Below are 57671 nucleotides of genomic sequence, written 5' to 3' on the forward strand. Positions count from 1 at the left end.
AGACCACTCTAAGCAGTCACAAAACCAAATCCCCAAAGCCTAAACCCCGGGAAACCAACAAGCATTCAGCTCATCAACTTGATTTCTTCAGAACGAAAGCCGCCGTCGCCAGCAGCGCCGCCGCCCTCGTTCAGTGAGCGGACTTATAAATCCACACCCTCAAACAAGTCAACACAGCAATATCAAAAAAAACAAGAAATGTGATATCTAACTGATTGTAAAAGGTAATTTGAAAATTATCGTATAAATTAACGACTTTTAACGGTTTTTCCTGTCGGTGACTGAAAAGCTTGATGGGCCTTCCCCTATATAGGGTCTCCATACCGCAATAACAGGGGCCGAGGCCTTGTAGATATCAGTCGGAAGACGGGCTGAAGCGGGCAACCAGCGCATGCGCATTGCCGGGATAGGTGAAGCGCACATAGGTAACAGCGCCCGAATTGCTCCAGGTACGTCGCTCCACGACAAGACACGCCTGCCTGTCGGAAATGCCGAGCAGGCGCGCGATCTCCTTCGACGGTGTTTCGGCACTGATCCGGTGTTCGGCAGTGCTCCACGGAACATGGCCGAGCAGCCAGGGGCCTGGCGCAATTTCGGTAAAGTCGGTTTCAGCCGCTTCCGGCACGGCCGTCAGATTGATGAGGCGCTGTTCGACACAGAATTCGCGCGCACCGGCGAAATGGATGCAGAGAATGTCGAGCAAAATTGTCCCGACCGAAACGTCGAGCCGCTCACGATCCGCGCCTTTCGCGCTGCACCTTTTGCGCTCCAAGATTTTGAAGCCATAGTCGAGGCCAAGGGATTCGACCTCGGCCCCGATATCGTGAATTTGAAGAACGGCGGACTGGATCTGCGGCTGGCGGACGAAACTGCCGGATTTCTTGCGGCGTTCGATCAAACCGGCCTTGGCGAGCTGGCCCATGACCTTGTTCACCGTCATGCGCGAACAGTGATATTGATCGGCGAGGTCGACCTCGAAAGGCAATCGATGGCCCGGCGGCCATTCTCCCGAAACGATCCGCCCCTCGATCTCACTGAGGATACGCTGGTGCAGGGTCTGCCCGGCTGATGCTTTCGTCACGTCCGCAATGCCTTTCCCCGCTGGCTTTTTCCCGTTTCTGCCGAGCCCATATCAGCTATCGAGAAGTTCAGCCATGACCTTGTTGAAACGATTGGATATTTCACGGCGATGGATATGCCGGCCGGCCTGCACGCGCTTTTTGCCGCGAACCCAAACGGAATCGACAGAAACGCCGCCCGCGAATATCCACTGATCGAGAATCTGGGATATCGGAAGATAAGAAACGACGGAAACATCAAGAGCGACGAAATCGGCGCTTTTCCCTTTTTCCAGACCGTTTCGCGACGCCAGAGCCCTTCCGCCGCCTTCGAGCGCCTGTCGGAAGAGTTTTTCTCCCGTGGAACGGCCGGCATCGGCGATGACATTGCGTGCTCGGCGCGAGAGACGTTGCGAATATTCGAGCGTTCGCAACTCTTCCGGTACGGAAATCAGAATGTTGGAATCCGATCCGACGCCATAATGGCCGTTTTCAGCGATAAAAGCCGGAGCCGGGAAGATGCCGTCGCCGAGATTGGCTTCCGTGATAGGGCAAAGACCGGCAACAGCACCGCTTTTTGCCATGCCTCGCGTTTCGGTTTCCGTCATGTGTGTTGCATGGATAAGGCACCAGCGGCCATCGACCGGCGCGTTTGCAAGCAGCCATTCCACCGGTCTCGCACCGGAAAAGGCGAGCGAATCTTCCACTTCTTTCGTCTGTTCCGCCACATGAATATGGATCGGCCCGCCTTTTGCCAGCGGCTCGATGGCTGCCAGCTCGTCGCCGGTCACCGCACGCAGGCTGTGCGGCGCTATGCCAAGGGTGGCGCCCGGCAGCCTGTCCACCACGGCCTGCGCTCCCTGCATCAGCTTTCCGTAACTGTCGAGCGAATGGATGAAACGTTTCTGCCCGTCGATTGGCGCCTGGCCGCCGAAACCGGAATGGGCATAAAAGACCGGCAGCAATGTGAGGCCGATGCCCGTCTGCGAGGCGGCCGCGCCGATACGTTCGGCCATTTCGGCGATATTGCCGTAATGCGAGCCATCCCTGTCATTATGCAGATAGTGAAATTCTCCAACCCGCCCGAAACCGGCCTCGAGCATTTCCATATAAAGCTGGGCGGCAACCGCCTCGACATGGTCAGGCGTCATGGAGAGCGCGAATTTATACATGACGGTGCGCCAGCTCCAGAAACTGTCATCACCCGGACCACGGATTTCGGCAAGCCCGGCCATGGCGCGCTGAAAGGCGTGGCTGTGAAGATTGGGCATGGCCGGGACAATGACGGCATGTCGCTCATCCTGCGGCTGCGGGGAAACGCCGGTTTCCACGGATAAGATGACGCCGCCATCGCAGACGATGCGAACATCCTTCGCCCATCCATCCGCCAGAAGCGCTGCGCCCGCGTGAATTGCCGTCATGCCACCCTCTCCTTTGGTTCTGTCCGGCAAGGCCATTTCAGACACGAAATTGCAGCTTGCCAAGCCGATTATTATGTATATACATTTAGCGCACAAAGGAAAGGCGAAAAGCAAATGCCAGGGAACAAATCTGCAAACGGAACGGCGACGGGGAACGCCACGGCTTTGTGGCGCAACGCCCGGCTGGCAACCTTCAATCCCGCCATGGAAGGCATCGGCGCTGTCGAAAATGCCGCCATTGCCGTGCGTAACGGCCGCATCGCCTTTGCCGGCCCTGAAAGCGATCTGCCCGCCGATCTGGCGACAACCGATGAGACCAATGATTGCGGCGGCCGCTGGATCACCCCTGCCCTGATCGACTGCCACACCCATCTCGTCTTCGGCGGCAACCGCGCCATGGAATTCGAGATGCGGCTGAATGGGGCGACCTATGAAGAGATCGCCAAAGCGGGCGGCGGCATTGTTTCTTCGGTGCGCGACACGCGCGCGCTCTCGGAAGATGCTCTGGTGGCGCAGGCTTTGCCGCGCCTCGACACGCTTCTTTCCGAAGGCGTTTCCACGGTCGAAATCAAATCCGGTTACGGTCTCGACATTGAAACCGAGCTGAAAATGCTGCGCGTCGCCCGCAGGCTCGAGACATTGCGGCCGGTGCGCATCGTCACCAGCTATCTCGCCGCGCATGCGACACCTGCAGACTATAAGGGGCGCAACGCCGATTATATTGGCGATGTCGTTCTGCCTGGGCTGGAAAAAGCCCATGCGGAAGGACTGGCGGATGCGGTTGACGGTTTTTGCGAAGGCATCGCCTTTTCCGTCGAGGAGATCGACCGGGTTTTCAAGGCTGCAAAACAGTATGGCCTTCCGGTCAAACTGCATGCCGAGCAGCTTTCCAACCTTGGCGGTTCCGAGCTTGCGGCATCCTATAACGCCCTTTCGGCCGATCATCTGGAATATCTTGATGAGGCCGGTGCGAAGGCGCTGGCGAAAGCGGGAACCGTGGCCGTGCTTCTTCCCGGCGCTTTCTATGCGCTCAGGGAAAAACAATTGCCGCCGGTGCAGGCCCTGCGCGATGCCGGGGCCGACATTGCGCTGGCAACGGACTGCAACCCCGGCACATCGCCGCTCACCTCCCTGCTGCTGACCATGAATATGGGCGCAACGCTTTTCCGCATGACCGTGGAAGAGTGCTTGACCGCGACGACACGCAACGCGGCAAAGGCGCTCGGCCTGCTTACGGAAACCGGCACGCTGGAGGCTGGAAAATCCGCTGATTTCGCCATCTGGGACATCGAGCGTCCGGCAGAACTTGTCTACCGCATCGGTTTCAATCCGCTCCACGCCCGCATTTTCAAGGGACAGAAGGTTCTCCCATGACCATGAAGACCATCACGCTTCACCCCGGCAATGTCACCTTAGCCGATCTCGCCGAGATATACTGGGAGAACGGCAGCGCCAAACTCGACCGCAGCTTTGATGCAGGCATTGAAAAGGCGGCGGCCCGCATTGCGGAGATCGCTGCCGGCAATGCGCCGGTCTATGGCATCAATACCGGTTTCGGCAAACTCGCTTCAATCAAGATCGACGCGGCCGATGTGGCGACGTTGCAGCGCAATCTCATCCTGTCGCACTGCTGCGGGGTCGGCGCGCCGCTTCCTGAAAATGTCGTGCGGCTGATCATGGCGCTGAAGCTGGTTTCGCTCGGTCGCGGCGCATCCGGCGTGCGGCTGCAACTTGTGCGGCTGATCGAAGCCATGCTGGAGAAGGGCGTCATCCCCGTCATTCCCGAAAAGGGTTCGGTTGGGGCTTCCGGCGATCTCGCGCCGCTTGCCCATATGGCGGCGGTGATGATGGGCGAAGGCGAGGCCTTTTATGCGGGCGCGCTTCTGCCAGCGGGCGAAGCGCTTGCGAAAGCCGGACTGTCCCCGGTGGTGCTTGCCGCCAAGGAAGGACTGGCGCTGATCAACGGCACGCAGACTTCGACGGCGCTGGCGCTCGCCGGTCTTTTCCGAGCCCACCGCGCAGCACAGGCGGCACTTATTACCGGTGCGCTTTCCACCGATGCCGCCATGGGCTCATCTGCACCTTTCCATCCCGATATTCACAGCCTGCGGGGTCATAAGGGCCAGATCGACGCGGGAGCGGCGCTTCGTAATCTGCTGGAGGGTTCGGAAATCCGCGTCAGCCATATCGAAGGTGACGAGCGGGTGCAGGATCCCTATTGCATTCGCTGCCAGCCGCAGGTGGATGGCGCCTGCCTCGATCTTCTGCGGCAGGTGGCCCGCACGCTGGAAATCGAAGCCAATGCCGTGACCGACAATCCGCTGGTGCTTTCAGACAATTCCGTCGTCTCCGGCGGCAATTTCCACGCCGAACCGGTGGCCTTTGCCGCCGACCAGACGGCGCTCGCCATTTGTGAGATCGGCGCAATCGCCCAGCGCCGCGTGGCGCTGCTGGTCGATCCGGCCCTCTCCTATGGCTTGCCCGCCTTTCTTTCGAAGAAGCCCGGGCTGAATTCCGGCCTGATGATCGCCGAAGTCACCTCCGCCGCGCTGATGAGCGAGAACAAGCAGATGGCGCATCCGGCCTCGGTGGATTCCACACCCACCTCCGCCAATCAGGAAGACCATGTCTCCATGGCCTGCCATGGCGCGCGCCGCCTGCTGCCGATGACGGACAATCTCTTCGCCATTCTCGGCATCGAGGCGCTTTCAGCCGTGCAGGGTGTGGAGTTGCGCGGGCCGCTGAAAACAAGCCCCGAACTGCAAAAGGCGATTGCGGCGTTGCGCGCGGCGGTCCCTTCGCTGGAGGAAGACCGCTATATGGCGCCGGACCTGAAGGCTGCGGCGGAATTGATTGCCTCCGGCGCGCTGGTCGCGACGATTTCGGACGGCATTCTGCCGAAGCTGGAGGTTTGAGATGATGAGTACTTTATCCTTCACTGCCGTAGGGTTACCCCCCTCTGCCCTGCCGGGCATCTCCTCCTCAAGGGGGGAGATCAGATGCCGCACCCGCTCGTTCCCAGATATTGTGACGCAAGGCATTCGCCGCTTGCCGATCTCCCCCCTTGAGGGGGAGATGCCCGGCAGGGCAGAGGGGGGTAACCCCACGGCAGAAGAGGCCAATCGATGAACAGACCCTTCACGCTTCACCAGGGCACCTCGCCCATCATCCTCGGACTACCTCACACCGGCACGGATGTTCCGGCTGAGATTTGGGATCGTCTCAACGATAACGGCAAGATTCTCGCCGATACGGACTGGCATATCCATGAGCTCTATGCCGGCCTTCTCGAGGATGCGACAACGGTAAGGGCGACCTTCCATCGTTATGTGATCGACGCCAACCGCGATCCGGCCGGGGTAAGCCTTTATCCGGGCCAGAACACAACCGGGCTTGTTCCGGAGACCGATTTCGACGGCGAGCCGATCTGGAATGAAGGACAGGAACCCGCAGCGGACGATATCGCCTATCGTCTGGAAAACTTCCACGCGCCCTATCACGCGGCCGTTGCGGCGGAAATCGAGCGGGTCAAATCCATCCACGGCATCGCCATTCTCTATGATTGCCATTCGATCCGTTCGCATATTCCCTTCCTGTTCGAAGGCAAGCTGCCGGATTTCAACATCGGCACGGATATGGGCAAGACCTGCGATCCGACCATCGAGAAGATCGCCGTTGAGGTGACCGCCGCAGCGGACGGCTACGACAGCATTCTGAACGGTCGTTTCAAAGGCGGCTGGACGACGCGCCATTACGGAAAACCGCAGAGCGGCGTGCACGCCATTCAGATGGAGCTGGCGCAATCCACGCATCTTCAAAGCGAAACGCCGCCTTTTGCCTATGACACGGGCAAGGCCGAACGGCTTCGCTCTTATCTCAAAACCATTCTCACGCGCATGGAAAAATTTGCGCTCGACACGAAACGATAAGGGGAAAGCACATGAACAATCCACGCCACAATATTCGCGATGTCCGCTCGCCGCAGGGCACTGACCTCAATGCCAAAAGCTGGATGACGGAAGCGCCGCTGCGCATGTTGATGAACAATCTCGACCCTGACGTGGCCGAGCGCCCGCATGAGCTGGTGGTTTATGGCGGCATCGGCCGCGCCGCCCGCACCTGGGACGATTTCGACCGCATCGTCGCGACGCTGAAGGATTTGAACGAGGACGAAACCCTCGTCGTGCAGTCCGGCAAGCCGGTCGGCGTGTTCCGCACCCACAAGGATGCGCCGCGCGTGCTGATCGCCAATTCCAACCTGGTGCCGCATTGGGCGAACTGGGATCATTTCAACGAGCTGGATAAGAAGGGCCTTGCCATGTACGGCCAGATGACGGCCGGTTCGTGGATCTATATCGGCACGCAGGGCATCGTGCAGGGCACCTATGAAACCTTCGTGGAAGCCGGCCGCCAGCATTATGACGGCAACCTGAAGGGCAAATGGATCCTGACCGGCGGTCTCGGCGGCATGGGCGGCGCACAGCCGCTGGCTGCCGTCATGGCCGGCGCCTGCTGCCTTGCCGTCGAATGCGATGAAACCCGCGTCGATTTCCGCCTGCGCACCCGTTATGTCGATGCGAAGGCGCATACGCTCGATGAGGCACTGGCCCTGATCGACCAGTGGACCAAGGCGGGCGAGGCGAAATCCGTCGGCCTGATCGGCAATGCGGCGGAAATCTTCCCGGAACTCGTCCGTCGTGGCGTTCGCCCCGATATCGTTACCGACCAGACCTCGGCGCACGATCCCGTCCATGGTTACCTTCCGGCCGGATGGACCGTTGCCGAATGGCGCGCCAAGCAGGAAAGCGACCCGAAGGCCGTTGCGGCTGCCGCTCGCGCCTCGATGAAGGTGCATGTGCAGGCCATGGTCGATTTCTGGAACGCCGGCGTTCCGACGCTCGATTACGGCAACAATATCCGCCAGGTCGCCAAGGATGAGGGCCTCGAAAACGCCTTCGCCTTTCCGGGCTTCGTGCCGGCCTATATCCGCCCGCTGTTTTGCCGCGGCATCGGCCCGTTCCGCTGGGCGGCCCTTTCCGGCGATCCGGAAGACATCTACAAGACCGACGCCAAGGTGAAGGAACTGTTGCCAGACAACAAGCACCTGCACAACTGGCTGGACATGGCGCGCGAGCGCATCGCTTTTCAGGGCCTGCCGGCGCGTATTTGCTGGGTCGGCCTTGGCGACCGCCACCGTCTCGGCCTCGCCTTCAACGAAATGGTCAAGAACGGTGAGCTGAAGGCGCCGATCGTCATCGGACGCGACCATCTGGATTCCGGCTCCGTCGCCTCGCCCAACCGCGAGACCGAGGCCATGAAGGATGGCTCGGACGCCGTTTCCGACTGGCCGCTCCTGAACGCGCTGCTCAACACCGCATCCGGCGCGACCTGGGTGTCGTTGCACCACGGCGGCGGCGTCGGCATGGGCTTCTCGCAGCATTCCGGCATGGTCATCTGCGCCGATGGCACCGACGATGCCGCTCGCCGGCTGGAGCGCGTGCTGTGGAATGACCCGGCAACCGGCGTCATGCGCCATGCCGATGCCGGTTACGACATCGCCGTGGAATGCGCCAAGGAACAGGGCCTGCGCCTGCCCGGCATTCTCGGCAATTGATCCTCTTTCGGCCGGAAAGAGAAACACCTTTTCCGGCCGATCCCTCTCAAAAGTGGAAAACCATGACCCTGCTGCGCGCAAGCGATTACAAGCGAATGCCCTGGAAAAACGGCGGCGGCGAGACGGTGGAAATCGCCATCTTTCCACCGACGTCTTCCGTCGAGAATTTCGACTGGCGCATCAGCATGGCGACAGTGGCGAGCGACGGGCCGTTTTCGATCTTCCCCGGCATAGACCGCACCCTCTCCATTCTTGAGGGAAACGGCATGGCGTTGGCAATTGCGGCGGGCGATCCGCTGTTGCTGACAATGGAAAGCCCACCCCTGCCCTTTCCGGCCGATGTTCCCGTGAATGCGACCCTGCCTGATGGCGCGATCACCGATCTGAACGTCATGACCCGCCGCTCGCGCTTTCGTCATGTCGTTAAAAGGCATTCCGGCCCGTTTTCGGGAAAAGCCGCCGGAAACACGACGCTTGTTCTGGCGCTCGACCCGCTGGCGGTTTTAACCGGTGAAGGCGAGAACCGATTGGGGAAGCTGGATGGTCTGCTGATCGAAGGCGGTTTACCGTTCACCGTCGAAGGAGATCGAAGCGAAAGCGCGTTTTTCCTGATCACCCTCGAGCGTCTCTGAAGCCTTCAGGGAAAGGCTTCACAGTTTCATCCAGATAATGCCCAAACCGCTGCCGCCTCAGTCCAGGCCCAGCGGATCGGCCACGCGGGGCCAAAGCTCCAGGCTCGCCTTGCGATAGGGCGTTTTTGCCGGATCGGTCGGATAGGATGTCGGAGCCGCTATGTAAACGATCTCGGAGGCGACCGGCGCAAACCCCGCATGAAAATGGTTGGTGGACTTGACCAACAGCACGTCTTTCTTCGCAAAATCGACGCCGAGGTTGGAAAAGATATCCGGCTCATAAGTTTGCGTGCGGCTGGTGATGAGGATGATATCGATCTGCGTACCGAGCGGCCGAACGACGGCGGCACGGCCGAGCGTGACGCGGCTGTTGCGGAAACTCTGCCAGCCGGCCTCAGTCGTGCGCATCACCTTTATGCGGAAATCGAGCGGCTCGCCGCCTTCCGGGCTGGATTTGCCGCCGATGCGCAGATCGATCTCGGCCCCCTCGCCCGCCGCGTGACAGAAAGACACCGCAATCGGGTCCCAGATCGTCGCGACGGCGATATTGTCCATGCCGCGCTCCACCATGCGCCGCAGAATATGGGTCGCGTCACCGGCGACGCCGCCGCCCGGATTGTCCCAGATATCCGATACGACGACCGGCCTGTCCGGATTGTTGCTGCGAATGGCAAGAACCTGGTCGAGACCCGATTCCGTATCCAGCATCGGCATGGCGGTCAGTTTTCGCATGGCATAAAGCTCATGGCCGAGCTTTTCGGCCAGCGCATCGCCCTTTGCCCTGTCATTATCGGTCACGACAACGATGCGCGTTCCCATATCCGGCACATCGCCCGCCATAAAACCGTGAATGACGGAGATCGACAGGATGCCATCCCTGCCTTCCATCGCCTTCAGTCGGTCGACGTAAGAGCGCATCGGCTCGCGGCTGGTGGGATAAATGGTGATCATGCGGCAATCGAAAGTGGAGATGACCGGCTTGATCTCCCCCCGAAGCGTGCGCAGCGCCATTTCCACTACATGCTCGCCGCGCTCTTCGAAATCCGTATGTGGAAACTCCAGAAACGTCGCCATTATATCGAGATTTTTGACCCGAAGCGGCGTCAGATGGCTGTGCGGATCGAATTCCGCCGCAACCAGCACATCCGGTCCGACCAATGCGCGGACGCGCGACAGGAAATCCCCTTCCGGATCATCATAACCCTGTGCCACCATGGCGCCGTGCAGACCGAGCACCACCGCATCGATCGGCATTGCGGCGCTGAGTTCTGCGAGAATCGTATCCCGCAGCGTTTCATAGGTCTGGCGCTGGATGAGGCCCGCCGGTTCCGCCCAGCAGGAAGTTCCCTCTATTACCGTGAACCCTTCCGCCTTACCACGACGGCGCAAGATCGGCACTGGCGACGAGCAGAGCGTCGGCGTTTCGGGATGTTCCCCCGGCCCGGCATAAAAAGCCGCGCGAAAGGCGTCCATATCCGTCGGGACAGGTGAAAACGTGTTGGTTTCGGTGGCGAGTGACGCCGTGAAGATGCGCATGTCTCTAGATTCTCGTTACCGCAATCTGCCCTTCGGCAGCTTTATTTCAGGATTTAATTAGCCGGGTAATTTTACCAGACTGTACCGCGCGCCGCGACCTGCTCAACCCGCGTCACGACACCGTTTCGATGGAAAACCATCCTGTCGAAAAGATTGCTGACAACGCAGGTGTGGTTCGGAACGACCTTGACCACATCGCCGATTTCAGGCCGGCCCGAGGCGCAGCCGGATAGATCGACGACCGCATGTTCTTCCGAAAGCGAGATGATTTTCGCACCGTCATAGCCTTCGAGCAGCCCGTAATCGCTGAAACCCAGAAGATCCGAGGTCAGGGCCTTGGAGCCGCAATCCAGCACCGCCCGATCGGCTGTCGGTCGCGATATGACGGTGGCAAGAACATGCATGGCGAGATCGCCCGCTGTGCAATGTCCGGCGCGCAGCATGGCGCGATCATTATAAACATAGGTGCCGGCCCGATGTTCGGTGGCGGAAGGAACGAGATGCGCGGCGTAAAAATCCGGAGAACCGCCGCTGGATCGCACCGGGCAATCCATGCCCTTTGCCGCCAGCAATGCCATGGTCTCGCGAAGGAAATTTTCCACCGTCGCGGCGCCTCCCGGTGCCGGATAGGTCAAAATGCCCTTGAATGTGAGGCCCGGTGCCGCCGCGATCTTTTCCGCAAGCGCCAGTGCCGCTTCCGGCGTCTGCACACCGCAGCGCTTACCGCCCGTGTCGCATTCGATCAGTACGGCAAGCGGCCTTGCCGCATCGAATGTATCGGCAAGGCCGGCAATCGTGACCACGCTATCGGCAACCACGCTCAACCGGCCGATGCGCGCATTCAGCGCCTTCAGCCGCGACAGCTTTGCTGCACCGAGAATATTATAGGTAATCAGAATGTCATCAAAACCGGCATCCGCAAAAACCTCCGCCTCACTGACTTTCTGGCAATTAATGCCGATGGCACCGGCCTGAAGCTGCTGCTTTGCGACGGCGGGTATCTTGTGCGTCTTGATATGCGGCCGAAAGGCCTTGCCGTGATCATCCAGATAAGATTGCGCCCTGAGGATATTGGCGGCGAGCCTGTCCTCGTCGATGACAGGCATCGGCGTCGAAATCGCATTGAGGGGTGTGCCCGCATCAGGCCAGGGATAGGTCATCATCTACTCTCAAACATCGGCAAATTGGGCTTCAGGTCAGCGGCTTATAGGCGATAACGTCCATTTCCACCTTGGCATCGACCATCAACGGAGATTGCACGGTGGAGCGTGCGGGCGGATGATCGATGAAATATTTCTGGAAGACAGCGTTAAAGCTCGAAAAATCCCGGGCATCGTCCAGCCAGACATTGACCTTGACCACATCCGCAAGCGTACAATCGGCAAGCGCCAGAACATCCTTGATATTCGCAACCACCTGCTCGGTCTGCGCCACGATTCCGCCGGTCACCACCTCGCCATCGACGGTCGGCACCTGCCCGGAAACATAAACGAAATCGCCGGCCCGGACGGCCTTGGCAAATGGTCGCCGCTGTCCACCAGCCTGATTGTCCGCCGCCTCATATCGTATCAGTTTCGGCTTTTGCATAAGTCCTCGCAAATTATTTTCATAATTTCAGAAATTTTCGCGATTTGTAGCCGATTTCATGGCGCATTTCCATAAGCAATGTAAATTATTTAGCAATCGGGCACATTACGTGCGAAATCCGCCGCCACGCTTTCTGCTGTTGATTACAGGGAAATATACGGCTTATGGTCGATATATGCCATGATTCAAGTAAGAACAGCGCGCTTATCTTGCGGTTCCCATCGGCATTCGCGCTGCGTTCCACTCGCCAATTGGGCATCCATGGAATTTCCAGCACATTATTCAGAGAACAAGTTTGCCGCGGCTAACCTCTTAGGACAGGTACTAGGCACGTCTGACTGCGGCCGGCCCTTCACCAGCTCATCCCCGTGCGGAAAGCCGATCGCTCGCTGTCACTCTGTCCGTGATCTCTTGCGCGATCTTCTGCGCCTGCACACGAATATCCGGAACGGCGGTAATTTCCCAGAAGCGGCCCGCCGTCAACGCACCGGCGGCGAAAAGACCGGGCCAGCTTCGTCCGTCAGTCCGCAGCAAACGAGACTGGCGATCGACTTCTACACCGAGCCCGAAGGGATCGAGCAAAATAACACCGTCCCCACGCATCGTTTCAAGAAGCCGCGAATGGCCGATGCCGGCCCGCTCCATTCCCGTGCAATTGACGACCCAATCGACCTGCAGCTCCTTCAATATCTGCGTATGCCTGCGGCGGTAACGCACGGCGATCCCCTCCTCCCCTTCTTCCATGGAGCGAAGGTAACCTGCATGAATTTCAAGAACACCATCTGAAAGCAACTTCCCGAAGGCGCGAGACACTTCCGGCGCGATACGGTGCCGATGGATGTTCCACCACGGCAAGGCATGCCGAAGGAACCGGCCGCGTTGCGCAGGTGTAAGACGTTGCCAAAGCGATTGGGTTTGCGGCCGCAAGCCATCCATGACGGCGCGCCACGGCGCCCCATCGCGCACCTGCTTGCGCAGAGAGTGCAGCAACCAGCTAATCTCCGTCGAGCCTTCGGGTAAATTCGGCTCCACGGGCGGTGACGGTGGGCTGACATGCGGATGCGGCACCAGACCACGACGGGACAGGACGTGGATTGGCCCTTGATGTCCCTTTCCTCGCAAAGTCAAAACCTGATCGATCATCGTCAGGCCCGAGCCCAGAATGCAGATACGATCCCCTGCTTTGATTTTGGACAACCATCCCGGCTGCCAGCAGTGGCCAATGATACGTTGCGGCCCCTCTTCTTCCCTTGCGACAGTTTGCACCGGCAAACTCGCAGCGCCGACACCGAGACACAGAACGACATTCTGCGCGCGCAGCTGCTCACCATTTTCCAGTGTAAAAGAAAATCCGCCTGCACCATCCGGCCGACAGGCCGAAGCCTTGGCCCGAACGAAGTCCACCCGGGCTCGTTGCTCCCTGCTTCTGAGCAGGCCGGCCAACCTGTCGCGAAGATAAAGACCGTAATCACCGCGCGAGGCGAACAGAAGGGGATTGTCCGCGATCCCGTTTTCCGCCAACCAGTCGACAAAGTCATCAGGCCTGTCAGGGAAGACACTCATCCGCCCGGCCGGCACATTCAGACGATGATAGGGCAGTTCCGTGCGATAGGCGGTGCCGCGCCCGAAATCCGACTCATCACCGACGATAGCGATAGAGGCTTCCGCCGGCAGAGACGATAAAAGATGGGCGGCGGTACAGATGGCCGAAAAACCCGACCCGACGAGAGCGACATCATAGGACATTCATTCCTCCAACCTGCGGCAGCTTGAAAAGCCAGACGACGGGTGTCGAACCCAACGATACTCTAGTCAACGAGTAGAGATTAAACAGATGCGAATGTCCACCCTTCACTTTCTGCCGCCGGGATTATCGGAGCCAAAGAAGATCAACCCCAAAGTTAGCCGCGGCAAACTTCCGCACGGGACGGATATCTGGGGCGCCAAAAGGCGCAACGACGCCCTTCATTATGATCGACAACGAGAAGTTAGCCGCGGCTAACCGTCAAACCGTCACAAAAAGCAAATGTGATTCTTCCACAATGCTTTAGCGGCACTTTCCAACCTGGGAAAAAAGCCTATTGCGCCAAAAAGAGAATCGGCGCTTATATCTCAGTTGCGGAAAAAACCGCCTTTTTCGAAAAAAACCGCTACTGCAATTTCGAGCGAAAGAAGACCGATGACACAGAGTGCCGATTTAAGACGTGCCGCAGGAGCACCCGACCTGACGAGTCTTATACAACAGCATTCGGCTGCGTTGTCAGCCCAATTGCAGGCTCATAATGCAAATACATTTTCACCGCACACCGAAAAGAGCATGCGCCATTTTTCACCGGCGGAAACCGCACGGTTGATCGGCATCGGCGAAGCCTATCTTCGCCAGATCGCCGCCGAGCGTCCGGAGCTCGATGCGGCGCAGGCTTCCGGCCGTCGTTCCTATTCCGTCGAGGATATGGACGAGATCAGAAAATTCCTCGATCAGGGCGCGCGTGGCACACGCCGTTATCTGCCGCATCGCCGTGACGGTGAAGAGTTGCAGGTCATTGCGGTCATGAACTTCAAGGGCGGTTCGGGCAAAACCACGACATCTGCGCATCTGGCGCAATATCTGGCGCTGCGCGGTTACCGGGTACTTGCCATCGATCTCGATCCGCAAGCCAGTCTGTCCGCTCTCTTCGGTCATCAGCCGGAGATTGATGTCGGTCCGAATGAAACGCTTTATGGCGCGATCCGTTACGACGACGAACGCCGGCCGATCGCCGAGATCGTTCGTGGCACCTATATTCCAAATCTCCATATCGTTCCGGGCAACCTGGAGCTTATGGAATTCGAACACGACACGCCCCGCGCCCTGATGCGTCGCGCACCGGGAGATACCTTGTTTTTTGCCCGCATTGGCCAGGCAATAGCCCAGGCGCAGAACTTCTATGACGTTGTAGTCATCGATTGCCCGCCGCAGCTCGGTTATCTGACACTTTCGGCGCTGACGGCCGCCACATCGGTTCTCGTCACCGTTCATCCGCAAATGCTCGATGTGATGTCGATGAACCAGTTCCTTGCCATGACCGGCGATCTTCTCGCTGAAATCGGCAGGGCGGGCGCGCGTTCCGACTACAACTGGATGCGTTACCTGATCACCCGTTTTGAACCGAGCGATGGGCCGCAAAACCAGATGGTCGCGTTCCTGCGCTCGATTTTCGGTGAAAACGTCCTCATCCACCCGATGCTGAAGAGCACGGCCGTCTCGGATGCCGGACTGACCAACCAGACACTTTTCGAAGTGGAAAGAACCCAGTTCACCCGGTCCACCTATGACCGCGCGCTGGAAGCCATGAACAACGTAAACGCTGAAATCGAAGGACTGATTAAAAAAGCGTGGGGTAGGGCAGCATGAGCAGAAAACAGATTTTCGCCAATCTCGGTACACCGGGCGCAGACAGCAACGAGGCTGCCACCGAGCGGTCGCGTCCGCGTATCCGGCCCATCCTCGGTTCTCCTGAACTCGTGACGGATGTTCTGAATTCCCCGGTCGGCATGATCGGCCAGTCGCTCAACGAAGTATCGGAACGCGCCAAGCGGGCAGAAGAGATCGAAAAGCAGCTCGCCGAAGGTCTTACGATCGTTTCGCTCAACCCTGCCGACATCGATCCCTCTTTCATACCGGATCGCATGCCAGCCTCGGAAGAGGCGGATGCTGGCCTGATAGAGGCCATTCGTGAACAGGGCCAGCAGGTTCCCATTCTGGTGCGCCCGCATCCCGAATTCCCCGGCCGTTATCAGGTCGCCTTCGGCCATCGTCGCCTGCGCGCCGTTTCCAGCCTCGGTATTCCGGTCAAGGCGGTCGTTCGTGATCTCAGCGACGAGCAGCTTGTCGTTGCCCAGGGACAGGAAAACAACGAGCGCCGCGACCTCACCTATATCGAAAAGGCGCGTTTTGCCCAGAAACTGCAAATGCGGTTTCCTCGCGATACGATCATGGCCGCCATGTCGCTGCACAAGGGCGATCTCTCCAACATGCTTTCGGTTGTCGGCCGTATTCCCGAAGATTTGGTCGATCTGATTGGCCCGGCCCCGACTGTCGGCCGTCGTAACTGGATGGATCTTGCCGATCAGCTTTCCTCCTCTCAGGTCAAGGAAGCAGCCCGCGCCTATGTCAAGGACGCATCGGTTGCCGCCCTGCCATCGGAAGAACGTTTCAAGTCGCTTCTGGATTTTCTGAAGCCCAAGGCGCAGGCGAAAAAAACCGGCGTCTGGTCATCGCAAACCGGCGGCCGACTGGCAAAGGTGGTCGAGAGCGACCGCAAGCTGGATATCTCCATCGACAAGAACGAAGCCCCGGAATTTGCCGAGTTCGTTCTCGAACATCTTCAGACGCTGTATGCCGAATACCGGTCCAAGCAGTGATTTTTAACTCGAACGACTAACAGGAGACGCATCACAAAAGAAAAAAGCCCCCGAACGTTGCCGCGCGGAAGCCTTTCTTTGATTTAAGCACCCGAAGAATCTCATTTCCGCGAATCATAGTCAAGAGTCTTGGCATCGAATTTTTCGGTGAGCGATTTTCTTTTGCCTTGTGAAAGGTGAAAGACATGGACAGCACATGTGTAACGACGCCCTTTGGGCGGCGAGCGATGTCGTTTGGCGTCCTCGCAACCCAGTTTGCCGCGCAGAAAAACAAGAAAATCGAAGCGGTCGATAAATGGAAACTCTATCGTTCGGTCTGCGAAGCCAGGCCATTGCTCGGCGTGACTGATCGCTCGCTCGCGGTTCTGAACGCGCTTTTGAGTTTTTATCCGAAGAACGAGCTTTCCAGCGAAGCCGGATTGGTCGTCTTCCCGTCGAATACGCAATTGTCACTCAGGGCCCATGGCATGGCCGAGCAGACATTGCGCCGGCATCTTTCGGCTCTTGTCGAGGCCGGTCTTATCATTCGCAAGGACAGCCCGAACGGAAAACGATACGCGCGCAAGCATAGGGGAGGGGAAATCAGCGAGGCTTACGGTTTTTCGCTGGCGCCGCTTCTTGCCCGCAAAGCGGAAATCGAGGAACTGGCCGAACGCATCGTCAGCGAGCGGCTCGATCTTCAGCGGCTTCGTGAAAATATCAGTCTTTGCCGCCGCGATATCCAGAAACTCTGCGAGATGATTGCCGCGAGGGGAGAAGTCGAAACCTTCGAAGGGTTTCAGACCCGCTACAATGCCATTGCCCGCTCTCTCGGCCGCAATTCCAAGCCTGCGGAGCTTCGGGAAATCGCCGGATTTTTGGCCTCTTTGCGCGCGGAAGTGACCAACTATCTGGAAAATATTGAAAAATCGGAAAAAACGGGCGGCAATGACTGCCAAAATGAGCGCCTCATAAAGAATTCAGAATCCGAATCCATATCTGAACGGCAAGATTTGTGCGAACCGGCAACCGTTGCACCTGCCAGCACAGCAAGCACCCAGCCGGCATATGTGGCGCCCGTCAGTGCAAAAGCTTCGCCGCAGTCAGCAAAGCCTGTTCTTCATAAGCAATTTTTTGTTCCTGATATTGTTTTGGTTTTGAAGGCTTGCCCGGATATCTCGCTCTATGCCCCAGGCGGAGCGGTTACCGGATGGCGCGATCTTGAAGTGGCGACATCCGTCATCAAAACCATGTTCAACATCAGCCAGTCGGCGTATCAGGATGCCCTCCTCACTTTCGGCCGACAGGGAACGGCAGCCATTCTCGCATGCCTTTTGCAGAAAGCGGACCAGATAAGCTCGCTCGGCGGATATCTGCGTAATCTGACCCGTAAGGCGCAGGAAGGCGGCTTCGATGTGCAGACAATGCTTCTGGCGCAGTTGCGAGGGCGTAAGGACACCATGGAGGCGAACATGCTTTCGTGAGTTCGCACGGCCGCGCGAAATGGTCATCGCTTGCGGAAAAAGCAGACGGAAGTTACATTAACGCCGTTTCCGCAAGTAGAAAGAGATTCGCATGAGGGTGGTGTAGCAACAGTGCAGCCGGTGGATTTCTATGGTTAATGCAAAGTAATGAAAACTAAGTTCCATTTAGCTTTCGTTTGCGTTTTTCCGTGATTGGTTTCAATCGCTTGAGTCGAGGGTATTTTTCGTCGAAATGGCGACGAGAAGAGCGGAAAAGTGCAATCTGTATGCACGAAGCACGTGGCAAAACACGTGTTGGGTACTGAATGGAAGTCTATGCCCGAGCGCCACAAAACCGGGATATGGCCCCATCAGAAGTGACTGGACGGGGATTGATAAAGCCCCGCGCCGAGGGCGGCGAAGTTGAACTTTTTGCAAGGTCCTGCGTTTGGGCTTGATTGCTTGAACGGATGGCTGAGCTGATGAATTTTCCGGATGACATGGAACTGGCCGTCGCCCTCTACATGGCGGATAACGCCTTGCCCCGGGAAAGGGCTATCGAAAAGCTTCTGCGGGCGGAGCTCGAAAACACTGGCCATCTGCCCGGTGGTGAAGGTCGACCGCCGGAGATCGTCGGTGGGCAACCGAGCGCGGACTATGTTCAATATAGCTCCTACCTTGATGGGGATCGCTGACGAGCGGCGGAACCAAAGCGGGCGAGGGCTGTTTATGGCGCAACCAATTGTGCCAGGATATGCGTCCCATGTTTCCAAGATCATTTATTCTCTCAGCCGCACTCACCGCGATGGCGAGCCTGCCTGCAATTGCCCAGCCTCTCGAGGTCAGCACGCTTGCGGTTTCCAGCGCCGACAGCATTCCACTTTCGCCCAAGGCTGCGACCCCGAACTACATTACCGACGTCTCTGGGAAGAAAGTCCGTCTGGTTGGGCCGCGCTTTTATCCCGACAATGCGCGGGCGCTGGAGTTTCCCGGCCGAAGGTCGAACCCGGTTGCTTCGGGGAGCGAAGAGGCTTTGTCGCAACGGTGAGGGGGCGTGGTGAGAAGACCGGTCGAAATCTTGCGGCGGAGGTGGAATGAGAACCGGGGGTGAGCTTCAAGAACGCAAAGCGGATGCGGAAAGCTGGATAAGGCAGGAGGGCCAGGACGCCGGCAAGGCCAGCTTCCCCGAATTGTTCTTCGACCTGGTCTTTGTTTTCGCGCTGATCCAACTCTCCCACGCTCTGGCTAAGGATTTTGGGCCGACGGCTGCGCTTGAGGCTGGCATCCTGATATTGTCGCTCTGGTGGCTATGGATACACACCACCTGGATCACAAACCTGCTGAACACGGAAAAGGAGCCAGTCAGGATCCTGCTGTTCGTGCTGATGTTCGGCGGCGTTCTGCTGGCGATCGCGCTGCCGGAGGCTTTTTCGGAACAAGGCCTTGTCTTCGCCCTGATCTACAGCGTGATGCAGGTCGGTCGAAGCCTGTTCGCCCTCTATGCGTTCAGGGGTGAAGACCGGCAGTCTTATCTGGTCTTCGTGCGCGTGACGATCTGGCTCGTGGTATCGAGCCTGTTCTGGCTGGCCGGTGGGTTCGTTGATCTCGCGGATCGCATTCTCCTGTGGGGCATCGCACTTGCAATTGAATATGCCGGCCCCGCCTGCCGTTATGTCGTGCCGGGCGTAGCCTCGAGCGACGAGGACAGGCTGCATCTTTCCGGCGAGCATCTGGCGGAGCGATGTGCGCTCTTCGTGATCATCTGCCTTGGCGAAACGATCCTGACCACGGGACGCACGGCAACCGAATATATGAATTCGGGCCTGACGTTTATCGTCTTCTGCTCCGCTTTCGTCAGTACCGTGGCGATGTGGTGGATTTATTTCCATCACGGGCAGGAAGAGGCGTCGAGAAAAGCCGAGAATGCCGAAGAAAAGGCGAAGATCGCCCATAATCTTTTTAACTACGGGCATTTGCCCATCGTGGCGGGTATCATCCTGACGGCGGTGGGTGAAGATTTCAGCCTCTCCCATGCGCGGGATGGCGCAACGATGCGTGAGGCGCTCGCCATTCTCGGCGGTCCGGTCCTGTTTCTGGCCGGCAATATCGGCGTCAAGATCGCCGCCGCCTATCAGCGACCGGTTTCGCATTTTGCCGGCGTGGCGGCGCTCTGCCTGCTTTTGCCGGTGCCGGGTATTCCGCTTTTCGTGCTGCAACTGGTGAGCACGGCAATTCTTCTGCTTGTCGCCCTTTGGGAATATCTGGCGCTGAAAAGGGCCGTCGCCAATGCCTGATCGCTGATCAGGCGTTGACGAGATTGCGCGCCCTGTCGTTCCAGAGCCGAAGGCTGCGGGCATAGGCTTCCTCAAAGGGCAGAGCCATATCGTTGACCAGCATCAGCGCGATGGCTGCCGTCGAGATGATAATGGTTTCTGCCCTTTCGTCCCTTGCGGCACCCGTCCATACCGCCCGCCAATATTCGAAGGTTGTGAACATGGTCGGCATTTCGGCGGGCGGCGTTTCGCGTGCGGGAACGATAAATTCCACATCCCTGCCCTTTGAAAGACCGAAAATCCGGGTGCTGCGAAACGGCGTGAATTGCGCAAAATCCCGCGTATTGCCGAGAATGGCGAGGTTTTCCACCGAAAGCAGTCGCGCCGTGTCCCGATGAAGTTCCTGATAGGACGGGCGGGCGACGCCGATGATCGTGCTTCTGGCGCGAAGCGGATTGAGAAGATGCACGACCGTGTTGAGCGGCAGGCGCATCTCCAGAATGCCGTACAGGCCGAGCAGGCTTTGAAACTGCAGGGACAGACCACCGATCGGCAGGTAGGCGATGCGCTCCGAGGCTGTGGCTTTCGCCGCCTGCGAAAGCGAGTGGCAAAGGGGAATGCCGCAGGCCTGTGCTGCAAGTTCAAGCTTGCCGCCGTTTTCTCCCTGCCCCACATGCCCGTGCAGCAGGACGCTGTATCCCGCCATGGCGACAAGACGCGCGGAATGGAGGAACCACGGCGCATCTCGATGCTTCGGCGACATATAAGCGGGCCAGTCGAGATCCGCCGATGCAGGAGCTTGCTGGTCCCTCTCTATATGTCGCCACATGGCTTCGATGAAACCGGCAAGCTCCGCCGCGGTCACGCCGCGATAATTCATGGTGGCGAGCAGCGCGCCTATCTGTATAGGGTCGGCATCGCCGTCGAGAATGATCGAGAGCGCATCCATCGCTTCCACCTGGCTGAGCGGGCGGCTGTTGCCGATGCCCATCGCGCAGGTTGCGATATATTTGGCAAGCCTCTGCTGCGGATCGGCATTGTGGCCGATGCGCGCAAGACGGTCGGCGATGTTTTCCGGTGTCGGCTGACCTTCCAGAAGAACGCTGGGGCGAAGCGAAAGCGGCGGCGCCTTCATCAGCACGGGCTGCTCCCAGCCGCTTGCACTGGCGTTGGCCGGGGCGGCGGGTTTTTCCTGCGAATAGTCGATCAGGTTCTCGGCCTCCGCCGCCAGCGAACGAATGCGCAGCCGCATGTTTTCAGCAAAGGGGGTGGGACGCAGGCCCTGACCGGTGCGCAGAAAAAGCTGGTCGCCGTATCTTTCGCGCAGCTGCTGCAAGATGCGGCTCATGGAAGATGTCGGCAGTCCCATGCCCGCCGCCGCGCGGCTGACGCTGCCTTCCCGCAACAACGCATCGAAAGCGACAAGTAGTTTCAGCTGCCCAAGCCTGTCGGGCCTTGTCGTGGAAGCGGGTTCATCTTTTCTCTTGCCGGTTGTCATCTTGCGATTTTTTTACTCCGCCGCTCGTCCGGGGAGCCCTTTTTGCAATTTCTGGAATTTAGAACTGTTCGAAAACAAACGCGTTGCGCCCGCACTCCCTCCTAAATAAGTGGGGTTAAATTCTCAAGTTAAATGCGGGGGCATAACATGGAATTGAAGTACCGCGGCCGCGAAAAGTCCGCGACGGTAATAAAGGCCGGTCTTTCGGCAGCAATGGCGGGAACGGCCCTTAGCATTGCTCTGCCCGTTTTTGCGCAGCAGGCGTCTGAGGGGAACACGGTTCTTCAGCAGATCGTCGTCACCGCATCCGGTTTCGAGCAGAATGTGAAGGACGCTCCGGCCAGCATCACGGTTGTGACGCGGGAAGATCTGGAAAAGGGGTCCTATCGCGATCTGACCGATGCCCTGCGGGAAGTTCAGGGTGTATCCGTCACCGGCATTGCCAATGAAAAGGATATTTTCATTCGCGGTTTGCCTGGTGCTTACACGCTGGTTCTGGTTGACGGCAAGCGACAGAGCACGCGCGATGCCCGCACCAACGGCAATTCCGGCTTTGAACAGAGTTTCGTGCCGCCGGTTTCGGCGATCGAGCGCATCGAAGTGGTGCGTGGGCCGATGTCCTCGCTTTATGGTTCGGATGCCATGGGCGGTGTCATCAACATCATCACCCGCAAGGTCGGCGATGTCTGGTCAGGTTCCGTTACCACCGAAGGCACGGTTCAGCAGCATTCCAAATTCGGCAATAGCGGCCAGGTCTCCTGGTACGCCAACGGACCGATCCTGAAGGACCAGCTCGGTCTGCAGCTCTGGGGCAGGGGTTTCACACGCGGCGAAGACCGTATTCTGAGCGGCACCACGGGCGCCAAGGAATATGATTTCAACGGTCGTCTGACGTTTACGCCGAACGAGGATCACGACATCTATCTCGAAGGCGGCAAGACGCGGCTGCGCCGCAGCGCCGAGCCCGGCGACACGCTGGCGGCAACCGACGCCAACGGCACCTACAATACCAACACGCGCGACCATTGGTCATTGTCGCATACCGGCCGCTGGGGGCCGACCACATCCGAATTCTCGTTCCAGCAGGAATGGGCGGAGCGTACCAACTTCACCAGAAATATCCGCACCGGCCGCGTGACAGAAAACCCGCGCTCGCCGGAAGTGCGCAACACCGTTCTCGATGGCAAGTTCACGACGCCGTTCGAATTGTTCGGCAACCACACGCTGGTCACAGGCGGACAATATTTCGAGGCGCGGCTGACCGACCAGAACCCGGGACGCCGCACCGGCCGCGACGAGACATTTTCGGCGACGCAATGGGCGCTCTTCCTTGAGGATGAATGGCGCATTGTCGATAATTTTGCGCTGACGGGCGGTCTTCGTCTCGATAATCACGAGAAATACGGCAATCATTTCAGCCCGCGCCTTTATGGCGTCTGGAGCGCGACCGAGGAACTGACCATCAAGGGCGGCATCTCTACCGGTTTCCGCGCCCCGGAAATCCGCCAGATCGCACCGGGTTACGCCTATACGACGGGTGGTGGCGGTTGCACCTATGGCCCGAGCGGCACCTGCGGCGTGATCATCGGCGATCCCAACCTCGAGGCGGAAAAGAGCACGAGCTATGAAGTGGCCGCGCTTTGGGACAATGGCGACGTCGCTCTCGGCGCTACCTATTTCTATACCGATTTCAAGGACAAGATTTCCAACGCGCTGGTGCTCAATCCGGATGGAACACCGGCCCGCTGGAGCGAAGACCGCAACTATCGTCTCTGGTATAATTACAACATCGACGATGCGGTCATTCAGGGCGTGGAACTGACGGCGACATGGTATGCGACGCCGGACCTGACGCTGCGCGGCAACTATACCTATACCCATTCCGAACAGAAAACCGGCGACTATGAGGGCTTCCCGCTGGCGCGCACGCCGGAACATATGGCCAATCTGCGCGGCGACTGGGTGACCCCAATCGACGGTCTGGAAGCCTGGGCCTCGCTGAATTACCACGGATCGGAAATCAATGCCGGCCCGCGCATCGGCACCAACGGCACGCCGGTGACGATCAACGGCAAGGCCGGGCGCAAATATGACGCCTACACTACACTCGATATCGGCGCGAAATATGCGGTCGCCGAAAATGTCGATCTCAATGCCGCCATTTATAATGTCTTCGACAAGGATGTCGGCACCGACGATTTCAACACCGTCATGGAAGGCCGCCGTTTCTGGATCAGCATGACAGCGAAGTTCTGATCCGTGGCCACATTCACGAAATTTGGAGGCGCCTTTGGGCGCCTCTTTTTTTTGGGCTATCGCCTATTGACCTCAACTATGGTTGAGGAATTATACCGGCTGCTCTTCACTATGTTTCCGCGTTTTCCGAGCGGAAATCGTTACGGAAGCAGGAGCCAGAATGGAAAATACCGTATTCAAGCACAGCCTGACGGTTGGGGAGGTTGCCCGCCGCAGCGGCATCGCCGTGTCCACCATCCATTTTTACGAGGCGAAGGGGCTGATTGAAGGTTGGCGAACCGCCGGTAACCAGCGTCGTTATCATCGCGCCGTCCTGCGGCGTATCGCCATCATCCGCATCGCGCAGCGGGCGGGTATACAGCTCAGCATCATCAGGGATGCGATGGCCGATCTGCCGCAGGATCGGGTGGCAACGACGGCCGATTGGCGCAGGTTTTCCCAATCCTGGCGGGAAATGCTGCAGCTTCGCATCAACAGCCTTATCATGCTGCGCGATCAGCTGACCGGCTGTATCGGTTGCGGGTGTCTTTCGCTGGATGATTGTCCGTTGCGCAATCCGAACGATGTTCTGGCCGATGACGGCGCAGGTCCGCGCCGCCTCGTTTCTGCGGAATGAACGGGATTTCCGAACCGGAAAGCTTGTTTCTCACTCGGAATCGGTGGCAACCCAGACGCTGACGCTGCCGCCATTGGTGGGAAAGACGCCCTTGCCACTCTCATCGAGGGTAATCCGTTCTTCACGGTGCCCGAGAAAGTCATGCCAGACCGCCCCGGCGTGATCGGGACCGAGATCGATCTGCTTTTCCGCCGGCTCGCCATTCGAAATCACCACCACGCAGCCCGGCGCATCGGCGGCGCCGTGGCGAATAAAGGCGATGCAGCTTGCATCGTCGAGAATATCCGTCTGGGCTCCGTTGGCGAAACGGCTGCGGGCCTCGATGAGTTTCGGCAGGCATTCAATGGCGGGCATATCGATTTTATACTCGTTGCCGTCATTGCCGGTGTCGGTATAGCTCGTGCCGAACAGATCGGGATAAAAGACGCAGGGCACACCCTCTTCGCGCAGCAGGATGATCGCATAGGCAAGAGGCTTGAACCAGGGCTCCACCGGCGCTTCCAGCGATTGCAGCGGCTGCGTGTCGTGATTGTCGACCAGCGTGACGGCATGGTCGGGAACGGCGGAAACAAGCGAACCATCGAAGATGCTGCGCATATCGAAATCGCCGCCCTGTTTCGAGGCATCGTGGAAGCTGTGGTGAAGGGCGACATCGAAAAGCATCAGCTGCTTGTCGACGAGTTCCAGATAGCTTTTCAACGCCTCGAGATCGGGGTGCCAATATTCCGCCACGACGAAAAGATCGGGATCGACCGTTTCGCGCATATGGCCGACCCAGTCGCGGAAGAACCAGGCCGGAATATGTTTGGCGGCATCGAGGCGGAAGCCATCGACCTGCACCTGCTCGGAGAGCCAGCGGCCCCAATATTTGAGCTCTTCGTAAACCGCCCGGTTCCTGAACTCGACATCGGCACCCATCAGATAATCGAAATTGCCGTTTTCCTGATCGACTTCCTCATTCCATTCCCCATCGCCATACTCATTGACGAGGCGGAAAATGCCGTCTTCGGTCGGCTCTTCGATATGATCGACACCGCTGAAGCACTTCAAATCCCAGATGAATTTGGAGTGTTTGCCGTTGCGGCCGGGAAAGGTGAAGCGGGTAAAGGCCAGCGCCTGAAAGTCTTCATCGTCGATTTCGGTACGGTCTTCGGGATTGACGCGGCGAACCCGCACCTTTTCCTTTTCATCCGCACCCATCTTGTGATTGAGAACCACGTCATGAATGACGCGGATGCCGTTTTCCTTCAGCGTCCGGCCCGCATGTTCGAGGGCGGCGCGATCGCCATATTTGGTGGCGACGGTGCCCTTCTGGTCGAATTCACCGAGGTCGAAGAGATCGTAGGTATCGTAACCGACCGAATAACCGCCCGCAGCACCCTTATAGGCGGGTGGCAGCCAGATATCGGTGATGCCCATTTTGGCAAGGCTTTCGGCCTTTTCGGCCACCTCGCTCCATAATTTCCCTCCGTCCGGATAATACCAATGGAAGAACTGAAGCAAGGTGCGTCCGGCCATATTTCCCTCACAGTCGTTAGCAGGTCGCGCCATAAACGGCCCGGCGGCGAAAGGGTTCCGCGGCCGGCCATGCGCGATCTGCAATTGTGAGGCCGGTGGCCTGTCCGTATATTAGCCGGCTATCTCGAGAAGGGCCGCGCCCGCCTGCAGATAGTCGCCTTCCTTGACAATGAGGCGAACTTTGCCCGCCTTGGTGGCGACAATCTGCGTCTCCATCTTCATGGCCTCCATAACGGCCAGAAGATCGCCTTGCGACACCGCATCACCGTCTTTTACCTTGAAGGATTGCAGGGTGCCGGAAACCGGGGCGGTGATTTCGCCTTCCTTTTCCTTGGGGGCGGCGGTGCCGGGAGCAGCCGCGCTGCCGCCGCTAACCGCACCGAGGCTGGAGAGCAGCAGGCTGGGCAGACCTACCGATACACGCTTGCCGTCGATTTCCAGAAAAGTGCGGGTGACGGAAGGGTCGTCGGCCGGTGCCGGGCGCTCCATGGCATCCGGTATGGCGGCGAAATCGGTCTCGATCCAGCGGGTGTGAACCTTGAAGCCGTCAGTTCCGACGAAGTCTTCGGTTTCGATTGCGGCCCGATGGAACGGCAGGACGGTGGCGATGCCTTCGATGCGGAATTCTTTGAGCGCGCGGCGGGCGCGGCGCAGAACCTGATCGCGGTCGGCACCGGTGACGATCAGCTTCGCCATAAGCGAGTCGAACATACCCGGCACGCTGGAGCCGCTGACGACGCCGCTATCCACGCGAATGCCGGGACCGGAGGGGGCGTTGAAAACCGAGATCGACCCGGGGGTCGGCAGGAAGCCCCGGCCGGGATCTTCGGCATTGATGCGGAATTCCATCGAATGGCCACGCGGTTCCGGCGTTTCGAGAACCCGCAGCTTTTGGCCTTCAGCAATACGGAACTGCTCGATGACGAGATCGATACCGGTGGTTTCTTCGGTAACGGGATGTTCCACCTGCAGGCGCGTATTGACCTCGAGGAAAGAAATCGTGCCATCGACGCCGAGCAGGAATTCGACCGTGCCGGCGCCGGAATAACCGGCAGCGGCGCAGATAGCTTTTGCAGCCGCATGGATTTTCTGCCGCTGTTCGGCGGAGAGGAACGGGGCGGGAGCCTCTTCGATCAGCTTCTGGTTCCGGCGCTGCAGCGAACAATCGCGGGTGCCAAGGACGAGCACATTGCCATGCTTGTCGGCCAGAACCTGCGCCTCGATATGGCGCGGCCGGTCGAGGAAGCGCTCAAGGAAACACTCGCCGCGGCCAAAGGCGGCCGTTGCCTCGCGCACGGCGGATTCGTAGAGATCGGCGATCTCTTCCATCTTCCACGCAACCTTCAGACCGCGACCGCCGCCGCCATGGGCCGCCTTGATGGCGACGGGCAGGCCGTGTTCTTCGGCGAAGGCCGTGACTTCGGCAGCGGAAGAAACCGGGCCGTCACTGCCGGCGACCAGCGGTGCGCCGACGCCGGTGGCAATGCGCCGTGCCTCTACCTTGTCGCCCAGTGCCTCGATGACATGCGGGTCGGGGCCGATCCAGATGAGGCCGGCATCGAGAACGGCACGCGCAAATTCGGCGCGTTCGGACAGGAAACCGTAACCGGGATGAATGGCATCCGCGCCGGCGCGTTTGGCAATCGCAATCAGCTTGGCGATATCGAGATAGGTCTCGGCGGGACGCACGCCCTCCAGCGCATAGGCCTCATCCGCGAGCCGGACGAAGAGCGCATCCTGATCGGGATCGGCATAAACGGCGACCGATTGCAGGCCGTAATCGCGACATGCGCGGATGATGCGCACCGCGATCTCGCCGCGATTGGCAATCAGCACTTTTTTCATCGCTCTTCTCCTCGGAATTCTGTGTTCTTGGCCGCGATTTCGGCGAAGGGGCCGATCGGGCGGAATTTGATTTTGGCGTTGACGGGGATTTGTCCCGCAAGATCGAGATGATATTCGGCTACCGCGCCGATGACGGGATAACCGCCGGTTAGCGGATGGTCGGCAAGGAAGAGAACCGGCTGGCCGCTATGGGGAATCTGGATCGCCCCTGTCGCCGTGCCTTCGCTCGGCAATTCGGCGCTGTCCTTGCGCTCCACCGGCACGTCGCCGGCAAGGCGGATGCCGACGCGGTTCGATTGCGGCGTGACCTGCCAGAGCTGGCCGGTCAGCGTCTCGACGCCCTTCTGCGTGAACCAGTCGGTGCGGGGGCCGAGAACGACGTCCAGCGTGACGACCTCACCCATTGCCGGCGCTTCGAAGGCCGGAACCTCGTCGATCGATACGCTGGAAAGGCCGGTCTTTTCGCCTTTGAGGGAAAGGATGGCGCCTGTACCAACCGGCTCTGGGCCGACGACTGCCAGTGTATCCGTTGCGAAACTGCCGAGCACCGGCTCGACATCGAAGCCGCCGCGCACCGCAAGATAACAACGCATACCCTTTGGCGGCTGGCCGAAAGTGACCACATCACCGGGTTCGAGCGGCACCGGGCCATGGGTCTTTGCCGCGAAGCTGCGATCTGCCGTGGTGATGGTGATGGGGCAGGGGGCGCCTGCAATGCCGATGACGGCGCGGCTTGTGCTTTTAAAGGAAAATCCACCGAGCGTCAGTTCGAGACATGGCGTGTTGACGGGGTTGCCGACGATGCGGTTTGCGGCATTGAACGCACCGCGATCCAGCGCGCCGGAGGCCGAAACGCCCTGTCCGGTCTGGCCGAAGCGGCCGAGATCCTGGAAGATGGCGGGCATGGGGGCCGCGAGCACCTCGAAATGCGGGCCTGCTTTTGCCCGGTCTTTCCCGGCGCTGCGTGGTGCCGGGACGGGGATGTCGACCGTTTTGCCGGCCTTGTCCATGTCGAAGAAACGCACGCGGTAACCCGGCTGGAAAAGCGCGCCGGGATCGCGGTCTATATCCCACATCTTCACCGGCGTGGTGCCGATGATCTGCCAGCCGCCGGGGCTGTTTTGCGGGTAGACGCCGCTGAAGGCGCCGGCCAGCGCCACCGAACCTGCCGGAATGCGGGTGCGCGGGCTTTGCCGGCGTGGCACATGCAGCGCCGGATCGCCGCCGACCAGATAACCAAAGCCGGGAGCGAACCCGCAAAAGGCCACGGTGAATTCACTTTCGGTGTGGCGGCGGATGACCTCTTCGATGCTCATGCCGGTCAGTTCGGCAACATCGGCAAGGTCCTCACCATTATAGTGGACGGGGATTTCCACGAGATTGTCCGAAGGCGCGATTTTTGCCGAGAGATCGCGGCTTGCCAGTCGCGCGACCAGCGCTTCGGCACCGATCTTCTCAGGGCGAAAGCGGATCATCAGGGTGCGGGCAGCCGGCACCGTCTCTTCGATACCTTCGACCGGATCGTTCTGAAGCGAGGCGAAAAGCGCCAGCGTTTCATCGAGATCGGCGAGTTCGACAAGAATGGTGGTGAGGCTGACGGGGAGAAAACGCATCATGTCCTCACGCGTGATAGGCTGAATCGGGAATGTCGGTGATGAACATGTGCCCCGGCGCATGGGTGATCGCAAAGGGTACGCCCGACGCCATCACGGCGGCCTGGGGTGTGACGCCGCAGGCCCAGAACACCGGAACTTCGCCCGGCTCGATCCGCACCGCATCGCCGAAATCAGGCTTTGCAAGATCGGTGATGCCGATCTCTTCCGGTGCGCCGACATGCACGGGCGACCCGTGTACGGCCGGAAAACGTCCCGAAATGGTCGCAGCATCGGCGACCCGCGAGGCCGGGATCGGCCGCATGGAAACGACCATATTGCCCTTCAGCCGACCGGCCGGGCGGCAGGGTCGGTTGGTGAGATACATCGGCACATTGCTCTTGTCGGTCATATGGCGGATTTCGATGCCCGCTTCCACCATCGGCGTTTCGAAGGTGAAGCTGCAGCCGATCAGGAAGGCGACGAGATCATCGCGCTCCGCCCAGGCGGCGGTTGCATCCGCTGTTTCCTCGACGAGCTTGCCGTCCCGCCAGATGCGGTAGAGCGGCAGGTCGGTTCTCAGATCTGCGCCGGGCGCGAGCAGCGTGGTGGGCGAACCGGGATCGGACACGTCCAGCACCGGGCAGGGTTTGGGATTGCGCTGCGCGTAAAGCAGGAAATCGAAGGCCCAGTCGCGCGGCAGCACGATCATGTTCGCCTGCGTGAAGCCGGGCGCAATGCCGGAAGTTGGGGCGACGAGGCCGCCGCGATAGGTCGCACGGGCCTTTCGTGCGGCGTCGGCGTCCGTGTGGTTGAGATAGGATGTCGGTATCGTCATCGGCTATCCTTTCAACGATTGGATGCGAAAGAGCGGATGTCGATACCATCAGCCTCGAAACGGCGACGGATTTCCTGGGCGATGGCGACGGCACCGGGGCTGTCGCCGTGCACGCAGATGGATTGCGCTTCGATCTTTATGATGCTGCCATCGATGGCCTCCAGCGTGCCTTCGCGGGCAAGCTGCACCATGCGGTCGGCGATTTTGGCCGCGTCATGCAGCACGGCACCGGCTTCGCGGCGGGAGACGAGCTGGCCCTGAGGCGTATAGGCGCGATCCGCGAAAGCTTCTGCGACGACGGCAAGACCTGCCTTGCGGGCAAGATCGAGGATGGGCGCGTTCGCAAGACCCATCAGCACCAGCGAAGGATCGACGGCCTTGATGCCGTCAATGACGGCCTGCCCCTGTTTCGCATCGTTGGCGATGCGGTTGTAAAGCGCGCCATGCGGTTTCACGTAACGCACCGTTGTGCCGGCAGCGGCGGCGACGCCTTTCAGTGCGCCGATCTGGTAGATGACATCGGCGATCAGTTCTTCCGAGGTCGCGTCCAGATCGCGGCGGCCGAAGCCGACGCGGTCCGGATAGGAGACATGGGCCCCAACGACCACGCCTTTTTCGGCGGCGGCCTTGACGGTGCGGTAGATACCGGCTGGATCGCCGGCATGAAATCCGCAGGCGATGTTGGCGCTTGAAACGATAGCGAGCATCGCTTCGTCGTCTCCCATGCGCCATGCGCCGTAACTTTCGCCAAGATCGCTGTTGAGATCGATAGCGGCCATGTTTGCCTCCCTTCAGAGCATTTCCAGCAAAAGTGCGTAGCGGTTTTGCGTCCGGAAAATGCGTAAAAACACTAGTTTATTACAGGCCGAGCAGGCCGAAGATGGTGCCGGCGGACTTGTAGCCCATGTACCATGTCAATGCGCAGGTCAGGACGCCAAGCACAAGCAGGATGCGCGGGTAACGATAGCCGCCCATCAGGTCTTCGCGTTTCCATGCGGCGAACAGGAAGATGCTGAGGCCGATGGGCAGGATGAGACCGTTCAGGCCGCCGACGAAGACCAGCATGGCGGCGGGCGGCGTGGTGATCAGCAGGTAGCAGACGAGTGAGACGGCGATGAAAACGACTGTCGCCATGTTGCGGGCACGTTCGGTCATGTCCTGCTTGAAGACGGGCAGGAATGAAACTGAGGTATAGGCCGCACCGATGACGCTGGTGATGGCCGCTGCCCAGAAGATGATGCCGAAGAGCCGGAAGCCGAGATCGCCTGCAGCCGAACGGAAGGCCTGTGCGGCCGGATTGGCGGCCTGGCCCGACGTATCGATGATGACACCGCTGGCGACGACGCCGAGAATGGCGAGGAACAGCACATAGCGCATGACGCCGGTGACGGCGATGCCGGTCAGCGCCGCGCGGTTGACGGCAGGCAGGTTTTCGATGCCGACCATGCCCCGGTCCAGCAGCCGGTGTGCGCCGGAATAGGTGATGTAGCCGCCGACGGTGCCGCCGACGATGGTGGTGATGGTTGCGAAATTGATCGTATCCGGCAGGAAGGTCTGGCGGAAGGCGTCACCCACCGGCGGTGCGGAAACGAAGGCCACATAAAGTGTCAGCACGATCATCAGGATGCCGGCGAAAATGATGAACCGGTCGACGGCAAGGCCTGCGCGTTTGGAAACGAAGATGGCGATGGAAAAGACCGCGCTGATGGCGCCGCCGATTTTCGGGTCCAGCCCGAAAATGGCATTCAGGCCAAGGCCGGTGCCGCCAATATTACCGATGTTGAAGAACAGGCCGCCGATAATGACGAGAATGGCCAGAAGATAACCCGAACCGGGAATGGCGGCATTGGCAATATCGGATGCGCGCATGCGCGTCAGCGTCACGATACGCCAGATGTTGAGCTGGACGACGAAGTCGATGAGGATGGAGGCAAGGATGCCGAAGGCGAAGGCGGCACCGAGCTGGGTCGTGAATGTCGCCGTCTGCGTGATGAAGCCGGGACCGATGGCGGATGTCGCCATCAGGAAGATCGCCCCCATCAGGGATGCGCGTTTTGACATTTTCATATCGGCAGTCGGGGTGAGCTTTTTCTGCTCCATGGATTTTCTCCGCTCCTGTCGCAATCCGCCCCTCGCGGATGCTTTATGCGGACGATCTTGTCCTGTTCTGCAAAATTGTCAACTTTGTTCAACAATATAAAGTTATCGTTCTTTCATTTTGTCCATTTGTTGGACGTAATGAGCAGGATTTAATCACGTTTTTTTCGTGCTTTGCTAATGCTTTGTGCTATGGGCAATCATGCCGTGTCCGAACATGCCTGTCACGGAATTCCCGATGCTGCATTGCTCTTAAGGAAAGGAGCGCCATGACCGAAACGATAGAGGGTCTGCCGCTTGCGGATCGATTGGCCAAGGGTATTCGCACCCTGCTGATCTCCGGCGAGTTGATGCCGGGACAGCGCCTATCAGAGGCAGCCTTCAGTGAACGTTTCGACGTCTCGCGCAATTCGCTGCGCGAAGCTTTCCGGTTGCTGACCAAGGACGGGCTTTTGCGCCACGAGGCAAATCGCGGCGTGTTCGTCGCCGTTCCCACCATGTCCTCGGTCATCGATATTTATCGGGTGCGACGCATGGTGGAATGCGGCGCACTTCGCCAGGCCTGGCACAAGCATCCCGCAATCAAGACGATGCGGGCAGCGGTCGAGGACGCCAAGGTCAAGCGTGAAGATGCAGACTGGCTGGGTGTGGGCAGCGCCAACATGAAATTTCACGCCGCCGTCGTCGATCTTCTCGACAGCGCCCGTCTCAGCGATTTTTACGAGCGTATCGCCGCTGAACTCAGGCTTTGTTTCGGTTTGCTGAAAGATCCCGAACAGCTTCATTCCCCCTTTGTGGACATGAACAGCAAGATCCTGTCGCTGATGGAAGAGGGCAAGGCGCAAGAGGCCGGCGACGAGATGGAAATCTATCTCAATCTGTCCGAGCGGACGGTTCTGAAGGCGCTTGAACGCGCCGTCGAACACGCTTCCTGATATGACGGGCGGCAGGGGAGGAAACGACCCCTGCCGCTCCAGCCATTTTTTGCATCCGCAGCCGATTGCCAAGTTTGCTGCGCTGCGTCATCAATGCTGACATGACGCTTCGCGACCTGACCATCCTCGTTATCGACGAAAACGCGATCCGCGCCTCCATCATCGAGGAGGGGCTGCGCGAGGCCGGCTATCATCGCGTCACTGTCATCCACGAGGTGAACGGGGTGGCGCGCACCATCGAGACGCTGCAGCCCGATGTCATCTTCATCGATCTCGAAAATCCCAATCGTGACATGATGGAGCATCTGTTCCAGCTTACCCGCACGGTCGGGCGGCCGATCGCCATGTTTGTCGATCGTTCCGATACCGCTTCCATCGAGGCGGCCGTCGAGGCGGGCGTTTCCGCCTATGTGGTGGACGGGCTGAAGAAGGAGCGGGTCAAGCCCATTCTCGATATGGCGGTCAGCCGCTTCAATGCCTTCAGCCGTCTTCAGCGGGAACTTGCCGAAGCGAAATCGGCGCTTGAGGAACGCAAGGTCATCGAGCGCGCCAAGGGCATTCTGATGAAGATGCGCGGCCTTTCCGAAGAGGAGGCTTTTGCGCTTTTGCGGCAAACGGCGATGAACGAGAAGAAGAAGATTTCCGAGATCGCGCAAAGCGTGGTCACCGCGGCCGGTCTGTTGATGTGACGAACCGCCGGTCGGACAGTGTGGAGTGAATGATATGGCGGCACCGGAAAAAACGGCCGGATCAGACAGCGGCGTAACGCAAGCCCCGGCAATCGTCGGCAGCGACCGGCAGAAAATTCTGCGTGCCGGCTTTATTCCGCTTGTCGACGCATCCGTCCTGATTGCTGCGGCCGAATTCGGTTTCGCAGAACGCGAAGGCCTTTCGCTCGATCTCGTCAAGGATGTTTCCTGGGCGAATGTGCGCGACCGGCTGGCGTTTCGGCAATTCGATATCGCCCACATGCTGTCGCCGATGCCCGTCGCCTCCATGCTCGGGCTTGGCTCAAATCCGTCGCCGACGATCACGCCCTTTTCACTCGGACGCGGCGGAAATGCGATCACGCTTTCGACCCGGCTGTTTGCACGGATGAAGGCTTTGACCGGGCTTTCCGAAACGGCCGGAGCGCTCGAAAATGCCGAGGCGTTGAAGCGGGTGCTCGATGATATGCGCGCCCGCGGCGAACCGACGCCGACGCTTGGCATGACCTATCCATTTTCATCGCATAATTACGAGTTTCGCTACTGGCTTGCCGCCGGCGGCATTCACCCCGATCACGATGTCAAGCTTGTGGTCGTGCCGCCGCCATTGACCTCGGATGCGCTTGCCGCAGGGGCCATTGACGGTTTCTGCGTCGGAGCGCCGTGGAACATCGTCGCCGCCGAGCGCGGTGTCGGCCGGATCGTTGCGGCCAAGCAGGATTTGTGGCCTTCCGCACCGGAAAAAGTCATCGGCATGCGACCCGAATGGGCGGAAAACCAGCAGGAAACGGTCGGACGGTTGCTGAAGGCGCTCGATGCCGCCGCGCGCTGGTGCGACCTAGCCGAAAATCACGATGATCTCAGCGCTGCCCTTGCCGATCCCCGTTATATCGGCGCACCGGAAGGTATCATTCGCCGTGTGCTTGCCGGTGAATTCAGTATCGACAGCCAGGGCAACCGCCGGGTGATCGACAATTATTTCATCTTCCACGATGGTCACGCCAATTATCCGCGCCAGAGCCAGGCATTGTGGATCTACAGCCAGATGATCCGCTGGGGGCAGGCCGAGTTTTCCCAGGCCGGTGTGGAGGCCGCCCTGTCTGCCTACCGGCCGGATATTTATCGGGCGGCGCTTGGCGACGCCAATGCACCTGACGATGCCGATATCCGCATCGAAGGGCAGGAAGAGCAGGACCGTTTCGTGGATGGCCTCATATTCGATCCCGCCGACATTGCAGGCTACGTGAACGCCTTTTCCGTGCGCACCGCCGCACCGTTTTCTCCGACTTCAGGCGAGACGTAAGCGGCGTCTTGCCTTGCGGGCTGCGCAAATTTCAAGCGCAGGATTCTGCTCTTTGCACAAATGGAAGACAGAAAACACGCTGATTAAAATTTAATCAGTAGATTGATTTTAAAAAATACTCTTTTATTTTCAATAATATAATCTGGTTTTTATAAACTGGCACGCCTCTTGCTTCTTGTTTTTTGCACCGGTCAACGGCGATCGGGGCAAAGCAAGGCGCGGCATAGGCGCTTTCAGAAGACACAGACGTCGCAAGGTTTTGCTGCCCGGAACACCTCCCGTTCCGCAGGCGCAAACACCGAGCGGCGTTTTTTTATTTTCAGGTTTTTTCGCAAGCGAAAGCGTCACCCGCAGAGGTGGCCCAATAAGGGGAACATGCGAATGAAAAAGATATTCTCCGGCGATGTCAGCCGCCGCACGATACTGAAGACGACAGCCGCCGCCGCCCTTGTCAGCGCCGTGCGCGTGGCCTTTCCGTCCGGTGCTTTCGCAGCCACCGCTGAGCCCGAGGTGAAAGGCGCGAAAATCGGCTTCATCGCGCTCACCGATGCCGCCCCGCTCATCATTGCGGCGGAAAAGGGTCTGTTCGCCAAACACGGCATGCCGGATGTCGAGGTTCTGAAACAGGCCTCCTGGGGTGCGACGCGCGACAATCTCGTGCTCGGCGGCGTATCGAACGGCATCGACGGTGCGCATATTCTGACGCCCATGCCCTATCTCATGCATACCGGCAAGGTGACCCAGAACAATGTGCCGGTGCCGATGACCATCCTCGCCCGCCTCAACCTCGACAGTCAGGGCATTTCCGTCGCCAAGGAATATGCCGAAACCGGCGTTCAGCTCGATGCTTCCAAGCTGAAGGCGGCTTTCGAGAAAAAGAAGGCCGAAGGCAAGGAAATCAAGGCCGCCATGACCTTCCCCGGCGGCACGCATGATCTCTGGATTCGCTACTGGCTTGCCGCCGGCGGCATCGATCCGGACAAGGACGTCTCCACCATCGTCGTTCCGCCGCCGCAGATGGTCGCCAATATGAAGGTCGGCAATATGGACGTCTTCTGTGTGGGCGAACCCTGGAACGAGCAGCTCGTCAATCAGGGCATAGGCTTCACCGCCTGTACCACCGGCGAACTCTGGAAAGGCCATCCGGAAAAGGCGCTCGGCATGCGTGCCGACTGGGTGGAAAAGAACCCCAACGCCACCAAGGCGCTGCTGATGGCGGTGATGGAAGCGCAGCAATGGTGCGACGAGATGGCGAATAAGGAGGAAATGTCCACCATCCTCGGCAAACGCCAATGGTTCAACGTGCCGCCGAAGGATGTGCTTGGCCGCCTGAAGGGCAATATCAATTACGGCAACGGCCGCGTGCTGGAAAATACCGGCCTGCAGATGAAGTTCTGGCAGGACCATGCCTCCTATCCCTTCCGCAGCCACGACAGCTGGTTCATCGCGGAAAACATCCGCTGGGGCAAATTCGCACCCGATACGGATGTGAAAGCGCTGGTGGAGAAGGTGAACCGTGAGGATATCTGGCGCGCGGCGGCCAAGGATCTCGGCGTTGCCGATCTTCCCGCCTCCACCTCGCGCGGCAAGGAAACCTTCTTCGACGGCAAGGTCTTCGACCCGGAAAATCCGTCGGCCTATCTCGAAAGCCTGTCCATCAAGGCGGCCTCCTGAGGAGGAGACCCGGGGTATCGCCCCTCATCCGCCAGATGCGCTGCCCAACCGGCGCGACTGAAGACCGGATGAGGGGCGAGCCCCAGACCGCAACCGAAATCAAGAGGAAACGCCCATGTCCGCATTGGCCCGAAAATTCAACGAAGAGCCGCAGCAGCGGGTAGCGCAGAAGGCAAACGTCGTGTCGCTTGCGCCGAAACAGTCGCCGCGGATCGATCTGCGCAAATGGGGTGCGGCCGCTGCCCGCAACATCGTACCGCCGTTCATCGTCCTCGCCATTCTGCTGGGCGTCTGGCAATTGCTCTGTTCCGCCCCCGGCTCATCGCTGCCGCCCCCGAGCCAGGTTTTCGAGGAGAGCTACGATCTCATCGTATCGCCGTTCTTCCATAATGGTTCGCAGGATATCGGCCTTGGCTGGCGCGTGCTGGTCTCGCTGGAGCGTGTGGCTTACGGTTTCGGCCTCGCCGCCATTGCCGGCATCATTCTCGGCGCTGTCGTCGGTCAGTCGGTCTGGGCCATGCGCGGTCTCGATCCGATCTTCCAGGTGCTGCGCACCGTGCCGCCGCTTGCCTGGCTGCCGCTTTCGCTGGCCGCCTTTCAGGACAGCAATCCTTCGGCCATTTTCGTGATCTTCATCACCTCCATCTGGCCGGTCATCATCAATACCGCAGTCGGCGTGCGCAATATTCCGCAGGACTACCGCAACGTGGCGCAGGTGCTGCGACTCAACCAGCTGGAATTCTTCTTCAAGATCATGCTGCCTTCGGCGGCACCCTACATCTTCACCGGCCTGCGTATCGGTGTCGGCCTTTCGTGGCTCGCAATCGTCGCGGCGGAAATGCTGACCGGCGGCGTCGGCATCGGTTTCTTCATCTGGGATGCGTGGAACTCCTCGCGCCTGCCCGACATCATCGTGGCGCTCGTCTACATCGGCGTCGTCGGCTTCGTGCTCGACAAGCTGGTGGCGGCGCTCGGCAAGGTCATCACCCGCGGCGCTGCGGCAAATTAAGAGGGCGACGATCATGAACGCTTATCTGAAGCTCGATCACATCGACAAATATTTCGACAAGGGCGGCTTGCGCGCCGAGGTGCTGAAAGGCATCAATCTCACCATCGAAAAAGGCGAATTCGTCTCCGTCATCGGCCATTCCGGTTGCGGCAAATCCACCATGCTCAATCTCATCGCCGGACTGACGAAAGTGTCTGCCGGCGCCGTTCTGCTCGAAAACCGCGAGGTCAACGAGCCCGGCCCGGAACGCGCCGTCGTGTTCCAGAACCACAGCCTGCTGCCATGGCTTTCGGTTTATGAAAACGTCAATCTTGCCGTGGAAAAGGTCTTCCGCAACACCAAGACCCGGGCCGAGCGGCATGACTGGGTCATGCGCAATCTCGATCTCGTGCAGATGGCCCATGCCAGAGATAAGAAACCCTCTGAAATTTCCGGCGGCATGAAACAGCGCGTCGGAATTGCCCGCGCGCTCGCCATGGAGCCGAAGATCCTGCTGCTCGACGAGCCTTTCGGTGCGCTGGACGCGCTGACCCGCGCCCATCTCCAGGACGCGGTGATGGAAATCCACGCCCGGCTCGGCAACACCATGGTCATGATCACTCATGATGTCGACGAGGCGGTGCTGCTTTCCGACCGTATCGTAATGATGACCAACGGTCCGGCAGCCCACATCGGCGAAGTGCTGGAGGTGCCGCTGGCACGCCCGCGCAACCGCATCGAGCTCGCATCCGACAAGACCTACCTCAAATGCCGCGAGGCCGTGCTGAAGTTCCTTTACGAACGTCACCGCTTCGTCGAAGCTGCGGAGTAACGCCCATGACGCAAAAACTCGTCATCATCGGCAATGGCATGGCGCCGGGACGCATGCTGGAAAACCTGTTCGAAACCGCTCCCGGCCTCTACGACGTCACCATTTTCAACGCCGAGCCGCGCGTCAATTACGACCGCATCATGCTCTCGCCGGTGCTTTCTGGCGAAAAGAGCTATGAAGACATCGTCATTCATAATGACGAATGGTATGCGGCTAACAATGTGACGCTGCACAAGGGTGCGAAGGTCACCGGCATCGACCGCGACAGAAAGACCGTGACCAGCGAAAACGGCATCACGGTTTCCTACGACAGGCTGGTGATCGCCACCGGTTCGTTGCCTTTCATCATTCCGGTTCCCGGCCATCAATTGCCGGGCGTGCTCGCCTACCGCGATCTCGACGATGTGACGAAGATGCTGGAAATCGCCGAGGGCAAGGGCCGCGCCATCGTCATCGGCGCCGGTCTTCTCGGGCTGGAAGCCGCCTATGGCCTCAAGCGCCAGGGCATGGACGTTACCGTCATCCACCTGATGCCGACGATCATGGAGCGTCAGCTCGATCCGGCAGCGGCCTATCTTCTCGAAAAGGCGCTCAATGAGCGCGGCATCGACATCATCACCAAGGCCAATACCAAATGCATTCTTGGTGAGGAGAAGGTCGAAGGCATCGAGCTGGAAGACGGCCGGGTCATCAAGGGCGACATGGTGGTGATGGCGGTCGGCATCCGTCCTGCCTCGGGTCTCGCCAAGGAGGCGGGTATAGCCGTCAATCGCGGCATTGTGGTGGATGACGGCATGATGACGTCCGACGCTTCGATCTATGCGCTTGGCGAATGCGCCGAGCATCGTGGCATGTGTTATGGCCTCGTTGCGCCGCTTTATGAATCGGCACGGGTGCTGGCGGACCGGCTGTGTGGCGGCTCGGCCGAATATCACGGCTCTGTCACCAATACCAAGCTGAAGGTCACCGGCATCAACCTGTTTTCCGCCGGTGATTTTGCAGAAGGCGACGACCGCGAGGAAATCGTGCTGCGCGATGCCACCGCCGGTGTCTATAAGCGCCTGATCCTCAAGGAAAACCGCATCATCGGCGCGGTGCTATACGGCGAGACGGCTGATGGTTCGTGGTTCTTCGATCTGATGAAGAAATCGACCGATATTTCCGCCATGCGCGAAACCCTGATTTTCGGTCAGGCCTATCAGGGAGGGTCGCCGCTGGACCCTATGGCGGCCGTTGCAGCCTTGCCGGATGATGCGGAAATCTGCGGCTGCAACGGCGTTTGCAAGGGCAAGATCACATCGGCCATCACCTCCAAGGGGCTGACATCGCTGGACGATGTGCGCGCCCACACCAAGGCGTCCGCCTCCTGCGGCAATTGCACCGGCCTCGTCGAGCAGCTCATGACGATAACGCTCGGCGACAGCTACAATCCCGCTGCCGTGCAGCCCATGTGCAAATGCACCGATCTCGGCCATGACGATGTGCGCCGTCTCATCAAGGCCAAGGGGCTGAAGACCATCCCGGCCGTGATGCAGGAGCTGGAATGGAAGACCTCCTGCGGCTGCGCCAAATGCCGACCGGCGCTTAATTATTACCTCGTCTGCGACTGGCCGGATGAATATGCCGACGATTACCAGTCGCGTTTCATCAATGAGCGCGTCCACGCCAATATCCAGAAGGACGGCACCTATTCCGTCGTTCCGCGCATGTGGGGCGGCGTTACCTCTTCCTCCGAACTGAGGGCGATTGCGGATGTGGTCGACAAATTCGAAATCCCGATGGTGAAGGTGACCGGCGGCCAGCGCATCGATCTTCTCGGCATCGAGAAAGAGGATTTGCCGGCGGTCTGGGCCGATCTCGGCAAGGCCGGCTTCATTTCCGGCCAGGCCTACGCCAAAGGTTTGCGCACGGTCAAAACCTGCGTCGGCCAGCAATGGTGCCGCTTCGGCACGCAGGATTCCACCGGACTTGGCATCCGCATCGAAAAATTCATGTGGGGTTCGTGGACGCCCGCCAAGCTGAAGCTTGCCGTTTCCGGCTGTCCGCGCAACTGCGCGGAGGCCACCTGCAAGGATATCGGCGTCATCTGCGTCGATTCCGGTTTCGAGATCCATTTCGCCGGTGCCGCCGGTCTCGATATCAAGGGCACGGAAGTTCTGGGTCTCGTCAAAACCGAGGATGAGGCGCTGGAGCATATCGTGGCGCTGACGCAGATGTATCGCGAACAGGCGCGCTATCTCGAGCGCATCTACAAATGGGCCAAGCGCATCGGTTACGACGAAATCCGCCGCCAGATCATGGACGATGCGGAAAAGCGCAAGGCCTATTTCGATCGCTTCGTCTTCAGCCAAAAATTCGCGCAGGTCGATCCCTGGTCGGAACGCGTATCCGGCCACGACAAGCACGAATTCAGGCCCATGGCGGCGATCGGTTTCAATCAGGCGGCGGAGTGAGAACGATGGACAGCAACTGGATCGATATTGGCGATATCTCCGACATTCCCCTGCGCGGCGCGCGTTGCGTCAAAACGCCGATGGGCAAGATCGCCGTGTTCCGCACGGCGGAAAATCAGGTCTTCGCCATCGAGGACCATTGCCCGCACAAGGGCGGGCCGCTGAGCCAGGGCATCGTGCATGGCGCTTCGGTGACGTGTCCTTTGCATAATTGGGTCATTTCGCTGGAAACCGGCAAGGCCTTGGGGGCGGATGAGGGCGAGGTGCGGACCATTCCAGTGCGTAATCTGGATGGGAGGCTTTCGATAGCGCTCGAAACCCTGATGATTGCGGCGGAGTGAATTGCGATGGCGGCGGCGTTACCCCCCTCTGTCCTGCCGGACATCTCCCCCTCAAGGAGGGAGATCACTCGCGGCACAAACTTCCATTCACAACTGGCGTCGTTGCCGGTGGAGAGGGAACGGGGAGCCATCCGCTTTTCGATCTCCCCCCTTGAGGGGGAGATGCCCGGCAGGGCAGAGGGGGGTAACCGCCACGCACTGAGGCGGGGTAAGCGCCACCCACTGAGGGGGCAAACCCATGCCCGTTGAAACAAAAACCACCTGTCCCTATTGCGGCGTTGGCTGCGGCGTCATCGCCACCGTCAACGACGATGGCGCGGTATCCGTCAGAGGCGATCAGGACCACCCCGCCAATTTCGGACGGCTGTGCTCCAAAGGTTCGGCTTTGGCCGAAACCATCGACCTCGACGGTCGCCTGCTCCACCCGGAAATCGCCGGCAGGTGGGCGTCATGGGACGAAGCGCTTGACCTCGTCGCTTCCCGGTTTTCTCAAGCCATCGCCGAACACGGCCCGGACTCCGTCGCCTTTTACGTCTCCGGCCAATTGCTGACAGAAGATTATTACCTCGCCAACAAGCTGATGAAGGGTTTCATCGGCTCGGCCAATATCGATACCAATTCAAGGCTGTGCATGTCGTCGTCCGTCGCCGGCCATCGCCGCGCCTTCGGTGCCGATACGGTGCCGGGCACCTATGAGGATATGGAGCTTGCCGATCTGGTGATCCTCACCGGTTCCAATCTCGCCTGGTGCCATCCAGTGCTTTACCAAAGGCTTGCGGCGGCAAAGGCGGCGCGGCCGGACATGAAAGTCGTTGTCATCGATCCGCGCCGGACGATGAGCGCCGATATTGCCGATATGCACCTCGCCATCCGCCCGGATGGAGATGTGGCGCTGTTTACCGGTTTGCTGGCGCATCTTTCAGATAGTCCTGCAGTCGATCACGGTTATGTGGAAAATCACACGGTCGGTTTTGATGCAGCGATGCAGGCAGCAAACGAGCATAGCCTGCCGGAGATCGCCGAAGCCACCGGCCTGACGATTGCCGAACTGATTTCCTTTTACGAATTGTTCGAACGCACCGAAAAAACCGTCACCTGCTACAGTCAGGGTGTCAACCAGTCTGAAAGCGGCACCGACAAGGTCAACGCGATCATCAATTGCCACCTTGCCACCGGCCGCATCGGCAGGCCGGGCATGGGTCCCTTTTCGCTCACCGGCCAGCCGAACGCCATGGGTGGGCGTGAGGTCGGCGGGCTCGCCAACATGCTGGCCGCCCATATGGCCATCGAAAATGCCGAGGATCGCGACCGTGTGCGGCGCTTCTGGGCCTCGCCCGCCATTGCGGAAAAACCCGGACTGAAGGCGGTGGACATGTTCAGGGCCGTGGCCGATGGCCGCATCAAGGCGCTGTGGATCATGGCGACCAACCCGGTGGTTTCCATGCCGGATGCCGGTGCCGTCGAGGCGGCCATCAAGGCGTGTCCTTTCGTCGTGGTGTCCGATGTCATGGCGAGTACCGATACGGCCCGCCATGCGCATGTGCTTCTGCCATCGCGTGGCTGGGGTGAAAAGGACGGCACCGTCACCAATTCCGAGCGGCGCATTTCCCGCCAGCGCGGTTTTCTCGATGCGCCCGGTGAAGCGAAATCGGACTGGTGGCAAATGGCGGAAGTGGGCCGGCGCATGGGTTTCGGCACGGCCTTCGCCTACGGCCAGCCATCGGATATTTTTGCCGAACATGCCGCTCTTTCAGGTTTCGAGAATGCCGGCAGTCGCGATTTCGATATCAGCGGCGTCGAGCGGAATTCCTATGATGCGATGACGCCGTTTCAATGGCCGAAGGCCGGGCAGGGCGATGCCGTCGTTACCCGCTTTTTTTCGGATGGGCGGTTTTACCATGCCGATGGCAAGGCGCGGTTCATCGCCACCGCTTTGCCGGAGACAGGCAGGACATCGGCGGATTACCCGCTGACACTGAATACCGGCCGTATCCGCGATCAATGGCACACCATGACCCGCACCGGCAAAAGTGCGCGCCTGACCGCCCATATCGCCGAACCCTTCGCCGAGCTTCATCCGCGCGATGCGCAGGCGCTGGGAATCGAAAGCGCCGATCTGGTGGAACTGGAAAGCCCCCATGGCAAGGTTCTGCTGCGGGCGCTGGTGAGCGAAAGGCAGGCGCGCGGCTCGGTGTTTGCGCCGATGCACTGGAACGACCAGTTCGCCTCGCAGGCGCGCATCGATGTTGTGGTTGCGCCGGTGACGGACCCCTATTCCGGCCAGCCCGCCTCGAAAAACGTGGCAGTAAGGGCAAGGCGCTTCGAAGCTAAAGCCTATGGTTTCGCCATCTCCCGCATCCGGCCGGATGCGCCGGATTGTGCGTACTGGGCCACGGCCAAAGCGGATGGCGGCTATCGCATGGAGCTTGCCTTTGCCGAGGAGCCGCAGGACTGGACACTCTGGGCGCGACAGGTCTTCGGCATCGAGGCCAGGGTCGAGCCGCTGGGTTATAGTGACCGGCAGACGGGTGACCTGCGCCTCGCCTTCTTCGACCGCGATATCCTGCTGGCGGCGCTGTTCGTCGCCAGGCAGCCGGTGGCCGTTGCCCGCAACTGGGCCATCTCGCAACTTGCCGAGCGTCATGAGGATCTGCGCATGCGTTTTGCGCTGGTCGCTGGTCGCCCCGGTGCCGGCCGCGCCGATCCGGGCGCCACCGTCTGCTCCTGCTTTAACGTCGGAGTGAACCAGATTACCGCGGCCATCCGCGAAGGCTGCCGCAGCGTCGAAGCCATCGGCAAGGCGTTGAATGCCGGAACCAATTGCGGCTCCTGCCGCGCCGAAATCAGGGGGATCATCGATGGATGCCTTAAAACCGCAGCGGAATGAACCGGCCCGCATGGAAAGATTAGCCAAGTTGCCGGTCTTCTGGGGGCTTGAGGGCAAGCGCGTGGTGCTGGCGGGCGGATCGGACGGGGCCGCCTGGAAGGCGGAACTGCTGCTGGCCTGCGGGGCGGAATTGCATCTTTATTGCGAGGCAAGCGAGCTTTCGGAAAGCTTTGCAGTGCTTGTCGCAAAAAGCCAGATGCTGAGATGGCATGACCGTCCGTGGGGTTCGGATATCTTCGGCGGCGCGGAACTGGCGCTGGCGGATTGCGAAACCGATGCGGAAGCCGCGAGCTTCTACGCTGCCGCGCGCGCGGCCGGCGTTCCCGTCAATGTCATCGACAAGCCGGAATTCTGCCAGTTCCAGTTTGGCTCCATCGTCAATCGCTCGCCCGTGGTGGTGTCGATCTCTACCGATGGCGCAGCACCCATTCTGGCGCAGGCTATCCGCCGGCGCATTGAGACATTGCTGCCGCTTTCGCTGAGGGATTGGGGCGCGCTTGCCCAGACAATCCGCGAGCGCGTCAATCTGCGGCTCGCTCCCGGTGCGTCGCGGCGCTCTTTCTGGGAAAAATTCGTCGATCGGGCTTTTACCGAAAGGCTGGATGAGGGCAGCGAGGAACGGCTGCTTGCGGATATCGGAATGCAGGCTGCGCGGGCAGGATCGGGGCGAGGCCTTGTGACGCTTGTGGGCGCCGGACCGGGCGATGCCGAACTGCTGACACTGAAAGCGGTGCGCGCTTTGCAGGCGGCCGATGTCATCCTGTTCGACGATCTCGTCTCGGCGGAAGTGCTGGAACTGGCGCGGCGGGAGGCGAAACGCATGCTGGTCGGAAAGCGTGGCGGCCGGGAAAGCTGCAGGCAGGAAGATATCAATGACATGATGATCCGTCTCGCCAAGGCCGGCAAACGGGTGGTGCGGTTGAAATCCGGCGATCCAATGATTTTCGGGCGCGCCGGCGAGGAAATCGCTGCGCTTGAGGCTGAAAATATCCCGGTTGAGATCGTTCCCGGCATCACTGCCGCAAGCGCCATGGCCTCGCGTCTGGGTGTGTCCCTGACCCATCGCGACCATGCCCAGTCGGTACGCTTCATCACCGGCCATTCCCGGCAGGGAAGGCTGCCGGAGAATATCGACTGGAAATCGCTGTCTGACCCTTCAGTAACCACGGTCTTTTACATGGGTGGGCGCACCGCAGCCGAGATCGAAGCTGCCCTGCTTGCCCATGGCATGCCTGCCTTGACGCCCGTTGCCATCATGATTTCCGTCAGTCGCTCAAACGAACAGCGTTGGTGCGGTTCGCTTACGCAACTGGCTGCGGCCGTTGAGAGGCTGGGTGTAAACGAACCGGTGCTAATCGGCATCGGCGATGCATTTGGTGCCGCGTCCTCGGCGATGTCCCGTTCCAGCCCGCTCATTCAGAAAGTCGGCTAAATAATATCGTCAAATGGCGTCGTGGGGTTCACGACCTGTTTTCATCCCGCCACTATCGCTGCTGCAAAACCGTCCCTTGACATTGGTTTTTCGTTCGCTCTTCAATAAAACGAAAAAATTGAAAGAGGAGGGAGGGTGAAATGCTGCTCACACCGCGTCAGGATGAAATCGTTGCGCTGGCGAAAGCGAACGGGCGGGTGCTGGTCGACGAGCTGGCGGCGCGGTTCTCCGTCACTCCCCAGACGATCCGCAAGGATCTGAACGATCTCTGCGATACGCGGGTTTTGACCCGCATCCACGGCGGCGCGCTTTTTCCAAGCGGCAATGAAAACGTCAAATACGAGGCGCGTCGGGCGATAGCCTCTTCCGAAAAGCAGGCGATAGGCGCCGCCGCCGCCGCCCTTATCCCGAACAACTCGTCACTCTTCATCAATATCGGCACGACGACCGAAGCCGTGGGCGAAGCGCTGGCGGATCATCACGAGTTGATGGTCATTACCAACAACATCAATGTTGCCAACAGGTTGCGTGTCTTCCCCGGTATCGAGGTGGTGATTGCCGGCGGTGTCGTGCGCGGTTCCGATGGCGGTATCGTCGGCGAGGCGGCGGTGGATTTCATTCGCCAGTTCAAGGTGGATTTTGCGGTCATCGGCGTTTCGGCCATCGATGAGGATGGCGCTTTGCTGGATTTCGACTTTCGTGAGGTCAAGGTCGCGCAGGCAATCATCTCCAATGCACGCCATGTCATTCTGGTGTCGGATTCGCTCAAATTCGAGCGCACGGCTCCGGTTCGTATCGGCCATCTTTCCCAGGTGCATACTTTCATCACCGATCATTGTCCGGTGGATTCGATCCGGGCCATCTGTGCCGATCATGACGTCCGGTTGATCGAAACCGAGATGGTCGAGTCCTGATCGGGATAGCCCATGAATTTCGTTTGACATTCGTTTTGTCTTCGAATTAGATGTCCGTGCTTTCAGTATATCGATGAGGAGAGCGTCGATGAAAGCGCGGGAGGGTCCATGTCTGACGAGGCAATCCACGATATTTTCGTGATCGGCGGCGGTATCAATGGCTGCGGCATCGCGCGTGACGCCGTGGGCAGGGGCTATTCCGTCGCGCTTGCGGAAATGAACGATTTCGCCTCCGGCACCTCTTCCGCCGCTACCAAGCTTATCCATGGCGGTTTGCGTTATCTCGAACATTACGAGTTTCGTCTGGTGCGCGAAGCGCTGATGGAACGTGAGGTGCTGTGGGCCATGGCGCCGCACATCATCTGGCCCATGCGCTTCGTACTGCCGTTCCAGAAAGGTGGCGTGCGCCCGGCCTGGCTCGTGCGTCTCGGGCTGTTTCTGTACGACCATCTCGGCGGCCGCAAGCTTCTGCCCGCGACCCGCTCGCTCGATCTGCGCCGCGATCCCGCCGGGAAACCTTTGAAACCGATTTTTGCCCGCGCCTTCGAATATTCGGATGGCTGGGTGGATGATGCCCGCCTGGTGGTGCTGAATGCCCGCGACGCTGCCAATCGCGGCGCGCTCATCCTCAACCGCACGCAGGTGGTTTCGGCCCGACGCGAAGGCACCTTCTGGCATGTCGAAACGAAAAATGCGGCCGGAGAGGCCAAAACCTACCGGGCGCGCATGCTGGTGAATGCCGCGGGTCCCTGGGTGGACAAGGTGCTGTCCTCGGCGTTCGGCAAAAACAATGTCCATAATGTCCGCCTGGTGCAGGGCAGCCACATCATCGTGCGCAAGAAATTTTCCGATCCGCGTGCCTATTTTTTCCAGAATCCGGACGGGCGGATCATCTTCGCCATTCCCTATGAACAGGACTTTACGCTGATCGGCACGACGGATCGCGACTATACCGCCGACCCCCGGGCTGTTAAGATCAGCGACGAGGAGATCAGCTATCTTTGCAATGCGGCGAGCGAATATTTCGCTGAACCGGTGGAGCCGGCGGATATCGTCTGGACCTATTCCGGCGTGCGCCCGCTGTTCGATGACGGAGCATCGAAAGCGCAGGAAGCGACCCGCGATTATGTGCTGAAAACCGAAGGGGCGGAAGGTGAAGCGCCGCTTCTCAATATTTTCGGCGGCAAGCTCACCACCTATCGGCGGCTTGCCGAACATGCTCTTGAAAAAATCGGCGATGCGCTGGGTGAAAAGGGTGCGCCATGGACGGCGGGCTCGCATTTGCCGGGTGGAAATTTCGGCGCCGAGGCCTACACCGCGGAAGTTTCGGCGCTGCGGTCGCGTTACCCCTTTCTTGAAGAGCGTCATGCGGAGCGGCTTGTGCGCTGCTACGGAACGGATGCGGCGGTGCTGATCGGCAATGCCACGGAGGCGGCGGCGCTCGGGCGGTATTTCGGCGGTACGCTGTACGAGGCTGAGGTTCGCTGGCTGATGGCGCGGGAATGGGCGCTGACGGCGGAGGATATTCTGTGGCGTCGCACCAAGCAGGGGCTCTTTTTTACCCCGGAAGAGGTGCGTGAGCTGGAGGATTATGTCGAAGACATTGCAGGTGGGCGCTTAAGGGCAATCTGACGATCCGGATAAAAGCGGAGGAGGCTTTGGATCACCATGCTTGAATTGCGAAACGTCTCTAAGATGGTTGGCGGTGAATATCATATTCACCCGACCGATCTGACGTTGCAGCGCGGAAGCCTGAACGTCCTTCTTGGACCGACACTTTCGGGCAAGACGACGCTGATGCGGCTGATGGCCGGGCTGGACAAGCCGAGCGCGGGCTCGATCTTTTTCAATGGCGAAGATGTGACGGGGTGGCCGGTGCAGAAGCGCAACGTCGCCATGGTCTATCAGCAGTTCATCAACTATCCGGCGCTCAGCGTTTACGAAAACATCGCCTCGCCGATGCGCGTTGCCGGCAAGGACCAGGCGACCATCGACAGGGAAGTGAGGAAAGCCGCCGAGCTTCTGAAGCTGACGCCCTATCTCGACCGCACGCCGCTCAATCTTTCCGGCGGCCAGCAGCAGCGCACAGCACTCGCCCGCGCCATCGTCAAGAACGCCAATCTGGTGCTGCTCGATGAGCCGCTGGCCAATCTCGATTACAAGCTGCGCGAAGAGTTGCGCGAGGAACTGCCGCGCATTTTCGCCGAATCCGGCGCCATCTTCGTTTATGCCACGACCGAACCTTCCGAGGCGCTGCTTTTGGGCGGCAATACCGCAACGCTCAACGAGGGCAGGGTAACGCAGTTCAGCCGTACCATCGAGGTTTACCGGCGTCCGGTGGATATCGTCACCGCGGAAATTTTTGCAGACCCGCCGCTCAACACCATCGAGGTCATCAAGGCGGGCGGTGCATTCACCCGTGCCGACCAGGCGGTGATTGCGGTGCCGGCGCATCTTGCCGCCGTGCCGGATGGACCTTTGACCATTGCGTTCCAACCGCATCATCTTTTCCCGCAGGCGAAGGGCGAGGCCCGGCAGTCGATCCGGGCGCGGACGCTGATTTCGGAAATCGCCGGATCGGAAAGCTTCGTGCATGTGGAATTTTCGGGCCGGCGCTGGGTCATGCTCGCGCATGGCATTCACGACATCGAGCCGGACAGGGACATAGAGCTGTTTCTCGATACAAAACACCTGATGGCCTTTGACGCGAATGGCCGCGCCATCGGCGAAGCGGCTTGAGGGAGATCGGTCATGGCACGCATCACGCTCGATCACATCCGCCACGCCTATAACGCAAAGGCGCAGGCTGCCGGCGACTATGCGCTGAAGGAAGTCCACCATGAATGGGAGGACGGCGGCGCCTATGCGCTGCTCGGCCCTTCCGGCTGCGGCAAGACAACGCTGCTCAACATCATTTCCGGGCTGCTGCGCCCCTCCGAAGGCCGCATCGCCTTTGATGGAACCGACGTGACGGATTTCGCCACGGAAGACCGCAATATTGCGCAGGTATTCCAGTTCCCGGTCGTCTACGACACGATGACGGTCTATGACAATCTGGCCTTTCCGCTGCGCAACCGGCATGTGCCGGAGGCCGAGGTGGACCGTCGGGTGCGGGAAATCCTCGAAATGACCGATCTTTCCGGCATGGCCAAACGCCATGCGCGTGGTCTGACGGCGGATCAAAAACAGAAGATTTCGCTGGCGCGGGGGCTGGTGCGGTCCGATGTCAACGCCATCCTCTTCGACGAGCCGCTGACGGTGATCGATCCGCATATGAAATGGGTGCTGCGCTCGCAGCTGAAACGGCTGCATCGCCAGTCCGGTTTCACCATGGTCTATGTGACCCATGACCAGACCGAAGCGCTGACCTTCGCCGATAAGGTTGTGGTCATGTATGACGGGCAGATCGTCCAGATCGGCACGCCGGCTGAGCTTTTCGAACGGCCGGGACATACCTTCGTCGGTTATTTCATCGGGTCGCCCGGCATGAACGTGCTGCCCGCCAGTATCGACGGCGCGACCGCAATGGTCGGCGGCCTTGGTGTGCCGCTCGCCGGTGCGCCAAAGGTTGACGGAGCGCAACGCATCGAGATCGGCATCCGCCCGGAATTCGTCCGGCTGGAACGGGGCGGCATGCCCATAGCTGTCGACAAGGTCGAGGATATCGGCCGGCAGAAGATCGTGCGCGCCCGGTTCGCCGGCCAGAAACTCGCGATCGTCGTTGCCGAAGACGAGGAAATCCCGGCGGAAGCGGGTGTTCGCTTCGATCCGGCCGCCATTGGCGTGTTCGCCGACTCGTGGCGTGTAAAGATGGGGGCCTGACCATGGAAAAGAGCTGGAACAACAAGGCATGGTTCATGGTGCTGCCGGTGCTGGTGCTGGTCGCCTTTTCCGCCGTCATTCCGCTGATGACCGTCGTGAATTATTCGGTGCAGGATACGTTCGGCAATAACCAGTTCTTCTGGGCTGGAACGCAATGGTTCGAGGAAATTCTGGCCTCGGACCGTTTCTGGGATGCGCTGGGGCGCAACCTGCTGTTCTCCGGCATTATCCTGGCGATTGAAATTCCGCTCGGCATCTTCATCGCGCTCAAGATGCCGAAATCCGGCATCGGCGTGCCGGTCTGCCTCGTCACCATGGCGCTGCCGCTGCTGGTGCCGTGGAATGTCGTGGGCACCATCTGGCAGGTTTTCGGCCGCAGCGATATCGGCCTGCTCGGTTATTACGCCAATCAGCTCGGGCTCGATTACAACTATGTCAATGATCCGCTCGATGCTTGGATCACCGTGGTCATCATGGATGTCTGGCACTGGACGAGCCTTGTCGTGCTTTTGTGCTATGCCAGCCTCGTCTCCATTCCGGATGCCTATTATCAGGCGGCAAGGATCGATGGGGCATCGCGTTTCGCCGTATTCCGGTTCATCCAGCTGCCGAAGATGAAGCGCGTGCTGCTCATTGCCTTCCTGCTGCGCTTCATGGACAGTTTCATGATCTATACGGAGCCTTTCGTCGTCACCGGCGGCGGCCCGGGCAATTCCACCACCTTCCTGTCCATCGATCTCGTGAAGATGGCGCTCGGCCAGTTCGACCTCGGGCCGGCGGCGGCCATGTCGCTGATCTACTTCCTCATCATTCTGCTGCTGTCCTGGGTGTTCTACACCGTCATGACCAGCCACGACGCGGAGACTTGAGACATGAGCGCCTCGAATGTCACGACAAGCGTGGAGCGCAACGGCATCGGCAGTTCGCCGGTGAGAGCCACTGCGACGGGACGATCCGGCCTTGCCGTCAATGCGCGGCGTCGCCACCATGGGCCGTCGCGTTTTTCCTGGCTGGTGCCGACGATCTATATCCTGCTGCTGCTGGTTCCCATTTACTGGCTCGTCAATATGAGCTTCAAGACGAACACGGAAATCGTCTCCTCCATGACGCTTTATCCGCATCAGCCGACGTTGCAGAACTACCGGACGATCTTCACGGATTCATCCTGGTATTCGGGCTATATCAATTCGATCATCTATGTCGTCATGAACATGGTGATCTCGGTCGCGGTGGCGTTGCCGGCGGCTTACGCCTTCTCGCGTTATCGCTTTCTCGGCGACAAGCACCTGTTCTTCTGGCTTTTGACCAACCGCATGGCGCCGCCCGCCGTCTTCGCGCTGCCGTTCTTCCAGCTTTATTCGGCTTTTGGCCTGATCGATACGCATATCGCCGTGGCGCTGGCGCATTGCCTGTTCAACGTGCCGCTGGCGGTGTGGATTCTCGAAGGTTTCATGTCCGGCGTGCCGAAGGAAATCGACGAGACCGCTTATATTGACGGCTACTCCTTCCCGAAATTCTTCGTGAAGATCTTCATGCCGCTCATCGCTTCCGGCATCGGTGTCGCCTGCTTCTTCAGCTTCATGTTCTCGTGGGTCGAGCTTCTGATCGCCCGCACGCTGACGACGACGGACGCCAAGCCGATTGCCGCGACCATGACGCGGACGGTCTCTGCCGCCGGCATGGATTGGGGCCTGCTTGCCGCCGCTGGCGTGCTGACACTGATACCCGGCGCGCTGGTGATCTGGTTCGTGCGCAATTACATCGCCAAGGGCTTCGCGCTCGGGAGGGTTTGACCATGACGAAGATGCCCGATTTTACCTGGATGGCGTGGACTTGGCAGACGGCGGCCTTTTTTGGCGCCATCGCGCTGCTGCTCGTCGGCATGTGGTTCTGGGAATATCTCTCGCCCGGCGGTAATCCCCGCTTCGGCCTTTTGCGCTTCGAGACCACGCGCGGTGACAGGCTGTTCATCTCGCTGCTCGGCAGCGCCTTCATTCATCTCGCATGGCTCGGGCTGGTCGGGCCGAACCTGTGGTGGGCTCTCGCTCTATCCTTGGTTTACGCCATCGGCGTTTTCCGATTTGTCTAGAGCAGGAAAACGGTGCGGCGGAGGAAAACCGCATCCGCAGACTTCATGCAATCGCAAACCCCTGGGAGGACTGATATGCGACGGCATCTGATGACGACGACGGCGGCTATGCTGCTGGCAATGACGGGTTCCGCTTTCGCCGGAATGGAGGAAGCAAAGCAGTTTCTGGACAAGGAAATCGGCGATCTTTCGTCGCTTTCGCGTGGCGATCAGGAAAAAGAGCTGCAATGGTTTGTCGATGCCGCGAAACCCTTCGCGGGCATGGAAATCAAGGTCGTTTCCGAATCTCTGACGACCCATGAATATGAATCCAAGGTTCTGGCTCCGGCCTTCACCGCCATTACCGGCATCAAGGTCACGCACGACCTGATCCAGGAAGGCGACGTCGTCGAAAAAATCCAGACCCAGATGCAGACCGGCCAGAACCTTTATGACGGCTGGGTCAACGACAGCGACCTTATCGGCACGCATTGGCGCTACCAGCAGGTGCGCAACCTGACCGACTTCATGGCCAATGAAGGCAAGGACGTCACCAATCCCGGCCTCGACCTCAAGGACTTCATCGGCAGCGCCTTTACGACGGCGCCGGACAAGAAGCTCTACCAGCTTCCCGACCAGCAGTTCGCGAACCTCTACTGGTTCCGTTACGACTGGTTCAACAACGAAAAGAACAAGGCCGATTTCAAGGCCAAATATGGTTATGACCTCGGCGTGCCGGTCAACTGGTCGGCCTATGAGGATATTGCCGAATTCTTCACCGGCCGCGATGTCGACGGCAAGAAGGTCTTCGGCCATATGGATTACGGTAAGAAGGATCCGTCGCTCGGCTGGCGCTTCACCGATGCCTGGCTCTCCATGGCCGGCAACGGCGACAAGGGCCTGCCGAACGGTCTGCCGGTCGATGAATGGGGCATCAAGGTCAACGACAAGTCGCAGCCGGTCGGCTCCTGCGTGGCGCGCGGCGGCGATACCAACGGTCCGGCTTCGGTCTATTCCATCGAGAAATACCTCGAATGGCTGAAGAAATATGCGCCGCCGGAAGCGCAGGGCATGACCTTCTCCGAATCCGGTCCGGTGCCGGCGCAGGGCAACATCGCCCAGCAGATCTTCTGGTACACGGCGTTTACCGCCGATATGGCCAAGCCCGGCCTGCCAGTCGTGAACGAGGACGGTTCGCCGAAATGGCGCGTCGCACCTTCGCCGCACGGCGTCTACTGGAAGGACGGTATGAAGCTCGGTTATCAGGACGTGGGTTCGTGGACGCTGATGAAATCCACCCCCGACGACCGCGCCAAGGCCGCCTGGCTCTATGCGCAGTTCGTGACCTCCAAGACCGTGGATGTGAAGAAGAGCCATGTGGGCCTGACCTTCATTCGCGACACCACCATCCACCACAAGAGCTTCACGGACCGGGCGTCCAAACTCGGCGGTCTCATCGAGTTCTATCGTTCGCCAGCCCGCGTGCAGTGGTCGCCGACCGGCACCAACGTTCCGGATTATCCGAAGCTGGCGCAGCTTTGGTGGCAGGCGATCGGCGATGCTTCGTCGGGTGCGAAAACCGCGCAAGCGGCGATGGACTCTCTCTGCGCCGAGCAGGAAAAGGTCATGAGCCGTCTGGAACGCGCTGGCGTGCAGGGCGATATCGGCCCGAAACTGGCGGAAGAGCACGATATCGAATACTGGAACAAGGATGCCGTTTCGAAGGGCAATCTGGCGCCGCAGCTGAAGATTGCCAACGAAAAGGAAAAGCCGGTCACCGTCAATTACGACGAACTGGTCAAAAGCTGGCAGAAGTGATGTCTGCGTAAAATCTGAAACCGGGGCGGCTTGCCGCCCCGGTCATTGCGTCTGAAAGGGAGTAGCATGATGGGCGGTTATATTCTGGCGATCGATCAGGGAACGACATCGACACGGTCGATGGTCTTTGATCGCGACATGCGGGTCATCGGTGTCGGACAGCGAGAATTTCCGCAGCATTTTCCGGCCTCCGGCTGGGTCGAACACGATGCCGAGGATATCTGGAAAAGCGTGCTCGAAACCATCCGGCTGGCGCTTGCCGATGCCGGCATCGCCGCCTCCGATATCGAGGCCATCGGCATTACCAACCAGCGCGAAACGACCGTGCTGTGGGACCGGAACACGGGCGAGGCCGTGCATCGGGCCGTGGTCTGGCAGGATCGCCGCGCTGCTCCCGTCTGCGAGGATCTGAAAAGAAGGGGGCTGGAGCCGCTTTTTTCGAAAAAGACCGGTCTGCTGCTCGATCCCTATTTTTCCGGCACGAAGCTGAAATGGCTTCTCGATAGTGTCAGCGGCCTTCGCGAAAAAGCCGTCAAGGGCGAAATCTGCTTCGGCACGGTCGACAGTTTCCTGATCTACCGTCTCACCGGCGGCCGCCGCCATGTGACCGACGCCACCAATGCCTCTCGAACGCTGATCTACAATATCGAAGACAATGCATGGGACGATGAACTCCTGTCGATCCTCGATATCCCCCGCGCCATGCTGCCGGAAGTGCTGGATTGCGCCGCCGATTTCGGCGTGACGGATAAATCGCTTCTGGGCGCGGAAATTCCGATCCTTGGTGTCGCCGGCGATCAGCAGGCAGCCGTGATCGGCAATGCCTGCTTCGAGCCGGGCATGATGAAATCCACCTACGGCACGGGCTGCTTTGCATTGCTCAACACCGGCACGGATCGCGTCGCCTCCACCAACCGGCTGTTGACGACCATCGCTTACCGTCTCGACGGCGTCACCACCTATGCGCTGGAAGGCTCCATCTTCATTGCCGGTGCCGCCGTGCAATGGCTGCGCGATGAGCTCGGTTTCATCTCGGTCGCTTCCGAGGTCAGCGCGCTTGCGGAAAAGGCTGACGCCAATCAGCGTGTCTATCTGGTTCCGGCCTTCACCGGCCTTGGCGCACCCTATTGGGACGCGGAAGCGCGTGGCGCTATTTTCGGGCTGACGCGTGGCACCGGTCCGGCGGAATTCGCCCGCGCGGCGCTTGAAAGCGTCGCCTATCAGACCTTCGACCTGCTGGACGCCATGCGCAAGGACTGGGCGGGTGACAATGGCAAGACGGTGCTCCGGGTCGATGGTGGCATGGTCGCTTCCGATTGGACCATGCAACGGCTGGCGGATATTCTTGCGGCACCCGTCGACCGGCCGGTCTTCCTGGAAACGACCATTCTCGGAGCGGCCTGGCTTGCCGCCTCCCGCGCCGGCATCTGGCCGGATCGCAAGGCCTTTGCTGAACATTGGCGGCGTGACCGCCGTTTCAGCCCCGCAATGGAAGAGGCTAAACGGAAAGACGCCATTGCCGGCTGGCGCGACAGCGTCGGCCGCTGCCTGTCGCGGCGGGAGAATTGAACAGGCTATACGAAACTGCCGGGTGCGATGCTCTTGCTGGAAACGAGATCGGAAAGGGCGCGCACCAGCTTCGCATCCGCACCCTTGCTCGGCTGAAGCACGAATTCCACGTCCTCCAGCGGCGGTAGCACGCCTGCGGCAATCTCCTTCAGGCCTGCCGGCGCCATGCTGCGTGGCTGCACCAGAATGCCCATGCCCGCTCTTGCCGCGGCGGTCAGCCCGCTGAGACTGCCGCAGGTGCAGACGATCCGCCAGGCGAGGCCGGCCCGGTCGAGCGCCTCCTGCGCCGCCTTTCGGGTGATGCTCGGCGGCGGAAAGGCAATCAGCGGCAGGGCGTCCGGCTGGTTCAGCGTCCGCTCCGGGTCGCGCGCCAGCCACACGAGCGGTTCGCGGTAGAGAAAGTGACCGAGCTTGTCGCCAAGACGGCGTTTGGCGAGCACCACATCCAGTTCGCCATTGTCCTGCATCTGGTAAAGCACGCCGCTCAGCGAAACGGTCAGTTCCAGATCGACGAGGGGATAAAGGCGGATGAACTCTTCCAGAATAGCGGTCAGCCGGCTGGCGACGAAATCTTCCGAAACGCCAAGCCTCAACCGCCCGCGCAGACGGTTCTCGCTGAATAGCGATGACACCTTGCTGTCGATTTCCAGCATGTTGCGGGCGTAACCCAGCAGCGCCTCACCTTCGCCCGTCAGTTTCACCTGATGGGTGCTTCGGGTAATCAGCCGGCGGCCAAGTGCGGCCTCAAGCCTTTGAATATGCTGGCTGACAGTGGACTGGCCAATCCCCAGCCGTTCGGCCGCCAGCGTGAAGCTGCCGGTCTGCTGAAGCATCACGAAGCTGGCAAGATGTTGAAGGTTCAGCATTATCCTGAATCGCGATAACTGTTAATCTTTGCATCGGAATTCATGATGAGCGATAGTAGCGCGCGTTTCAAGCAAAACCGATGCCGGAAAGATCTCCCATGACCCGCTTCCTACCTGATCGCTTCACCATGATGCTGGTGGCCACCGTGATTTTGGCCTCCATTTTGCCGATCAGCGGTGAGCCGGCAGAGTATTTCGGGCTGGCGACAAAACTGGCGATCGCTTTGTTGTTCTTCCTCCACGGCGCGCGGCTTTCCCGGGATGTGGTGATTGCCGGTATCCTGCACTGGCGCCTGCATCTGGCGATCCTTCTCGTGACCTTCGGCCTGTTCCCGCTGCTCGGCGTGGCAATCGGCTTCATTCCCGAGAATATTCTGCCTGCGCCGCTTTATATGGGCGTGTTGTTCCTCTGCGTCCTGCCATCCACCGTGCAGTCTTCCATTGCCTTCACCTCCATGGCGGGCGGAAACGTGCCGGCTGCGATCTGTTCGGCCTCCGCTTCGAATATTTTCGGCATGTTCCTGACCCCGCTGCTGGTCGGTCTGCTGTTTACGGTGGGGGGCCATGGCGGTGGATTTTCGCTGGATGCGTTCCTGCAGATCTTCCTGCAGCTGCTTTTGCCCTTCATCGTCGGTCAGGTGCTGCAGCCGTGGATCGGCGACTGGATCAGGGCGCGCAAGAAACTGCTGGCTCCGGTCGATCGCGGCTCCATCTTGATGGTCGTTTATCTCGCTTTTTCCGATGCGGTCATCGAAGGCATCTGGCACACGTTTTCGCTCAGGGATATCGGTGTGGTCATCGTCATCAATATCCTGCTGCTGGCGCTTGTCCTGTG

At 59.7% G+C, this 57671-nt stretch carries 47 protein-coding genes (1 of these 47 running past the window's edge); 33 read left to right on the top strand and 14 right to left on the bottom strand.

Annotation, left to right across the window (positions count from 1 at the left end):
• Positions 1-355 precede the first annotated feature (355 nt).
• Together hutC and ACQZ40_RS22590 are read right to left on the bottom strand one after the other, a co-directional pair.
• A complete protein-coding gene (gene hutC, locus ACQZ40_RS22585) occupies positions 356-1081 on the bottom strand; it encodes a histidine utilization repressor (protein WP_125146761.1) in 726 nt (241 codons plus the stop codon).
• Positions 1082-1132: 51 nt separating this feature from the next.
• A complete protein-coding gene (locus ACQZ40_RS22590; RefSeq protein WP_125146760.1) occupies positions 1133-2479 on the bottom strand; it encodes a formimidoylglutamate deiminase in 1347 nt (448 codons plus the stop codon).
• 114 nt (positions 2480-2593) lie between these two features.
• On the opposite strand from ACQZ40_RS22590, the gene hutI reads away from it, so the two are divergent.
• The 5 genes from hutI to ACQZ40_RS22615 all read left to right on the top strand — a co-directional run bounded on the left by hutI (position 2594) and on the right by ACQZ40_RS22615 (position 8725).
• Complete coding sequence (hutI, locus tag ACQZ40_RS22595; protein ID WP_448748684.1) at positions 2594-3853, top strand: imidazolonepropionase; 1260 nt, start codon at positions 2594-2596, stop codon at positions 3851-3853.
• Positions 3850-5394, top strand: a complete 1545-nt coding sequence (gene hutH / locus ACQZ40_RS22600; RefSeq protein ID WP_448748685.1) for a histidine ammonia-lyase — start codon at positions 3850-3852, stop codon at positions 5392-5394. The genes hutI and hutH overlap by 4 nt, the downstream gene beginning before the upstream one ends.
• 210 nt (positions 5395-5604) lie before the next feature.
• Complete coding sequence (hutG, locus tag ACQZ40_RS22605) at positions 5605-6408, top strand: N-formylglutamate deformylase (protein WP_448748686.1); 804 nt, start codon at positions 5605-5607, stop codon at positions 6406-6408.
• An 11-nt stretch (positions 6409-6419) separates the two neighbouring features.
• Entirely contained in the window at positions 6420-8093 is a 1674-nt protein-coding gene (gene hutU, locus ACQZ40_RS22610) for a urocanate hydratase (RefSeq protein WP_059758288.1), read from the top strand.
• 62 nt (positions 8094-8155) lie between these two features.
• Positions 8156-8725 (top strand): HutD/Ves family protein, encoded by a 570-nt coding sequence (locus ACQZ40_RS22615; protein WP_142845592.1) that lies wholly within the window; start codon positions 8156-8158, stop codon positions 8723-8725.
• Between the two features lie 57 nt (positions 8726-8782).
• On the opposite strand, the gene ACQZ40_RS22620 is transcribed toward ACQZ40_RS22615, so the two are convergent.
• From ACQZ40_RS22620 to ACQZ40_RS22635, 4 genes are all read right to left on the bottom strand, one after another.
• Positions 8783-10261, bottom strand: a complete 1479-nt coding sequence (locus ACQZ40_RS22620) for a M81 family metallopeptidase (protein ID WP_448748687.1) — start codon at positions 10259-10261, stop codon at positions 8783-8785.
• 71 nt (positions 10262-10332) lie between these two features.
• Complete coding sequence (locus ACQZ40_RS22625; protein WP_448748709.1) at positions 10333-11421, bottom strand: D-TA family PLP-dependent enzyme; 1089 nt, start codon at positions 11419-11421, stop codon at positions 10333-10335.
• Positions 11422-11452: 31 nt separating this feature from the next.
• The gene (locus tag ACQZ40_RS22630) at positions 11453-11848 is read right to left on the bottom strand and encodes a RidA family protein (protein WP_065656677.1); all 396 of its coding nucleotides are present in this window, start codon (positions 11846-11848) and stop codon (positions 11453-11455) included.
• A 360-nt stretch (positions 11849-12208) separates the two neighbouring features.
• Positions 12209-13594 carry an FAD/NAD(P)-binding protein gene (locus ACQZ40_RS22635; RefSeq protein ID WP_448748688.1) on the bottom strand — a complete coding sequence of 462 codons (1386 nt, stop codon included), beginning with the start codon at positions 13592-13594 and terminating at the stop codon, positions 12209-12211.
• Positions 13595-14027: 433 nt separating this feature from the next.
• Between ACQZ40_RS22635 and repA the strand changes: the two genes are divergently transcribed.
• The 6 genes from repA (at position 14028) to ACQZ40_RS22665 (ending at position 19988) form a co-directional block, all read left to right on the top strand.
• Positions 14028-15242: a plasmid partitioning protein RepA gene (gene repA / locus ACQZ40_RS22640; RefSeq protein WP_026363408.1), complete on the top strand. Its 1215-nt coding sequence runs from the start codon at positions 14028-14030 to the stop codon at positions 15240-15242.
• Positions 15239-16252 carry a plasmid partitioning protein RepB gene (gene repB / locus ACQZ40_RS22645; protein ID WP_448748689.1) on the top strand — a complete coding sequence of 338 codons (1014 nt, stop codon included), beginning with the start codon at positions 15239-15241 and terminating at the stop codon, positions 16250-16252. Before repA ends, repB begins: the two co-directional genes overlap by 4 nt.
• A gap of 185 nt (positions 16253-16437) precedes the next feature.
• A complete protein-coding gene (repC, locus tag ACQZ40_RS22650) occupies positions 16438-17715 on the top strand; it encodes a plasmid replication protein RepC (RefSeq protein WP_448748690.1) in 1278 nt (425 codons plus the stop codon).
• A gap of 461 nt (positions 17716-18176) precedes the next feature.
• Positions 18177-18389, top strand: coding sequence for a hypothetical protein (locus ACQZ40_RS22655; protein ID WP_065656707.1), 213 nt, complete (start codon positions 18177-18179; stop codon positions 18387-18389).
• A gap of 68 nt (positions 18390-18457) precedes the next feature.
• Positions 18458-18742 (top strand): hypothetical protein, encoded by a 285-nt coding sequence (locus tag ACQZ40_RS22660; protein WP_433822360.1) that lies wholly within the window; start codon positions 18458-18460, stop codon positions 18740-18742.
• Between the two features lie 46 nt (positions 18743-18788).
• Positions 18789-19988, top strand: coding sequence for a low temperature requirement protein A (locus ACQZ40_RS22665; protein ID WP_448748691.1), 1200 nt, complete (start codon positions 18789-18791; stop codon positions 19986-19988).
• 7 nt (positions 19989-19995) lie between these two features.
• On the opposite strand, the gene ACQZ40_RS22670 is transcribed toward ACQZ40_RS22665, so the two are convergent.
• Entirely contained in the window at positions 19996-21465 is a 1470-nt protein-coding gene (locus ACQZ40_RS22670; protein ID WP_433822358.1) for a glycosyl transferase family protein, read from the bottom strand.
• 147 nt (positions 21466-21612) lie between these two features.
• Here ACQZ40_RS22670 and ACQZ40_RS22675 point away from each other — a divergent pair, with 147 nt between their 5' ends.
• Both ACQZ40_RS22675 and soxR read left to right on the top strand, forming a co-directional pair.
• Entirely contained in the window at positions 21613-23721 is a 2109-nt protein-coding gene (locus ACQZ40_RS22675) for a TonB-dependent receptor plug domain-containing protein (RefSeq protein WP_174037135.1), read from the top strand.
• A gap of 160 nt (positions 23722-23881) precedes the next feature.
• A complete protein-coding gene (soxR, locus tag ACQZ40_RS22680) occupies positions 23882-24337 on the top strand; it encodes a redox-sensitive transcriptional activator SoxR (RefSeq protein WP_003519761.1) in 456 nt (151 codons plus the stop codon).
• Positions 24338-24367: 30 nt separating this feature from the next.
• Here soxR and amyA read toward each other — a convergent pair whose 3' ends face one another.
• The 6 genes from amyA to ACQZ40_RS22710 form a co-directional block, all read right to left on the bottom strand.
• Positions 24368-25855: an alpha-amylase gene (gene amyA / locus ACQZ40_RS22685; RefSeq protein WP_448748692.1), complete on the bottom strand. Its 1488-nt coding sequence runs from the start codon at positions 25853-25855 to the stop codon at positions 24368-24370.
• Between the two features lie 111 nt (positions 25856-25966).
• Positions 25967-27700 (bottom strand): acetyl/propionyl/methylcrotonyl-CoA carboxylase subunit alpha, encoded by a 1734-nt coding sequence (locus ACQZ40_RS22690; RefSeq protein WP_448748693.1) that lies wholly within the window; start codon positions 27698-27700, stop codon positions 25967-25969.
• A complete protein-coding gene (locus tag ACQZ40_RS22695) occupies positions 27697-29313 on the bottom strand; it encodes a 5-oxoprolinase subunit B/C family protein (RefSeq protein WP_448748710.1) in 1617 nt (538 codons plus the stop codon). Before ACQZ40_RS22695 ends, ACQZ40_RS22690 begins: the two co-directional genes overlap by 4 nt.
• Before the next feature lie 7 nt (positions 29314-29320).
• Positions 29321-30130 (bottom strand): putative hydro-lyase, encoded by an 810-nt coding sequence (locus ACQZ40_RS22700; RefSeq protein ID WP_112766851.1) that lies wholly within the window; start codon positions 30128-30130, stop codon positions 29321-29323.
• Positions 30131-30141: 11 nt separating this feature from the next.
• A complete protein-coding gene (locus ACQZ40_RS22705; protein ID WP_078052195.1) occupies positions 30142-30909 on the bottom strand; it encodes a LamB/YcsF family protein in 768 nt (255 codons plus the stop codon).
• A gap of 79 nt (positions 30910-30988) precedes the next feature.
• Positions 30989-32230: an NRAMP family divalent metal transporter gene (locus tag ACQZ40_RS22710; RefSeq protein ID WP_065656666.1), complete on the bottom strand. Its 1242-nt coding sequence runs from the start codon at positions 32228-32230 to the stop codon at positions 30989-30991.
• 266 nt (positions 32231-32496) lie between these two features.
• Between ACQZ40_RS22710 and ACQZ40_RS22715 the strand changes: the two genes are divergently transcribed.
• From ACQZ40_RS22715 to glpK, 19 genes are all read left to right on the top strand, one after another.
• Positions 32497-33162, top strand: coding sequence for a GntR family transcriptional regulator (locus tag ACQZ40_RS22715; protein ID WP_065656665.1), 666 nt, complete (start codon positions 32497-32499; stop codon positions 33160-33162).
• Between the two features lie 101 nt (positions 33163-33263).
• The gene (locus ACQZ40_RS22720) at positions 33264-33851 is read left to right on the top strand and encodes an ANTAR domain-containing response regulator (RefSeq protein ID WP_003519752.1); all 588 of its coding nucleotides are present in this window, start codon (positions 33264-33266) and stop codon (positions 33849-33851) included.
• Positions 33852-33885: 34 nt separating this feature from the next.
• On the top strand, positions 33886-35172 hold the full coding sequence (locus ACQZ40_RS22725) for a CmpA/NrtA family ABC transporter substrate-binding protein (RefSeq protein ID WP_448748694.1): 1287 nt from the start codon (positions 33886-33888) through the stop codon (positions 35170-35172).
• A gap of 381 nt (positions 35173-35553) precedes the next feature.
• Positions 35554-36846: a CmpA/NrtA family ABC transporter substrate-binding protein gene (locus ACQZ40_RS22730; RefSeq protein ID WP_433822354.1), complete on the top strand. Its 1293-nt coding sequence runs from the start codon at positions 35554-35556 to the stop codon at positions 36844-36846.
• Positions 36847-36961: 115 nt separating this feature from the next.
• Complete coding sequence (gene ntrB, locus ACQZ40_RS22735) at positions 36962-37855, top strand: nitrate ABC transporter permease (RefSeq protein WP_448748695.1); 894 nt, start codon at positions 36962-36964, stop codon at positions 37853-37855.
• Between the two features lie 13 nt (positions 37856-37868).
• Positions 37869-38666 carry an ABC transporter ATP-binding protein gene (locus tag ACQZ40_RS22740; protein WP_338808366.1) on the top strand — a complete coding sequence of 266 codons (798 nt, stop codon included), beginning with the start codon at positions 37869-37871 and terminating at the stop codon, positions 38664-38666.
• Positions 38667-38671: 5 nt separating this feature from the next.
• Complete coding sequence (nirB, locus tag ACQZ40_RS22745; protein WP_448748696.1) at positions 38672-41119, top strand: nitrite reductase large subunit NirB; 2448 nt, start codon at positions 38672-38674, stop codon at positions 41117-41119.
• Between the two features lie 5 nt (positions 41120-41124).
• Positions 41125-41460: a nitrite reductase small subunit NirD gene (gene nirD / locus ACQZ40_RS22750; RefSeq protein ID WP_003519747.1), complete on the top strand. Its 336-nt coding sequence runs from the start codon at positions 41125-41127 to the stop codon at positions 41458-41460.
• A 238-nt stretch (positions 41461-41698) separates the two neighbouring features.
• On the top strand, positions 41699-44347 hold the full coding sequence (locus tag ACQZ40_RS22755) for a nitrate reductase (protein WP_448748697.1): 2649 nt from the start codon (positions 41699-41701) through the stop codon (positions 44345-44347).
• The gene (gene cysG, locus ACQZ40_RS22760; protein ID WP_443406714.1) at positions 44319-45779 is read left to right on the top strand and encodes a siroheme synthase CysG; all 1461 of its coding nucleotides are present in this window, start codon (positions 44319-44321) and stop codon (positions 45777-45779) included. Before ACQZ40_RS22755 ends, cysG begins: the two co-directional genes overlap by 29 nt.
• A 140-nt stretch (positions 45780-45919) precedes the next feature.
• Positions 45920-46693, top strand: coding sequence for a DeoR/GlpR family DNA-binding transcription regulator (locus ACQZ40_RS22765; RefSeq protein ID WP_078052186.1), 774 nt, complete (start codon positions 45920-45922; stop codon positions 46691-46693).
• 108 nt (positions 46694-46801) lie between these two features.
• Positions 46802-48325 (top strand): glycerol-3-phosphate dehydrogenase, encoded by a 1524-nt coding sequence (glpD, locus tag ACQZ40_RS22770; RefSeq protein WP_078052185.1) that lies wholly within the window; start codon positions 46802-46804, stop codon positions 48323-48325.
• Between the two features lie 36 nt (positions 48326-48361).
• A complete protein-coding gene (locus tag ACQZ40_RS22775) occupies positions 48362-49432 on the top strand; it encodes an ABC transporter ATP-binding protein (protein WP_078052184.1) in 1071 nt (356 codons plus the stop codon).
• Between the two features lie 12 nt (positions 49433-49444).
• Positions 49445-50515, top strand: coding sequence for an ABC transporter ATP-binding protein (locus ACQZ40_RS22780; protein WP_220319131.1), 1071 nt, complete (start codon positions 49445-49447; stop codon positions 50513-50515).
• Between the two features lie 2 nt (positions 50516-50517).
• Positions 50518-51384 (top strand): carbohydrate ABC transporter permease, encoded by an 867-nt coding sequence (locus tag ACQZ40_RS22785; protein WP_035225162.1) that lies wholly within the window; start codon positions 50518-50520, stop codon positions 51382-51384.
• A 3-nt stretch (positions 51385-51387) separates the two neighbouring features.
• Positions 51388-52308 carry a carbohydrate ABC transporter permease gene (locus ACQZ40_RS22790; RefSeq protein WP_035261093.1) on the top strand — a complete coding sequence of 307 codons (921 nt, stop codon included), beginning with the start codon at positions 51388-51390 and terminating at the stop codon, positions 52306-52308.
• Positions 52309-52310: 2 nt separating this feature from the next.
• A complete protein-coding gene (locus tag ACQZ40_RS22795) occupies positions 52311-52604 on the top strand; it encodes a DUF2160 domain-containing protein (RefSeq protein WP_003519736.1) in 294 nt (97 codons plus the stop codon).
• A gap of 75 nt (positions 52605-52679) precedes the next feature.
• Positions 52680-54401, top strand: coding sequence for an ABC transporter substrate-binding protein (locus tag ACQZ40_RS22800; RefSeq protein WP_003519735.1), 1722 nt, complete (start codon positions 52680-52682; stop codon positions 54399-54401).
• Positions 54402-54470: 69 nt separating this feature from the next.
• Entirely contained in the window at positions 54471-55970 is a 1500-nt protein-coding gene (gene glpK / locus ACQZ40_RS22805) for a glycerol kinase GlpK (protein WP_125146763.1), read from the top strand.
• A gap of 5 nt (positions 55971-55975) precedes the next feature.
• Here glpK and ACQZ40_RS22810 read toward each other — a convergent pair whose 3' ends face one another.
• The gene (locus tag ACQZ40_RS22810) at positions 55976-56836 is read right to left on the bottom strand and encodes a LysR family transcriptional regulator (protein WP_448748698.1); all 861 of its coding nucleotides are present in this window, start codon (positions 56834-56836) and stop codon (positions 55976-55978) included.
• A gap of 98 nt (positions 56837-56934) precedes the next feature.
• Between ACQZ40_RS22810 and ACQZ40_RS22815 the strand changes: the two genes are divergently transcribed.
• On the top strand, positions 56935-57671 hold the 5' portion of the coding sequence (locus ACQZ40_RS22815; protein WP_078052179.1) for a bile acid:sodium symporter family protein. Its footprint extends 283 nt past the window's final position; 737 of the gene's 1020 nt are visible here — the first part of the coding sequence; its start codon is at positions 56935-56937; its stop codon lies off the right edge, out of view.

The sequence above is a fragment of the Agrobacterium sp. 16-172Ci genome, assembly GCF_053522725.1.

What these genes read in the sequence shown, in the direction of transcription:
- cysG (WP_443406714.1), top strand. Translation starts at nt 44,319, where the DNA reads ATGGATGCCTTAAAACCGCAGCGGAATGAACCGGCCCGCATGGAAAGA.
- hutU (WP_059758288.1), top strand. Translation starts at nt 6,420, where the DNA reads ATGAACAATCCACGCCACAATATTCGCGATGTCCGCTCGCCGCAGGGC.
- ACQZ40_RS22695 (WP_448748710.1), bottom strand. Translation starts at nt 29,313, where the DNA reads ATGCGTTTTCTCCCCGTCAGCCTCACCACCATTCTTGTCGAACTCGCC.
- ACQZ40_RS22630 (WP_065656677.1), bottom strand. Translation starts at nt 11,848, where the DNA reads ATGCAAAAGCCGAAACTGATACGATATGAGGCGGCGGACAATCAGGCT.
- ACQZ40_RS22660 (WP_433822360.1), top strand. Translation starts at nt 18,458, where the DNA reads ATGTTTCCAAGATCATTTATTCTCTCAGCCGCACTCACCGCGATGGCG.
- ACQZ40_RS22675 (WP_174037135.1), top strand. Translation starts at nt 21,613, where the DNA reads ATGGAATTGAAGTACCGCGGCCGCGAAAAGTCCGCGACGGTAATAAAG.
- amyA (WP_448748692.1), bottom strand. Translation starts at nt 25,855, where the DNA reads ATGGCCGGACGCACCTTGCTTCAGTTCTTCCATTGGTATTATCCGGAC.
- ACQZ40_RS22780 (WP_220319131.1), top strand. Translation starts at nt 49,445, where the DNA reads ATGGCACGCATCACGCTCGATCACATCCGCCACGCCTATAACGCAAAG.
- ACQZ40_RS22755 (WP_448748697.1), top strand. Translation starts at nt 41,699, where the DNA reads ATGCCCGTTGAAACAAAAACCACCTGTCCCTATTGCGGCGTTGGCTGC.
- repA (WP_026363408.1), top strand. Translation starts at nt 14,028, where the DNA reads ATGACACAGAGTGCCGATTTAAGACGTGCCGCAGGAGCACCCGACCTG.
- ACQZ40_RS22790 (WP_035261093.1), top strand. Translation starts at nt 51,388, where the DNA reads ATGAGCGCCTCGAATGTCACGACAAGCGTGGAGCGCAACGGCATCGGC.
- ntrB (WP_448748695.1), top strand. Translation starts at nt 36,962, where the DNA reads ATGTCCGCATTGGCCCGAAAATTCAACGAAGAGCCGCAGCAGCGGGTA.
- ACQZ40_RS22710 (WP_065656666.1), bottom strand. Translation starts at nt 32,230, where the DNA reads ATGGAGCAGAAAAAGCTCACCCCGACTGCCGATATGAAAATGTCAAAA.
- repB (WP_448748689.1), top strand. Translation starts at nt 15,239, where the DNA reads ATGAGCAGAAAACAGATTTTCGCCAATCTCGGTACACCGGGCGCAGAC.
- repC (WP_448748690.1), top strand. Translation starts at nt 16,438, where the DNA reads ATGGACAGCACATGTGTAACGACGCCCTTTGGGCGGCGAGCGATGTCG.
- ACQZ40_RS22665 (WP_448748691.1), top strand. Translation starts at nt 18,789, where the DNA reads ATGAGAACCGGGGGTGAGCTTCAAGAACGCAAAGCGGATGCGGAAAGC.
- nirB (WP_448748696.1), top strand. Translation starts at nt 38,672, where the DNA reads ATGACGCAAAAACTCGTCATCATCGGCAATGGCATGGCGCCGGGACGC.
- ACQZ40_RS22615 (WP_142845592.1), top strand. Translation starts at nt 8,156, where the DNA reads ATGACCCTGCTGCGCGCAAGCGATTACAAGCGAATGCCCTGGAAAAAC.
- ACQZ40_RS22635 (WP_448748688.1), bottom strand. Translation starts at nt 13,594, where the DNA reads ATGTCCTATGATGTCGCTCTCGTCGGGTCGGGTTTTTCGGCCATCTGT.
- ACQZ40_RS22785 (WP_035225162.1), top strand. Translation starts at nt 50,518, where the DNA reads ATGGAAAAGAGCTGGAACAACAAGGCATGGTTCATGGTGCTGCCGGTG.
- ACQZ40_RS22775 (WP_078052184.1), top strand. Translation starts at nt 48,362, where the DNA reads ATGCTTGAATTGCGAAACGTCTCTAAGATGGTTGGCGGTGAATATCAT.
- ACQZ40_RS22795 (WP_003519736.1), top strand. Translation starts at nt 52,311, where the DNA reads ATGACGAAGATGCCCGATTTTACCTGGATGGCGTGGACTTGGCAGACG.
- ACQZ40_RS22670 (WP_433822358.1), bottom strand. Translation starts at nt 21,465, where the DNA reads ATGACAACCGGCAAGAGAAAAGATGAACCCGCTTCCACGACAAGGCCC.
- ACQZ40_RS22690 (WP_448748693.1), bottom strand. Translation starts at nt 27,700, where the DNA reads ATGAAAAAAGTGCTGATTGCCAATCGCGGCGAGATCGCGGTGCGCATC.
- glpD (WP_078052185.1), top strand. Translation starts at nt 46,802, where the DNA reads ATGTCTGACGAGGCAATCCACGATATTTTCGTGATCGGCGGCGGTATC.
- ACQZ40_RS22730 (WP_433822354.1), top strand. Translation starts at nt 35,554, where the DNA reads ATGAAAAAGATATTCTCCGGCGATGTCAGCCGCCGCACGATACTGAAG.
- ACQZ40_RS22625 (WP_448748709.1), bottom strand. Translation starts at nt 11,421, where the DNA reads ATGACCTATCCCTGGCCTGATGCGGGCACACCCCTCAATGCGATTTCG.
- ACQZ40_RS22620 (WP_448748687.1), bottom strand. Translation starts at nt 10,261, where the DNA reads ATGCGCATCTTCACGGCGTCACTCGCCACCGAAACCAACACGTTTTCA.
- ACQZ40_RS22715 (WP_065656665.1), top strand. Translation starts at nt 32,497, where the DNA reads ATGACCGAAACGATAGAGGGTCTGCCGCTTGCGGATCGATTGGCCAAG.
- ACQZ40_RS22810 (WP_448748698.1), bottom strand. Translation starts at nt 56,836, where the DNA reads ATGCTGAACCTTCAACATCTTGCCAGCTTCGTGATGCTTCAGCAGACC.
- nirD (WP_003519747.1), top strand. Translation starts at nt 41,125, where the DNA reads ATGGACAGCAACTGGATCGATATTGGCGATATCTCCGACATTCCCCTG.
- ACQZ40_RS22705 (WP_078052195.1), bottom strand. Translation starts at nt 30,909, where the DNA reads ATGGCCGCTATCGATCTCAACAGCGATCTTGGCGAAAGTTACGGCGCA.
- ACQZ40_RS22590 (WP_125146760.1), bottom strand. Translation starts at nt 2,479, where the DNA reads ATGACGGCAATTCACGCGGGCGCAGCGCTTCTGGCGGATGGATGGGCG.
- soxR (WP_003519761.1), top strand. Translation starts at nt 23,882, where the DNA reads ATGGAAAATACCGTATTCAAGCACAGCCTGACGGTTGGGGAGGTTGCC.
- ACQZ40_RS22720 (WP_003519752.1), top strand. Translation starts at nt 33,264, where the DNA reads ATGACGCTTCGCGACCTGACCATCCTCGTTATCGACGAAAACGCGATC.
- ACQZ40_RS22725 (WP_448748694.1), top strand. Translation starts at nt 33,886, where the DNA reads ATGGCGGCACCGGAAAAAACGGCCGGATCAGACAGCGGCGTAACGCAA.
- hutH (WP_448748685.1), top strand. Translation starts at nt 3,850, where the DNA reads ATGACCATGAAGACCATCACGCTTCACCCCGGCAATGTCACCTTAGCC.
- glpK (WP_125146763.1), top strand. Translation starts at nt 54,471, where the DNA reads ATGGGCGGTTATATTCTGGCGATCGATCAGGGAACGACATCGACACGG.
- ACQZ40_RS22740 (WP_338808366.1), top strand. Translation starts at nt 37,869, where the DNA reads ATGAACGCTTATCTGAAGCTCGATCACATCGACAAATATTTCGACAAG.
- ACQZ40_RS22700 (WP_112766851.1), bottom strand. Translation starts at nt 30,130, where the DNA reads ATGACGATACCGACATCCTATCTCAACCACACGGACGCCGACGCCGCA.
- ACQZ40_RS22800 (WP_003519735.1), top strand. Translation starts at nt 52,680, where the DNA reads ATGCGACGGCATCTGATGACGACGACGGCGGCTATGCTGCTGGCAATG.
- ACQZ40_RS22655 (WP_065656707.1), top strand. Translation starts at nt 18,177, where the DNA reads ATGAATTTTCCGGATGACATGGAACTGGCCGTCGCCCTCTACATGGCG.
- hutG (WP_448748686.1), top strand. Translation starts at nt 5,605, where the DNA reads ATGAACAGACCCTTCACGCTTCACCAGGGCACCTCGCCCATCATCCTC.
- hutI (WP_448748684.1), top strand. Translation starts at nt 2,594, where the DNA reads ATGCCAGGGAACAAATCTGCAAACGGAACGGCGACGGGGAACGCCACG.
- ACQZ40_RS22765 (WP_078052186.1), top strand. Translation starts at nt 45,920, where the DNA reads ATGCTGCTCACACCGCGTCAGGATGAAATCGTTGCGCTGGCGAAAGCG.